Consider the following 57,671-nt stretch of genomic DNA (forward strand, 5'->3'; position numbering starts at 1 on the left):
CGGAGAATGTTCCCGAATACGGCCATAAATAAGAGAATTGGTTGGGAATATTAGCCTGTTCTTCTGATGCCAGATAAGTGACGGTATGTTGTTCGTCGAAGGGATAGTTTTCTCGGAGTAAAGATGAGTTGTCTACAGAATAATTTAGGTAGAGAGAGTCCAGTGTTTGCCGGGCTCTGTCCAAGTTTGAGTTAGGTTCTACTTGGGCGGAGGATACACAACCTGTTAATGAGGCTATGCAGGTTATACCTAATAAGAAATGTAATGATTTCATTTTATATAGTATTATATTCATTATTAACTAAAACGTTGATCTCCAATTTACAGGTAGCTGGGAAGCTACCTGTTTTTGGGTTACCTATTTCAAACTACCATCCTTTTATTTTGCTTTTTACCTCATTTTGTCGTTTGATGTTACAAAGGTACCAGGGTTGGTATAAGATTGTGTACGGACTTGTGTCATTTGTGTCTACTTGTGATGGAATGGCGCAAAAATAGATATATATGTCTTAAATGCGTACTCTTGTTTTGTTAAATTTCAGATGTCTTGAATGTTTTCTGTGCAGTTCTTGGACGTTTTCCTGATTTTCTATATCTTTCCGTCGATTTTTATGGCGTGATTTAAAATAAAGAAATGCTATATGGAAAGACACAGTGAATGGACGAAAAAAACTTCTTTTCTTAAACGAATCCTATTTCTGATAGCTTCTTGCCTTTTGATAGGGGCAGAGGCAAATGCTTCTTATAGTTTGCGGCAATTCTCCAGTAAGAACGGATTGTCCAATAGCGCTATTCTCTCTCTTTGTCAGGATAGACACGGAGTGATATGGATCGGTTCGTGTGACGGGCTGAATGTTTATGATGGCAATTATCTGGGATTATACAAACCTACGAATCTTCAGAATAGCTTTTCCGGCAATCTGATAGAACGGATTATTGAAGCCGATAATGATGTACTTTGGATACAGACTAATTATGGACTTGACCGCTTCGATACACAAAGGCAGACTATACAAAGTTTCAAGGATTTTAAGTATATCAACCGTATGGCGAGAAGTCCGGAAGACGATTTCTTTATAATAAAGGATGACGGCTATATTTATTATTATCAACCGGAGTTGAAAGAATTCTGCAAACTGGACGTGAAGAAAATACATTTTGAGGAAGTACAGCAGATGTCTATTGATAATTCCGGCGTTCTCTGGATTTTCTCTTCGGACAATGATAACCGGAGCTATGTGATAGAAAAGAATGAAAATCAGATCAAGCTGGTTCCCTGCAATCATTTAAATCATTCGGAAAAGCTTCTGTGGACATTTGTAGATGGAGATTTAATCTATTTTGTAGATAGTACCTATGCGTTTTATGAGTACGATCTGAATAGCCATAATAAATATTTTATAGCGGATCTGGAAGAGGAGATTCAGCATCGTGGCGATATCTCATCTATCATTAAGCAGAAAAACGATTATTATATTGGTTTTAAAAGCAGCGGACTGATTCAGCTGAAATATTTGCCGGATTCGAAGGTGAAGTATGCTATACAGTCCATTAATATTCAGTCGGGCATCTTCTGCCTGATGAAAGACCGGTTTCAGGATATTATCTGGGTAGGGGCTGACGGACAAGGCATATATATGTATTTTACGGATGAATTTTCTATTGAAAATGTGTTGCTGGACGTACCGGAATATCGGGTAAATAACCCTGTCCGGGCATTGTTCCTTGATCATGAACAGACCTTGTGGATAGGCACAAAGGGGGGAGGCATTCTAAGGATGATGGACTTTCATCCTGACAGGGAGACATTGCCGCAGGCAGAGAGAATTCTGGCGAACAATAGTGCATTGATGGATAACTCAGTCTATAGTTTTGCTCCGGGCAGACGAAATTCATTATGGATTGGTACGGAAGACGGACTGAACTATTATTCTTACCTCACGAGAAGGATAGAAGAATTTCCGGTTATAGCGGATGGTAAAAAAGTGAAGTATGTGCATTCCATCTGTGAGACGAATGATAGTACATTATGGGTTGTTTCGGCAGGTGAGGGCATTGTGAAAATCACTTTAGAGGCTTCTTCGTCCTTGCCGAAAGTGAAGTCGGCACAACGTTTTACTTTGGATGGAGGAAAGAGAAACTCTAATTATTTCTTTGTCTCCTATCAGGAGAATGATTCGACTATCTGGTTTGGTAATCGCGGATATGGTGCATATAAGATGAATACACGCACCAATCAACTAACCCCTTGCCGCATTGACGATGTGGTGAAGAATCAGACGGTGAATGATATTTTTGCCATTCATAAAAATGACGAAGGATACTGGTTTGGCACGAGCTTCGGATTAACCCGGCTTTATCAGGGTGAATACAGGGTATATAACGAGACTGACGGCTTCCCCAACAATACGATTCATGGTATATTGGAAGGAAGGGATAATAATTTGTGGCTCAGTACCAATCAGGGGATGGTGCGGTTCAATGTTCGCGAGAATACAGTACAGACCTACCGCCAGCAAGGTGACCTAGAAGTGATTGAGTTCAGTGATGGTGCTTTCTTTAAGGACCAGCAGACAGGTACGCTATTCTTTGGCGGGACAAACGGATTCATTACAATTACCGAGAACGATCATATGTCAGAAGAATATATGCCTCCTTTGCATTTCAACCGTTTGTCTATTTTTGGTAAAGAATGTAATATCTATGATTTCCTGCAAGGACCCAAGCAAGAGACTCTGGTGCTTGACTATAGCCAGAACTTCTTCAATCTGTCTTTTCTGGCAGTCGATTATATCAATGGCAATAATTATACTTACTCTTATAAGATAGATGGATTGAGTGACAGCTGGATTGAGAACGGACTTTCTACAGTAGCTGTTTTTTCCAATCTGTCACCGGGAGAATACACCTTACTGGTGAAATACCGGAGCAATATAACCGGACAGGAGAGTGAACCTTTTTCATTGCTCATTCGTATCATTCCCCCCTGGTATATGACTACCTGGGCCTACGCTTTTTATTTCCTGCTGTTTATTCTGTTGATTCTCGAGTCTGTCTGGATGATAATAAGGCATTATCGTAGAAAGCGGAATGTGATGATTGAACAGATGAACCGCCAGCAACGCGAGGAGTTGTACGAATCAAAACTACGCTTCTTTACGAACATAACACATGAATTCTGTACCCCACTGACATTAATTAATGGTCCGTGTGAAAAGATTCTTTCCTATAGCAGGGTAGATGGTTATGTGCGTAAGTATGCTACGATGATTCAGCAGAATGCATTGAAACTGAATGCGCTGATTCTGGAACTGATCGAATTCCGTCGGCTGGAAACGGGAAATAAAGTCCTGAAGATTAAGCCGGTTCCTGTCACAGAACAGATACGCACCATTGCGGAATCATTCGGAGAACTGGCTGAAAGCCGGAAACTGAATTATCGTTTGCAGATTGAGAACGGAGTGTATTGGAATACAGACATCAGCTGTCTGAGCAAGATTGTCAATAACCTGATTTCTAATGCTTTCAAGTATACTCCGGAAAATGGTACCATAACGGTGATGCAGACAGTGGAGAATGACCGGCTTTGCATTCGCGTGTCTAACACCGGAAAAGGTATCAAGGCGGCTGATCTTACAAAGATATTTGACCGCTACAAGATTCTGGATAATTTCGAAGTACAAAACAAAGATGGCATTGCTCCGCGAAATGGTTTAGGGCTGGCTATTTGTCACAGTATGGTGAATTTATTGAATGGTCAGATTCATGTTTCCAGCACTCCTAATGAGATAACTACGTTTGAAGTGTTGCTTCCCACGATGGAGGTTACGGTCGATAATGAAGACGAAAAAGTGGTGGAAGAGTTACCGCCGGTACCGGACGAGCGGTCTGTTGAACTCCGGAACTCATCGACCGAATATGATAAAAACAAGCAAACGATAATGATCATTGACGATGATCCTTCTATGCTATGGTTTGTGACGGAAATTTTTGTGGGACCCTATAATGTGGTGCCATTGAGTAGTGCGGAGGAGGCTTTAAAACAATTGGGCATTCAATTGCCCGATTTGATTATTTCGGATGTGATGATGCCCGGAATGGATGGAATGTCATTTGCCAAGAAGATCAAATCAGATAAGCTGTTGAGCCGTATTCCCCTTATCCTGCTTTCTGCTCTGAATAATATCGATGAGCAGACAAGAGGAATTGAGTCCGGAGCAGAGGCGTATATTACCAAACCGTTTAACGTGGAATATCTGGAGAAGGTAGTGAGAAGGCTGTTGCAACGTGAGGAAGACCTGAAAGAGTATTATAGTTCTGTTCTGAGCGCTTTTGAACTGGATGACGGGCATTTCCTGCATAAAGAAGATAAATCTTTCTTTGAGAAGATGATGCAGATTATCGATAGTCATATTCAGGATACGGAGTTGTCTGTTGAATTGTTGAGTAATTCACTTGGATATAGTACCCGCCAGTTCTATCGAAAACTGAAGAATATCACGGACAAGACTCCTGCCGACATTATCAGGGAATATCGTCTGACTATTGTCGAGCGTTTGCTGCTGACAACACAGCTTTCAATCGAAGAGATCATGGATAAAACCGGATTCTCGAACAGAGGAACTTTCTATAAGGCATTTGCACAGCGGTTTGAAATGACGCCTAAACAGTATAGAAAGATAAAAGCGAAGGACGTGCAGGAGAGTTCCGAAGAAGGAGCCCCCGAATAAATGCCGGAATACCTTGGGAGATAACAATCGTTCGTTTCCGATAAGACATGGGTTAATAATTCTTTTTTTAGACATAAGAACAAAAGAACAAATAAGTTATAAAAGCTATAGGAAATATGTTCTTTTGTTCTTATGTCTAAAGTTGATTCAAAACCGTACGGAAATGAATTAAATTATAAATTAAGGATTAGGCACGGATTACACGGATTTCACGGTTTTAGTGCTATGATTAATTACGTAAAACAACCGTGTTCATCCGTGTAATCCGTGCCTAAATATATTCTTTTCGGTACAGTATGGAGCTTAAACTCGGTTTTCGGACTGACCCAGTAATTCTTCATTTCAAACTTCTTCATAATGATTAAAACAGATGTTTTATTGTCATCTGTCAGCTTTTAGTAGGCAAACTGTTTATAATGAGATAATTATCTCCTGACAATACACCCTGATAATACAGCTGACAATAGCAATCGTCCATTCTATTGTCAGCCGTATCATGCTGTTATTCCAGTTTGACTATTTGATAAAGAGTCCCTTGGTAAGTATGCTTTGCTCGTGCCACGCCTTTGGCATGCTTGTGCCACGCCTTTGGCACGACTGTGCCATCGCAGTGGCACAAGCATGCCAAAGGCGTGGCACGAGCATTTCAGAGGTTGGGCACAATCGTTTCCATAGGTGGCACAACTGTTCTGATAGCTTGTCACAAACCGTATGGATACTTGAACGGGAAACGACGAAAGGAGAGATGTTGGTGACAGTATGAAATGAAGGCTGATATATCGGAAGCTTCCCTCACTCCATAAGCTGACAGTAAAATGGAATTTTTGCTATTATCAGCTTATTGTCAGGGCTTATTGTCATGAGGTAATCTGTTTGTTATGAGGTTATTATATATGAAAAGCTGACAGATGACAATAGAAATCGATATTTAATCATTATGTAGAAAATGCGGGAAAATTATTTCTCCGGTCATTTCCTGTTTATATTTGAAAAATAGTATCTTTGCAGTGACTATCATTTTTTCACTAAGACGCAGGGAATCCTGCTTTTGACGAGTTGCAGGCATTTTTGCCTGTGGCTCTTCTCATAGGCGGTTTCGTACCCCCGTGGGGAGTATATAATGTACCTCCAGCGTCTTAGTGATGTGATAGTCAACGGGAAAGGCGAAACCGTTCTTTTTTTGCCCCTTTATTAATACTTTTATCTTATGGAAACTGAAAACGCTTTGACTATCGCGGAAGAAAGTCTCAATGAACTCTTTTTTGAAGAAGAAGCCCGTCTTTGGGCAGAGGTGTACGGCAAGCAATCTGATAAGCCGGACCTTGAATCTCTTCAACGCATGTTGGAGAATATGAACCATTTGCTGCTTAGCTTAGAACTTCCGTGGGAACGCTTTATCCCTATCCTGTACCGAAGTTTTGCTCTTTACATGCGTCATCCGGACGAAAATACCAATAACCGGAAAACTTATCAGCTTTCTGCCCAACTCATGGACGCTGTTGTCTTTCTGTCGAAGAATACGAGCTTCATTCATTCTGTGCACCTTTTCTGTAACGTGCAGATTGCTGCGTTTAAAAAGCTACAGGATAAAGAAGCAGAAGTGAACTCAATTTAAATAAAGGATCAGGCACGGATGACGCGGATTAACACGGTTGTTTTATGTAATCATAGCATTAAAACCGTGAAATCCGCGTCATCCGTGCCTGAATATATTCAAATCCGTTCGGGATTAAGCCTGACGAGGAAATAAACCGAAGGTTATGGGAGGGAGTTAAGTTTGCTGTGATTGCTGCATAAAAGTTAATTGAATGTTCTTGTGAGGGTGTGTTAAAACCCTTATAAATAAAAAATCATCCTCGCTACAACTATCTGAACTGCACTCCTAAAGTTTTGTGTCCAACTTTTGGGGTGCAGTTCAATCTGTAGCGAGGGTGATTTGGTTGAAAGGGGAGTTTTGACACATCCCCATAAATTCGTATAGATACGATCTTGGCAACTTACTGAGTTTCGTAGCCGCTTATTATTTCTTTTTCGGCTTTCTGCGTGCCCATCCTTCTTCGCTGAAGTCAGGCTCTTTATCTTTGAAGAACTGCTGCCAGTCATCTGTCTTTTTCGGCCCCCGTGCTCCGTAGCCGCGTTCTTCGCGACTGGGCTTCTCACTTCTTTTTTTCTTGTCGGTCTTGTCATTACCCCCTTTGGATGATCTGTCACTCTTTGTTCCTCTTTCTGACTTTTCAGAACGTGAGCCGCGACCATTGTCGCTACGTCTCTCCGAAGAAGTACCGAAAGGACGTTTACCACCCCGACGTTCGGATGAGCCACCATTTCTGCGACCTTCTCCGTTTTCTTCACCGGCAATCTCAACAGATACCTTGCGTCCGTTCCAATTGGCCCGGTTCAACGCTTTAACAACGTTCTGCACCTCTTTTTCTTCTACTTCGAAGAAAGAGAAGTTCTTCATCAGGTCAATGCGTCCCAGCTCAATGCGTCCGCGTGTATTGTTATTCAGTAGAGTAATTAGCTCACTAGGGAAGAAACCGTCCATCTTTCCCAGGTTGATAAACAGGCGGGTAAAGCCCGGTGCGGCCTTCCGGACGCCTCTTTCACGGCTGTCGCGTGTGTTGCGTTCTCCACGGCTGTCGGTAGGAACTTCAATTTCTTCGCGATCACGGTAGTAATCCAGAAAGCGGTTAAACTCATGAGATACCATGCGTTTGATCAGGTCCTCTTTGCTCAACCATTCCAGTTTACGGTAAATCTCGGGCATGAAGTCAGTGATTTCTTCCTCGTTTACCTTCACCTTTTCCAGTTCGTCGATCACTTTGATAAGCTGTTTCTCGCAGATCTGCTTGCCTGTCGGCATCTCTCCGGGGATGAACTTCTTGCCGATAATGCGTTCGATTTCGCGCAGCTTGCCTTTTTCTCTCAGGTTGATGATGGCGATGGAAGTACCTGTCTTTCCTGCACGTCCGGTACGTCCGCTGCGGTGCGTATAGCTTTCCGTATCATCCGGCAAACCGTAGTTGATTACATGCGTCAGATCGTCTACGTCGAGCCCGCGTGCGGCAACATCCGTAGCTACGAGCAATTGCAGGTTGCGGATGCGGAACTTCTGCATCACTGCATCACGTTGGGCTTGTGACAATTCTCCGTGAAGTGAATCGGCGTTATAGCCTTCCTGCATCAGTTTATCGGCAATCTCCTGTGTCTCTTTACGGGTACGGCAGAAGATGATACCATATATCTGTGGGTAATAGTCGACGATGCGTTTCAGTGCAGCATATTTGTCTTTTGCCTGCACCGTATAAGCTACGTGTTTTACGTTGCTTGTGCTTTCGTTCTTGCGTCCGATGGTTATTTCTTTGGCATTGTTCAGGTAGTTCTTGGAAATGCGTGAAATCTCCGGGCTCATCGTTGCCGAGAAGAGCAATGTATTGCGTTCTTTGGGTACATCGGCCAAAATAGCATTGATGCTATCGGTGAATCCCATATTCAGCATTTCATCTGCTTCGTCCATCACGATGTTGTGGATGGTTGAGAGGGAAACCGTTTTGCGTTCCATCAGGTCGAGCAGACGTCCCGGGGTAGCAACGATGATATGTACACCGCGTTTCAGGCTGCGTATCTGACTGTCGATTGAGGAACCGCCATAAACGGGCAGCACTTTCAATCCGTCAATGTATTTCGAGTAATCATTCAAATCGCCCGCTATCTGGAGACAAAGCTCGCGTGTGGGGCAAAGGATAAGCGACTGGGGAACCCGGTTCTTTACGTCAATCTGTTGGAGCAGGGGCAGACCGAATGCGGCTGTTTTACCTGTGCCAGTTTGTGCAAGAGCTACTACATCATTATTTTCTCCTAAAAGGTACGGAATCACTTCCTCTTGTACCGGCATGGGATTCTCATATCCCATCTCTTCAATTGCTCTACGTATCTCCGGAGAAACGCCAAGCTCTTCAAATGTCTTCATTAAATCTCTGTATATCTTTTATTTCGGCTGCAAAGATAGAGAAAAATAATGGATAATGAATAATGGAAAAAGGATAATTATTGCTGCCTGCATGGCATTATCCATTTTCCATTATTCATTATCCATTAATAAAATGCTGCGGAGCTGTTCTATTTCTTCTGCAGAGAGTCCGAGACCTTTCTTCAGATATGCCTGTACGCTGCCGTACTCCGCTTCTATCTGCTCTTTGGCGGCATTCAGAAAATCTTCTTTGGCAGAGTAAATCGTGGTAATCGCCTCTTGCGAGTTGATGGGTAATTTATAAGCATATTTAGATGCTTTGGGGATATTGAAGTAATCATTGCTCAGTCGGTAATCTTCCATGATAACTTCTTCATTGACTCCCAGGGCCGCCAGCACCAATGCCGAAGCGATTCCCGTACGTCCTTTGCCTGAGGTGCAGTGGATGACGGCGGGATAGTTGTTACGGTCGAGCAAGATTGTGAAAAGCTCCTTAAATTCTTTCGTGTAGTCGCTGACCAGCTTGCGGTTCATTTCCTCCACCAGCCGGTAGACTGTATCTGTTTTTATCTTTTCCTCCTGTATTTTTTGCAGGATGGATTCCATGTTTCCGGTAGGGATGGAGATATGCACGATGTTGAACGCGTCATCATGGAGTTGAGGATAATTGTGGCGCTCTTCTTCCGAACGCATGTCGATAATGGTCCGTATGCCTATGTTCTTCAGTTCCCGGCGAGAGCAGAAAGGAATACTGTCAATCTGTGCGGAACGATATAACATTCCCCAGCGGGTTACCTTTCCTGTTTCGCTGGATTTGTATCCTCCCAGGTCACGGAAGTTCTGTATACCGGGGATATTAACGTTGCGTGCCGCTACCTTGACCCGGTATTTGTTGTTGAATACCATCAGATAGTAGTACCGTTGACTGGGATCATCGGTGACGATTGTTTTCTTTCCTTTGGAAATGTTGATGATGTCCACAGGGTTGTCTTCCGGGATAAAGTCGTGGGCGGTAGAAGCATATATCTTTACCTGTCCTTTCAGTATCGGGGCTGTTTCCCATTTGATAATGCAGTTGCCCACATTATTCTCCTCGCATACCACAGAAATAGTAGGAGAGGTGCCGGAACAGGACGGGAGCACCAGTAGGATGGTAAGCCAGCTTAACAGGTTCTTGTACATAGTTTCTTTGTCTGAGTGAATCATGTACTGCAAAGATAAGAATTACCCGCAGATGTGATCATTCCTTTGCGATAATTAGCCAAAGTTAATAGTAATTTACGGGTAGGAGAGTACCCGTAAACAGCCTATTTGGTATAATTTCGGGCAAACTCTACCGGAACCGAATTGCTGAAGCTGCGACAGACTTCTGCTGCAAAGTCTTTTCCGCACTGAATGACTTTGTCCCATATTTCCTCGTTCAAGTTGTTCAGGTCACGGTAGCGGACATCGTATTTGAGCAGCCCGTAGATCAATCCGGCATTGAAGTTATCTCCGGCTCCGATGGTGCTGACTGCATCCAACGGCTCTATCGGATATTCTTTGCTCACTTGATTGGTACGGAGCGATACTTTATCGCCGCCTGCCGTGCAGATAAATCGGGGACAATAGAACTTGATCTTGTCCTTATAGATTTTGTCTGCATCCTGCATTCCGTACATATAGAAGAAGTCCTCCAGTGATCCGCGTACAATATCCGCATACTCCAGATTCTCGATGATTGTAGGAGCAAGTTTCATTGCTTCGTTCTTATGAGAGGAACGGAAGTTCGGGTCATAATAGATAATTGCCTTTTTGTCCCGTGCCTGATCAAGCAGTTCCAGTATCTTTTCCCGGAGTACAGGATTCAGTGCATAGTAAGAGCCTACCATGACAATATCATCCTCTTCCAGTTTGGGGAACAGAACATCCAGACGTTGCTTGGGGTAATCTTTATAAAAGATATACTCGGCGTCACTCTTTTCGTTGAGGAAAGCCAGCGACACAGGCGACTTGCCGTCAGGGAACACATTCACATGATCAGTCGGGATATGATTCTCGCGCATAAATTGCAGGATGATATTCCCTACGTGGTCATTTCCCGTTTCGCTGATGAATCCCACTTGGACTCCCATTCGTGCCAGGGATACGATGCCGTTGAATACAGAGCCTCCCGGTACGGCTGCGGAAGGCTGGTCGCCCCGGAAGATTATATCGAGGATTGTTTCTCCGATGCCGATTACTTTTCGCATAGTGACCTTGATTTTTCTCCCAGATAACCTCCGTGATGGCGTTTTGAGTATTCGGCGATCGTGAATCCTGTTTCCTTCATGGTTTGTACTACCAGTATATCACCGATAACGGTCATGGCGGTAGTCGAAGTAGTGGGGGTCATCCCCAGCGTACACACTTCGGCAGGTTTGCCGGTACTCAGACAGACGTCCGATTCATGTGCCAGCGGGCTGTCAGGATTACCGGTGATAACGATAAACTTCAGTTCCGGGTCCAGATTATGGGCCAGTTGTGTTAATTCAACAATCTCGCGTGTCTTGCCGGAGTTGGAGATAAGCAGCAGCAAATCGTTTCTTTGTAAAATTCCCAGGTCTCCGTGTTGTGCTTCGCTAGGATGCAGAAAGACTGAGGGAATGCCTGTGGAACAGAAAGTGGTAGCGATGTTCATTGCAATCTGTCCGGCTTTTCCCATACCGGAAGTTACCAGTTTTCCCTTTTTCTGATGTATCTGTTCTACAATCAGTTTCACAGCTTTCTCGTAAGCGTCTGTTACAGGGATGTTGAGCACTGCTTGTGCTTCCTGTTGCAATAGTTGTTTGATGGAGTCTATCATATGATCAGTATATTTTTTCTTTTAATTCTTCCAGAGTGTTTGCTACTTCGTAGTATGTAGAGAAGGGCTTCCGGGCGAATCCTTTGCTTTCCAGTGTGCCGAGTGCCTTCAGCAGTTCGTCGTAAAATCCATATTCATTGTAGAAGATGACTTTTTTCTGGTGGTATCCGATGGAAGCGGCGGCTATTACATGGAATATTTCGTCGAGTGTACCCACACCGCCGGGTAGTGCCACCAGTATGTCCGACTTTTCCGTCATCACATCCTTACGGTCACTCAGATTGAAGGTGTGGATTATTTCGTCCGGTTGTGTGCTTACGCTGTTTTTCTCTTCCAGCAGGGTCGGGACTACTCCGATAACTTTTCCACCGTTTTCTTTTACGGCACGGGCCACGCATTCCATCAGCCCGAGACTAGCTCCTCCATAAATCAACGTTTTGCCTGTCTGCCCTATCCATTCGCCTATTTGGCGGGCACTGTCGAAGTACATTTTGTCAATGCTTTCCGAGGCAGAACAGAATATTCCTATCTTTTTCATACACGTTGTAACTGTTATAGTCCACAAATATCTGCAATTTTCTATAAACGACAATAAGTTTTATTGTATTTTTGCGGCATTAATTCAATAAGGAAGTAGAAAACAATGCAATATAACGAATATACATTGCCGAATGGCCTGCGTATCATCCACGAACCGACTCTGTCGAAAGTGTCTTATTGTGGTTTTGCCATCGATGCCGGAACACGTGATGAAGCGGAGAATGAGCAGGGGATGGCTCATTTCGTAGAGCATCTTATTTTCAAGGGGACGGAGAAACGGAAAGCCTGGCATATCCTCAACCGGATGGAGAATGTGGGGGGCGACCTGAACGCTTATACAAATAAAGAAGAGACGGTAGTCTATGCCGCCTTTCTGACCGAGCATCTGGAGCGTGCCCTCGAACTGTTGGGGGATATTGTGTTTCATTCTACTTTCCCTCAGCATGAGATAGAGAAAGAGACAGAAGTGATCATCGACGAAATCCAGTCATACGAGGACAATCCTTCGGAACTGATTTTCGATGATTTCGAAGATATGATCTTCCGCAATCATCCGTTGGGAAGGAATATTCTCGGTAAACCGGATTTGCTGCGGAGTTTCCGCACAGAAGATGTCCTTTCGTTTACCAGGCGATTCTATCAGCCGGGGAATATGGTATTCTTTGTTCAGGGGCAATATGATTTCAAGAAGATTGTCCGTCTGGCGGAGAAGCATCTTGCCGATGTTCCGGCAGTAACGGTAGATAATCAGCGTGTGCCTCCTCCTCTGTATGTGCCCGAACGTCTGGTAGTGTCTAAAGATACTCATCAGGCACATGTGATGATCGGCAGCCGTGGATATAATGCGTATGACGACAAGCGTACGGCCCTTTATCTCCTGAATAACATTCTTGGCGGTCCGGGCATGAACAGTAAGCTGAACGTGTCGCTTCGCGAACGTCGCGGACTGGTCTACAATGTAGAATCCAATCTGACTTCTTATACGGATACCGGTGCCTTCTGCATCTATTTCGGAACGGATATTGAAGATATGGATACCTGTCTGAAACTCACCTACAAGGAATTGAAACGGATGAGGGATGTGAAGATGACATCTTCGCAACTGGCAGCAGCCAAAAAGCAGCTGATCGGGCAGATCGGAGTGGCATCGGACAATTTTGAGAACAATGCGCTAGGAATGGCGAAAACATACCTGCATTATCACAAATACGAGTCATCGGAGGTGGTATTCAAGCGTATCGAGACGTTGACAGCAGAGCAACTGATGGAAGTTGCCAATGAGATGTTTGCCGAAGAGTACTTATCGACATTGATTTACAAGTGATTTATTATATTTGAGCAGGACTGTACGAATGGTAACTAATTAGCTTTATTATACTTTGTTGCTACTTCCCGAAGAAGACCTGCCTATCTATTATAGGCGGGTCGGTTTCTTTAATACCAGCAGACTTTCCGGTCCCATATTGAAAAGCAGGTCGATAATACTCAGATTGGGAAGAAAACCGAGTTTGGATTCGAAGACCTGGTAATATGGTTGCGGGCTAAATTCCGGATCAGTTGTGCGGAAGTCTTTCTTGGGATGAATGCTTTCACGGAAATCAGTCTCTTCCGCACTGAATTCCATTTTATATGCTGAAGTCCGTTCTATATTGGGCTGAATGTCTATCAACTGACAAACCAAACGGCATATTTCTTCGTTGAAATCGATCAAAAACTCGTATTTCTTTTCGTAAAAGGGGCGGAAATCATCTTTATAATATTCGAAGAAAGGAGTGTTGTTATACGCTGATTCAATGGCGTTCCAGTGCAGATGGCGCCAGTTGCCGTGATCGGAGATGCGTATATCTTTCATCGGACATTTCAATGTATCAGGTTTGACAGTCGGGATGGAGAGTGCCAATTCACCGTCGGGACCGGCAATCGTACAACGGTTGCGGTAAGTTTGCTTGATGTAGTGGTCGTGCTGTTCGATGTATATTTTATCATATTCCAGCAATTTGGTGTAATATTCTACTGGAGCGAGGTAGGCGGATGATAAATAAGCTATTCTCATTATTTGATGTGTAGATGTTATGTTGAAAACTATGTATATGGATTATTTCACCGATTGAAAGAAGCGGTTCCAGCGGTACCCGTCCAGTATTCCCGTTCCTTTTTCCTTGGAGAACCAGATCAGCGACGCTTTCCCGATCATATGATCTTGCGGAACGAATCCGAACAGACGCGAGTCGGACAGGTTGACGCTGTTGTTGGAAGCCATCCAGTAGTAATCTTTGGTGAAGAAACAATGCTGTGTAGGTTTTCCGTCGATATAAAGCGTATCATTCTTTATTTCCGCCTGTTTGCCTTCGTGCATCACGAGGGTATTTCGCAGTAGCGTGATATTCCACGGATATACTCGTAGTGCTTTCCCTTTGCTGGGGACGATAAGCGGTTTCAGTTCCTTGTCTTGTTTTTCCGTTAGAGGCCGAATCCAGTTCCGGTCGCCGATGGCCTGTTCCAGCAGATAATATTCATATCGGCTGAAACTGCGGACATGAGTACTGTCATCGCTTCCCATCAGTCCGTCGTTGGTGATGGAGAGCGTCCGGATAAGGGATGTGATCAGATTCTCTTTGGAGGCAGGGTAGGTATAAAGTCTCTTTTTATCGGGGTTGAACTGCGCTTCGGGAGAAGAGACGGAAAAGAGAGAATCGACAAGTAACGTATCGCCCGGAGTACCGATGCAACGGCTGATATAGATTTCCCGTCGGTCAATCGTAGGTTGCTGAATGCCGGCAGGATTGTTGAATACTACGATGTCCCGCTTCTGTACGGGGCGTTCGCGCCAGCGATGATAGGAAAATGCCGACATCAGCGGGAGGCGCAGACCGTAACTCCATTTGTTTACCAGAATACGTTCACCCTGAAAGAGAGAGTTCTCCATGCCGGTGGAAGGGATAAGGCAGGATGTAAAAGCAAATCCCCGGAGCAGAAGCACAATGACTATTGCTCCGACGAATGCTAGTATCCATTTGAATTTACGAATGTTCATCAACTTTTATCACCTTATCGCACTATGATGTTCGTATCTTATCAGTCTACCCACTTGAAGATGCGGTTCCAACGGATCTTTCCGTCAAACCATCCGCGGTCTTTGTCAAGTGATAGCCATACAACGATCGGTTTACCCACTACGTGATCTTCGGGAACAAATCCCCAGTAACGGGAGTCTGCCGAATTGTGGCGGTTGTCACCCATCATCCAGTAGTAGTCCATCTTGAAGGTATATTGGTCGGTTTTCTCGCCGTTGATGTAGATTCCGTCCGGCTTGATCTCCAGTTTGTTACCTTCGTAGGCCACAATACAGCGCTCATAGATAGGCAGATTGTCCTCGGTCAGAGTAATGGTAGCACCTTTGGCAGGTATCCAGATCGGACCGTAGTTGTTGCGGTTCCACTTGGTGTATAAGTTCAGCGGGTACATTTGTCCGGCATACTCTTCCGGTTCCATCACGATCTTGCTGATCAGCTTTTTATTGCCGGACAGCGTATCGTACATTTTCTTCGTCAGCGGCAGATGATAGATAGGAGCCATCTTGCCCTGTGCGTTATGATTGTTTAGTCCGATCTGCGCAAAGGTTTCTTCCCATGTGGGGTCATCATACAATGCCTGGTCGTCTTTGCTGATTCCTAATTCGCGGAACATATCTTCCGGGATATACGGGCCTGTGGTCTGTACAAAGTAGTTGAATTGCAGGTTCTCCGGATTCTCAATGGCCTTGCTGTCAATCATCACCTGACCGTCTACAATCTGGAGTGTATCACCGGGCAGGCCGACGCAGCGTTTTACATAATTCTCACGACGGTCTACCGGACGGTAAACCACCTTGCCGTAATTGCGTGGATTCGACAGAATCTGTTGGCGACCGGCATTATAATACAAGTCATAAACAGCGCGTTGTTGCTCGCGTGTCAGGCTGTCCATCTCTATCTGCTTGGGGTACAGGCGCTGACCTTCACCATAAGCTATCGAGTAGAAATCTCTCTGCTGATCGTTGAGTGCTACTGTGTCACCGGCAGGAAAGTTGAAAACGACGATATCGTTCAGTTTCACTTTTCCGAATCCGGGAACTCTTTTATATTTCCACTGAGGCCATTCGATGTATGATTTGGTATTTAAAACAGGCAACGTATGCTGAGCCAGCGGCATAGATAGCGGCGTATTGGGCACGCGTGGTCCGTAACTCATCTTGCTGACGTATAGAAAGTCGCCTACCAGCAATGACTTTTCCAGTGAGGAAGAAGGAATCTGATAATTCTGGAAAATGTAGATATTGACAAAGTAGACAGCAACCAAAGCGAAAACAATGGCATCTACCCAGCTCATGATGCTACGGACGGTAGGATTCTTCGATTTCTTCCAGAATGACCAGGGTATTTTCTTGGTGATATAGATATCGAAGATAAAAGGAACGACAATCAGCCCCCACCAGCTGCGTACCCAGATGAGGAAGGCGAGATAAAGGAGAATAGCAATGGTGCATTTGATCCATTGTGTGCGTGTGGCTTGTCTCATAATCTAAAATTCGTTTGATAGTGGCTTTGAAGCCTTATTCGTTTAAGAATGGGAATAAATCACTCATACCCAGATATCCCTCATGCTGGGCGGTGTATTCGGCAGCCAGTATGGCTCCCAGTACAAAGCCGCCGCGATTTTTGGCATCGTGCGTGATTGAGATACTGTCTACGTCAGATTCGTAACGGATGGTATGAATACCGAAAACCTCCCCTTCACGGATCGAGTCGATAGGAAGCTCGTTGGAAGCGCAGGCGTCAGTGCCGCTGACAGTGCCGTCCGGTGCAAGGAGCGTTCCTTTTACCCATTTGTCTTTGCGGTTCATATTCTCCAGTATTCCTTCTGCCAGCGTGATGGCGGTTCCGCTGGGCGCATCCATCTTATGGATATGATGAGTCTCGCTCATAGTGACGTCATAAGCGGGAAATTGATTCATTATCTTTGCCAGATGCTTGTTGACAGCTGAGAAAATAGCGACTCCCAGACTGAAGTTGGACGACCAGAAAAGAGTCTTTCCGCCTTCGGTACACAGTTTCTTGATTTCTTCGCCATGCTCTGCCATCCATCCTGTGCTGCCCGATACTAACTTGACTCCGGCTTTGAAAGCTTTCATATAATTGTTGTAGGCTACCATCGGATTGGTAAATTCAATGGCTACATCGGCGGACTTGAATGCTTCCGACTCAAAATCTTCCTGATTATCTACATCAATAATGCAGACTATTTCGTGTCCGCGACTAAGGGCTGCCTTTTCAAGTTCCTTGCCCATTTTTCCATAACCGATCAACGCTATTTTCATTGTTTTCTGACTTATATTCAAAATAATAGTCGCAAAGATAAGATTTTTATTACATTTGCAGTGCACATTAACTTTCTGTTAACATGGAACACCTTCTCCACTATGTGTGGAAACATAAATTATTCCCTCTCCAAATACTGCAAACCACTGAAGGCTTACGGGTAGAAGTAATCGATTCCGGACTGCAAAACTCCGATGCCGGTCCCGACTTTTTTAATGCAAAGCTGAAGATCGACGGCACATTGTGGGTGGGAAACATAGAAATACATACTCACTCTTCAGACTGGTACCGTCACGGACACAACAATGACAAGGCATACGATTCGGTGATTCTGCACGTCGTGGAAGAAGCGGATACCGAAGTAACCCGTTCCGACGGAGAGACAATTCCCCAGCTGCGCTTGACTTGTCCCGAGAATATACAAACCCATTATCACGAACTTTGCAGGGCCGATCAATATCCTGCCTGCTATTCCATCATAGGGTTCTTATCCAAATTAACAATTCATTCCTGGCTGACAGCGCTCCAAACCGAACGTCTGGAACAAAAGGCGAAGCAGATTACCGACCGGCTGGAACGGTGCAATCATCATTGGGAAGATGCTTTCTTTATCACTCTTGCCCATAATTTCGGTTTCGGGCTGAATGGCGATGCTTTTGAGACGTGGGCAGGACTGCTTCCGTTCCGGGCGATAGACAAGCATCGGAATGATCTGTTTCAGATAGAAGCTTTTTTCTTCGGACAGGCCGGTTTGCTGGAGGAGGCGTTTTTGAAGAAGGAGCAGGAGGACGAATATAGCCTCCGGCTCCGTAAGGAGTTTCGCTATCTGCAACGTAAGTTTGAGATGACGCAGGTAATGGATGCCGGTTTATGGCGTTTTCTGAGGCTTCGTCCGGAAAACTTTCCTCATATCCGGCTGGCTCAGTTGGCTTATCTGTATCAGAAAGTAGACAAACTCTTTTCGCAGATAATGGAGGCGGAGACTTTGCCGGAAGTGCGCCAGTTACTGTCCACGCATGCTTCTGCCTATTGGGATCATCATTATATATTCGGGCGGACTTCTCCGCAAAGAGAGAAACAGATGGGAGAGAAGTCGCAGAACCTGATTGTGATTAATACCGTTGTTCCTTTCTTATATACGTATGGCTTGCATAGATCCGACGACCGTATGTGTGACCGTGCCGGACGTTTTCTGGAAGAACTAAAAGCGGAGGACAATCATATCATCCGGTCGTGGAGGGATGCCGGGCTACCGGTCGGTTCGGCGGCAGATAGCCAGGCATTGATACAGCTCCGCAAGGAGTATTGTGATAAACGGAAATGTTTATATTGCCGTTTCGGATACGAGTATTTGCGGAAGAAGTGAATAGTTTATTTCTCTAATAACTTATAGACTGCATTAAGAAGATCATCGGACATATAAGGTCTGGGAGCTTTCCGGTTCACAATGTTTCCTTCCTTGTCTATCAGCATATAGGTTGGGAAAGAGTGGACGTCAAGATATTTTTCAATGGCATCTTGTTGTTGGTCGGGCAAATTGTAGTGGACCGCACTTTTGCTTGCCAGACCATATTCTTTGATGATGTTTTTCCATGATTTATCCGAAGAATGATTGCATAGATACAAGAATATGACGTCTTTTCCGGCAAATAGTTTTTTACTCGCTTTTGCATATTGCATCATGTTTTTGCAGGGACCGCACCAAGTGCCCCATACGTCGAGATAAATCACTTTCCCCTTATAAGGTTCGATGATTTTACGGAACAGTTGTTCTCCATCGGTGATTTCCGCCAGAGGTTCGTTGGGCATCAGGCTTTCAGGATGTTCAATCGTCTTATTCGATAATTTCTCATATTTCTGTTGCTGAGATAGTATGTAGACTTGCAGGGAAGGATTGGAAACTTCCTTCTTATATTGCTCGATAAGTGTATGTGGCAACTCATTGTGCCTGTTTTGCAACATTTCATAATAGTATTGGGTCTTGAGTATCTCTCTTAAGTTTGTATCCATTTGCAGGGAGTCGATGATTGACAATTTACGATTGGCGGAATTTTTAGCCAGCTGCTCTTGTACATAATTGGTGAGCAGGTTATCTTTGTTTACCAGTTGCTGCACTGTTTCTATGATTGGTTTTAGTTTTTCAGTGTAAGCTATTACTTCCAGCGAGTCTGCCTTGGATGCTTGCAGTTCATTAACCTTATCCTGATATACACAGAAATTGCGTAGTGCATTTTTCTCTTCCTGAGTTAATTTAATCTTTCCTTTGGCATCAAATTCAGAATAAATTCTTTCCAATTCCTGTGGTGTCAGATTTACGTTCGGATTGGATGGCGGCAGGATATCGTCGATATATCCGGTATAGTCTCTCATAAAAGAAGAATAGTCTCTGAGAAGCGTATACGGCTGTACGGGATTTGGATAAAAGGCGGAGTCTACGTAAGCCATAAATCCTTTTTCCAGTTGCTCTTGTTTATTACGATCGACTGAGAAACGGCGTTGCATCAAACCGTATGCTGCGCCATAGCGGATTTGATTCTCTGTGTAGTAACGGTATTTGTTGGAGAGTAACGGATGTTCCCGAAGTATCTTTTCCCGGTATTCCGATTTGTGTCGGGTAATTTCCTGTGTTTTGTGCAAATAATCTAAATTGCTCATTTCCTTTCCTTCGTCGTAATCGATATATTCTCTGAGTTCTTCATAACTCACCAGCTCGTTGAGCGCGCGCGCCTTGTCGCCCATAAAGAATCTTTTTCTTTCGTTATAGTCTACATACAGGAAATAAGTTTCGCCCGGTTCTACTGTCGAACAGATAGTAGTACGTCCCCAGTCGATAAATACATTGTGGGTGTTCAATACGGGAAAGCGGATGATGAATCGTCCCAGAGAATCGATATCAGTGTAATATTTCTCTTCGTTTTGAGTGACCATATCGGGCACCGTCACTTCGAAAGGTCTGTCGGAAGGTAGGTTACGCAGATATCCGACGAGGGTTACACTATCCGTGTGATATCCGTTGTCGATGTAGGGTGTATGATCGGGAGATGGATAATCGGGTATGCAATAATGGTTGCAGAGAAAATAAGGTTGTGATTTTCCTTTTCCGATAGCCAGAGAGCAGGAATCTTTGCCTTCTTCCCGTTCCAGTTTTACAGTCAATCGTTCTGTACCGTTTTTCAGGGAGACGGTAGTCTTGTTTTTTTGAGTACGTATCGACTCGTAATCCCAGAATTGACATTGGTAGACAGCGAAGTGTTCGAAGAAGCCAATGGTCCAGTCGCCGGTCGCTTTATTGATCCAACATCCCGTGATGGGGTATACTTCGGGGTGGGAAGCCATAGGGGTTACTGTTTCGTTTTGTAGCTCGGATGCTACTTTCAGTGTACCTGTAAGGGGGAAACTGAGATAAACCAGCTTGTAGAGTTCTCCGCTTTTGGCGAGCAGGCGATATTCTTTATTGAGGAAATATCCGGCGGATAGGATATCCCATGTTTTCCCGTCATAGAGCATTTTGCCGTCCCGGGTGAATTCGTAGATTACTTTTCCGGTGAGTCCTTTCACCCATTTCCGATAAAGGATGTCGGGCAATGTGGTCGGAGTAAGCAGTTCCGTATGGTCGGGGACTTGCTTGCGGATGCAGTTCCTCGGTTCTTTCCAGCCTTTGTACCAGAGGATGGCGGTGTCATTGAATACGGGAGTGATCCGGAACTCCGTCGTGTCTCCCTTTTGATTGCGTAAATGGAAGAAGTAACTTCCGTCGGCTTCCTGCTCCATTTGTTCGACATAAAAAACGGTGTAGAAATTTTCTACGAAGTTCTCTCCGATAAGCGGACCATTCCAGTCGGATACATTGTCTGTTTTAAATTGCCAGTAACCTCTCAGTGATTCGGGGATTGTTAGTGACGCGGTGGATTGGGCGAAGGTGATTGTCTGTGTGCAGCACAACAGCAATAAGCTTACCATAAGAAAGCTGTGGGGGTGTTTCATAGGTGTGTTTTTATTTAAAGTTAATATGGTTGTAAAGGTATCGTAATATTGAGGCCGTTATATGTGGTACATCTATTATTTATAGATGTTTAACTGTGAAGAAACCACCGTCGGTTTCATCAGCCGCTTTTTTCTTTCTGTTTCGTATCAAGATATTGAACTTGTCATTATCTTTGCAGCGTCATTTTAAACTCTTAATTTATATCGTGTTATGAGAGCTAAAAAGTTTGCATGCTGTTTGTTGGTCATGTCGTTGCTGGCAGGTATTTCATTTATTTCCTGTGGCAATAGCTCCAGGGCGAAAGCGGAAAGAGAAGCGGCACAGGCAGGAGAGGATTTCAAGTCGTTTCTGGAAAAGTTTACTTCCAGTGCAGCGTTCCAGTACACTCGTGTCAAGTTTCCGTTGAAGACTCCGGTCACTTTGCTGGCGGATGACGGGGAGACGGAGAAGACATTCCCTTTTACTAAGGAGAAGTGGCCGCTGCTGGATAGTGAGACCTTGAGGGAAGAACGTATCACACAAGAAGAGGGCGGTGTTTATGTATCCAAGTTTACATTGAACGAGCCGGCACATAAAGTGTTTGAGGCAGGATACGAGGAATCGGAGGTTGATTTGCGTGTTGAGTTCGAGTTGCTGCCGGATGGAAAGTGGTATGTGGTGGACTGCTATACGGGCTGGTACGGATACGACCTGCCGATTGCAGAACTGAAACAAACGATTCAGCATGTGCAGGAAGAAAATGCTGCCTTTAAAGAATTGCATCCTTAGGAGAAGACAGGGTATCTTTTTTTTCCTGAATACATAATTTGAGGTATTTTGTACGATTTGAACCCCTCTTTTTCCGGAAAGAGGGGTTTCTTTGTACCCGGAAATAAACGATCTTTAAACTAATACCCTGAATGATGAAGCAATTCCTTACCCAGTCAGTGACTTTGTTGATATTGTCTTTTCTCAGTCCGGCATTCCTCCATGCGCAGATAGTTACGGACGAGCGGATGTTCTCTTTTGAAGAGCCGCAGCTGCCTGCCTGTGTGACAGGTGTGCGGTCGCAGTTGAACAGATCCGGTGCACATTATAAAGACGGAAAATATTCGCTGGAATGGACCTTTGAACCGAACGGCGTATTGGAACTCAGGAAAGACCTGAAGTTCGAAAAGAAAGACCCGACAGGGAAGGACCTGTATCTTTCCGCTTTCATCGTATGGATATACAATGAACAGCCTCAGGATGCTGCTATCGAGTTTGAGTTTCTGAAAGACGGCAGAAAGTGTACCTCTTTTCCTTTCGGCATCAATTTCAAAGGATGGCGTGCGGCATGGGTCTGCTATGAACGCGATATGCAAGGGACGCCGGAAGAGGGAATGAACGGGCTCCGTATCGTGGCTCCCAATGCAAAAGGGCGCCTTTTCATCGATCATCTGATCACTGCGACAAAGGTAGATGCCCGCCAGCAGACGGCGGACCTGCAAGTGCCGTTTGTCAATGCCGGCACCACCAATCACTGGCTGGTGCTTTACAAACACTCCCTGCTGAAACCGGACATCGAACTGACGCCCGTAAGCGACAGCCAACGGCAGGAAATGCGTCTGCTGGAACGGCGTTTCCGTGATATGATCTATACCAAAGGGAAGATTACGGAGAAGGAAGTGGAAGCCATCCGTAAGAAATATGATCTCTACCGGATTACCTATAAGGACGGGCAAGTTACCGGAGTGCCCGTTTTCATGGTGCGTGCGTCCGAAGCCTACGAGCGGATGATTCCGGACTGGGACAAAGATATGCTGACCAAGATGGGAATCGAGATGCGTGCTTATTTTGATTTGATGAAACGGATTGCGGTAGCTTACCATAACAGTGAGGCGGATTCTCCGACCCGTGAGGAAATGAAGCGGAAATTTATGGCGATGTATGACCATATCACCGATCAGGGAGTGGCTTACGGCAGTTGCTGGGGCAATATCCACCATTACGGATATAGCGTGCGCGGACTTTATCCGGCTTACTTCCTGATGAAAGATGTACTGCGTGACGAAGGAAAGCTGCTTGAAGCGGAACGGACGTTGCGCTGGTATGCTATCACCAATGAGGTATATCCCAAGCCGGAAGGTAACGGCATCGACATGGACTCCTTCAATACACAAACGACCGGTCGCATTGCGAGCATTCTGATGATGGAAGACACCCCCGAGAAACTGCAATATCTGAAATCCTTCTCCCGATGGATTGACTACGGCTGTCGTCCCGCACCGGGGCTTTCCGGTTCCTTCAAAGCAGACGGAGGAGCTTTTCATCACCGCAATAACTATCCCGCTTATGCTGTTGGCGGACTGGACGGGGCGACCAATATGATTTATCTTTTCAGCCGGACAAGCCTTGCTGTCTCCGAATTGGCACATCGGACGGTAAAGAACGTCCTGCTTGCCATGCGTTTCTATTGTAATAAACTGAATTTCCCCTTATCCATGTCAGGCCGTCATCCCGACGGGAAGGGAAAGCTGGTTCCTATGCACTATGCCTTGATGGCAGTAGCCGGAACTCCCGATGGAAAGGACGATTTTGATAAAGAGATGGCATCTGCCTACCTGCGCCTCGTGTCTTCCGATTCTTCGGTTGCGGAGCAGGAACCGGAGTATATGCCGAAAGTATCGAACGCACAGGAACGCAGGATTGCCGAACGATTGGTCAGAAATGGCTTTCGTGCAGAACCCGACCCGCAAGGGAACCTGTCGCTGGGCTATGGCTGTGTGTCCGTACAACGGCGCGGAAACTGGTCGGCTGTGGCACGCGGACATTCGCGGTATCTTTGGGCAGCCGAACATTATCTGGGACATAATCTCTATGGACGCTATCTGGCACACGGAAGCCTCCAGATTCTGACAGCTCCTCCGGGACAAACAGTGACTCCCGCCACCAGCGGATGGCAGCAGGAAGGTTTCGACTGGAACCGTATTCCGGGAGTGACTTCCATCCATCTGCCGCTGGATCTGCTCAAGGCCAACGTTCTGAATGTAGACACTTTCTCCGGAATGGAAGAGATGCTTTATTCGGATGAAGCATTTGCCGGCGGTTTGTCACAACAGAAGATGAACGGCAACTTCGGAATGAAACTGCACGAGCATGATAAGTATAACGGAACGCATCGTGCGCGAAAATCCTTCCATTTCATCGGTGGAATGATTGTTTGTCTGGGATCGGATATCGAGAACTCCCATACGGAGTATCCTACGGAAACCACCATTTTCCAACTGGCGGTGACAGATCAAGCGGCGCATGACTATTGGAAGAAGGAAGCGGGTGGGGGAAAAGTCTGGATGGATCATCTGGGTACCGGGTATTATGTGCCGGTTGCTGCAAGATTCGAGAAGAACTTTCCTCAATATTCCCGGATGCAAGATACGGGCAAAGAAACGAAAGGAGACTGGGTATCATTGATTATCGATCATGGGAAAGCCCCGAAAGCGGGAAGTTACGAATATGCGATTCTGCCGGGAACCGACCGGAAGACGATGACTGCCTTTGCAAAGAAGCCCGCTTACAGTGTATTGCAGCGAGACCGTAATGCGCATATCATAGAATCGCCCTCTGACGGAATAACTTCCTATGTGCTTTTCGAAACTCCCCGGTCAGTGCTTCCCGGTGGATTGTTGCAGCGTACGGATACTTCCTGTCTGGCAATGGTTCGCAAGGAATCTGCTGATAAAGTTTTATTGACTATAGCTCAACCGGATTTGGCTTTGTATCGGGGGCCGAGTGATGAGGCTTTCGATAAAGACGGAAAACGTATCGAACGCAGTATCTATTCCCGTCCGTGGATTGGTAATGAAAGCGGTGAGATTCCTGTGACGGTAACTTTGAAAGGCATGTGGAATGTAGTGGAAACTCCTTTCTGTAAAGTGCTGTCAAAGGATAAGAAACAAACGGTGCTCCGCTTTCTCTGTAAGGATGGAGCCAGCTATGAGGTAGAACTGGAGAAATAATTTCTTCCTTTCCGGTAAAAGAACTTCTGCCTTCTCGTTGAGATTTCGGAATTAATACATATCTTTGCATACACCTTTCTCCTCCGTCAGCGTGACGTGAATGTAGGGGAAAGGTGTTTTAATACTTATAGGAATATACGTATTACTTCCCTGAGTAGAAAAGTTGGCTACTTAAATTCAAGAGGAAGTGATGCAACAGATATTCCATGCCGATTGTTATATAGCATTCCTATATATAGGATTGGCATGGATGTCTGTTGTTTATCACTAGTCTTGAAGGGTTAGCCAACGCCTCTACTCAGATAGTGAGATGACAACAGCGTCCATGCCTTTCTCTTTTTTACCCCAAACCCCACATCTTTTTTTAGGGAGAGTGCATGGACGCCTAGTTGTTTTTCTGAAAGACAACCAAAACAACGAAAGCGATATGGACTTAGAAGAGGTGATGGCACAAAAGAAAAAGAATCTTGAAATGCTTATCCGAAACAAGGATGAAGCTATCCGGAAAGAGATGCTCCAATACGAGGAAGCGGAACTTTACATTCGTTTGCAGAGCGAATGTTTCAACCTGTATCCGGTAGTGATAAAGGCGATGGCATTGTTGATTGCTGATGATAGAAGGCGTGCCATCTTCTGCTCCATCGTAAAAGGGCACCGGCTGGAAAAACTGGCTGCCGCCCATAATATGACACCGGAAGAAGCTGTGCGTGAGTTCCGTTCTGTGGTATGTGATCTGAATAGTCGGATAAAACACGGGGCATTCACTGCCAAAGAATCCGTCAATCTTCAGTTGATGCTGGAACGTAATTCGCTAAAAGAGAGGTTGCGAAGCTATGACCTATTGTTGCAACAGTTGCAGCAGGAAAACAAGGAATTGCGTGAGCAGCTCGATACGCTTCAAAATGAAGTGAGAGCAGAAAGCGAGGCGGTAATGACGCTCGAGAAGGAATGGGCTATAAGAGAGGAAATAAAGAAAGAACTACAGGAGAAAATGTGGATGGAGCTGAAAAGACTGATGGAGGAATCCAAGGCAATAACAACAATGAAGTCTACAGATCGGGTATCTTTCTTTGTAAGATCTCTCCGGTGGTTGAAAAGGAAACTCAGGTTAGGCTTAGCTAGGACTCAGCCTCCTGTGAATTAAACATGAGTTTTGCTCCCATGCTCTCATTTTCTCCCTGTATCGCTTTATCCATCGTGGTTACAGATATGGTAGCAAGTGTGGTGGCAAGTATGAGGGCAAGTGGTTGCTCTCACTCCGCTATATCGTATTATATATTGTTTTTCTAATGTTATTAATTGATTTATAGGATGTTAATGTCTGATGTGTCAGCTGTTAACAGTTGACACGTCAGTTATTAATAATTGAGAAATCAGGTGTTAATAGCTGAGAGGTCATCCATTATTGACTGATAAATGAGGTAATGCTTTTCGAACGAACAGGTCAATTGCAACAATTGATGTGGTCAAGTCAATCCAATCGGGTGGTCAAGTCAGCCTAATCGAGTACTTCTCCGATTGGTTTCATGGGACGAAACTTTTAGTTTCATGCCTTGAAACCTTTAGTTTCAAGCAATGAAACTAAAAGTTTTAAACGTCTGAGGGTAGTCCGAAAACCTGGTTTGAACCCCATACTGTACGGAAAAGAATATATTTAGGCACGGATTACACGGATTAACACGGTTTTAGTGCTATGATTACGTAAAACAACCGTGTTAATCCGTGTAATCCGTGCCTAATCCTCAATTTATAATTTAGTTCATTTCCGTACAGAAAGAAACAAACTGATAACTGGGTTTTCGGATTGATTCAAAGAAAGGGGTATATTACAATTATAAAGAAGGTGTGTCAATACTAACTGGACTCTGACACACCCTCGACAATATGGGAATTGAATATATAGTTTCAGTTGAATGATTTACTGTAACTTAGAACATGAACATAGCGACTGCTACGATACGGTTATTGCTAACAGAATGAGTATCTATGATCTTGCCCTCCGATTTGTCCAGCTTTCCGTACCATGCCGAACTTAATGTATATTCAACTCCGAACTTCCAGTGAGGAACATTGTAGGTCAGTTCAGCTCCGGCAGTGATCAGTTTGTCAAGGTTGGTTCCTGTTCCATAGAGTTGGTCGGAGACTAATTCGTCGCTTGTACCTAAGTTTTTGGCGTATCCTACAAAGATTCCCGGTTTCCATTTCTGTCCGTAAACTACATTCAGCCAGGAGCTGGAGAAGCGTATCGGAGTGTATTCCTGCTCTTTTGTCTTGTTGTCTATGTGCTTGATTCCGAATCCTCCCAAGCCGGATGCTTGCGTCAGGTTGGAACCTAGTACGCTTTTGGCTCCGATAAACCAATTCTTATTCGTGTATTTTACATGAGCCTCATAAGACAAGGTGGTGATACGTTCGTCTACTTTGCAGATACGTGTGGTAAGTATGGTACTATTGGTGCCCGGATCATACGTAGGATCTTCCCACGAGGATTGTGTACGTGGCTTCAATGAAATCATTTCAATGCCGACACCAGCCAGTAAGCCTCCATTTTTATAATCAGCTCCGATATAAATCTCTGGAATATTGCTCTTCTTTATATATTCCTGACTTTTTCCGGCAGGTCCCTGCGACAGATATTGAGACTGCCATACCAATGCTCCGGTTAACTGGAACTTCTTATCTGTGAAGCGATAACGAATCTGCGGTGCACGGCTGAATGGCTGGAACGGTGCTCCTACGGAAAGATTAAGTATCTGAGGAGAAACATCGCCGAACAACGGATGCCACGTCTGACCTACCAGTACAGCCGACTTTCCCCAGTCCAGATTAAAGTAAGCATGACGGAGGCGTATGGTAGAATAGGAGGTTCCCGAACCACGGAAATCCACTTCCACTTTGGCGGAAGTCTTGGCTGTTCCCAGCTTCGGTCCTGCCACGTCCAGCCCCAGACGGGAGTATAATGTATAGAAGTTGCTGTTCGATGTAGCGTTCAGGTCTTCGCCATTGCCGTCGAGCATTTCATCTTTGGGGTACATGTAGAACAACCCGTCTACCGTTTCCTCGTTGGCACGGCTGTTATAGTAGAAGTCCGTACGAATCTGTCCGTAGAATTTGAATTTAAAATCCTTCAATTGTGCGAAACTGCTTGATAGTGTAATCAAGCTGAGAGATAATAGAATGTATTTTTTCATAATGTGCTTGTTAATAAACGGGCGCAAAATTATATAAAAACGATGGAATAAACGAATAAAAAAGAGAGGAATGGCACTAAATGATTTGGACTGAAAGTCAATTCTACTTTAACAATTTTCTCTTCCCATCATCCTCCAATATACGCATTTGCTGAATAGCTATTTGGTTTAACTTTATGAGTCGCTCACCTTGTGGAATACCTTGGTCAATAAACACGGCATTTAAGTTCTCCATGTTAGAAAGACAAATCAGTTCATTGATAGAGGCATAGTCACGAATGTTGCCTTTCAGTTCGGGGTTCTGTTCATGCCATATTTTTAATTGTACCGAATTCGGTACAATTAAAACTTGGATTGTACAACATTTCCCATTCCCCGATATACTCAAGGGTACTTTTCAAACTAAGCCATCGAAAAATGATATGCTCTTGCATCTGACTGCGAGCCATATCAGTTAGTGAAATATAATCGTTGTCGTTATATGCAACGACCGTAATCTCCGTATTCTGCACTTTAATCTTCGCCATATTTGTATCATTTGGTTTCAAGTTTTCAAAGGTACAGTGAAATATTGAAGAATAGATGCTTTATTCAGAATACTTTCCATTAATGAGAACGGTTAGCAAATCATTAACTCAAAATCGGTCAGCCTATCGTTGATTAAAAAAGGCTTCGGTAGCCTGATAATATTTGCTGATGCCTGTGCTTTTGTGGATTGCTTTTAATATCTTCCTGTCGACTAGGGGTTCCATATATTCCCAAAAGGCTTTCATTTTGTTCAGCAACTGTCCGTTTCCTCCTGTCAATAGTATGTCGTAATCGTCGAACACGTCTCTGTGCATGGATTTCAGTCTTTTCCTTATTTCATCGGGCGCGAGCGTACGGTTTTCTTTGTATTCCAAAGCTAAGGCCGGATTTGCCAGCAGTCCCCGTCCTATCATGATTCCCGCCAGTGAAGGGAATTGCTTGCTGATGCGTTGGATGTCTTTCACAAGATGAATATCACCATTGTAGACAAGCGGAAGCCGGCAGACCTCCCGGAAAGCTGAGAAGCCTTCCAAGTCTACTTCTCCTTTGTATCCTTGTTTGCCCAGACGGGGATGCATGGTGATTTGGCGCAAAGGCAGGTCGTTCAATATAGGAGCCAGAGCCAGGCATTCGTCCGGCTGTTCCCATCCCAGTCTCATTTTGACGGAGAAGCTGATTTGCGGATATCGGGTGACAATGCTGAGCAATGCTTTCACCTCTTCGGGATAAGGAAGGATGCCGGAGCCATTGTGGCGTCTCGCCAGAAGAGGGAACGGACAGCCTAAGTTTATGTCTGCTTCCCGGTATCCTTTCTCGATGAAAAGGGATAAAATCACTTCTGCTTTCTCTGCCGATGAGGCTATCAGCTGAGGTATCAGGTGGGGGACCTTATTCTCCTCAGGTTCGATTCCCCGGACATCTCTGCGACGGGGATCTCCTCTTTCCAGTCGTACGAACGGAGTATAATAAGTGTCTACGCCGCCGAAATACTTAGCGTGTGCGTTGCGGTAAAATGCTTCGGTGTAACCTTGCAGCGGAGCAAAATGAATAGGTAATGTATCTTGCATATCTTTTATTTTGCTGCAAAGATACAGAAAAGTAAAAGAGAGGAACCTCACGGCCCCTCTCTTTTGGGTGTTAAATTGATTAAAGTCTGATTTTCATATACGTTTTTAACGAAAGGTTAGAAAAATCGTGTGTGTGGGGATGCTTTTTATTTAAGTGCATTCAGCCATCCGGGCACGTAGCCCAGACGTTCACGCAATTGTGCCTCGTACAAAGATTCGGGGGATACCTTTGCACCGGTACTCTCTTCATAGGTGACCTGTTGCCGGTCCGTACCTGCGAATTGTACCTTCGTACCGTGTACACCGACTACGATAGGCGGGAAAATCTTCCACCATTTGTCGCTGTCGCTCCACCATTCGAAGTTGGAGGCATGAGAGTCCGTTCCGGTCACGTTCAGGTTCCACAGGGTGAGGTCGCTCAGATGATTGGGGGCTTCGTTTTCATCACCTCCCGCACGGTAGTACACAAGGCCTCCCCGACAGTTGTCTATCAGCGTAGCACGAGGCTGTGTGGCATGGGATTCGAAGCAGGCGTCATTGCCCCAGGTTACGTTCCATAATACGGTTCCTACACTTGGCTTCGATACGCCGCAGCCGTGGAACTGTCCTTGGCAACTCTTGCCGTATACGTCATTTCCTGCGCTTTCATCGCGGACTTTACCGATAAAGACACGTGAGGAACCTTGCGAGCGTACGGCTGAATGTCCGCGTTTTCCACTGATGCGGATGTTGTAAGCCGAGCTGTTGGCAGATTCGGCAAACGTAAGCGCTTCGCTGACACTCTCAAAGTGGACGTTGCGTACCCATGAATTGACTACACGTTGTAAGAGCAACGGTTTGTAGGCTCCGTCGTATTGCCAGCCTACCTTAGCTTGTTCGGCATGGCCTTCTCCGTGGTGGGCGTAGCCGTCCAATGCATTTCCTACAAAGCTGAGGTCTTCTACACCGACATTTTCCAGGTACTTGTATGTGCGGATTTCCCATCCTTCGGTATCGTTATACTTGATGTCGATATCGTGCATGATCGGTTCGTAGAAAGTGATCTTGCCGTTTGCGGCGGATTTCACTTGATGGAACTCGGTGATTTTGACTCCGTACTGGTCGTCAGCGTTCTGGTTGATGGAGATAGGGGCTTTCGCTATCGCCCAGTTCTCATTGAGGGCAATCGGGCCGATCTCTTTTTTCACCAACTCCCTGTCTCCGCTGCGCAGACGTAACTGCACCCACTGGCCGGAAGAAATCCCGGTGGTCCCGCTGACTTTTACGGTGAAGTCTCCGCGTTGTGCATTCTCGGTGACGGAAGCAAGTTGGGGAGAGTTGCCGGCGTTGTTCGGACCGTTCGTGTGCTTGATTGCCAGCAGAACAGGCGATGAACTGAGGTTGCTGATGCTTGTCGGCAGATGAGGTGTCTCCATAATCAGCCGTGTTTTGTCGGGACCGTCACCTTTGATTACAAAGTTACCGCCATAGATTTCAATGCCGTTGCTGACATTGTTGTTTTTCGAGTCTACGGCATCTTTCTGCTTGCTTTCGTCGCGCGTATTGTCGTCGTCGTTGTGAAGAACGTAGTCTCCTGCGGGGAAGTAGATCACAATCTTCGCGTTGGCATTCATCTTGTTGGTTCCGTTCACTTTCGTCATGTTATTCTCCTGCAGGATGTTGATCAGCGCTTCGCGGGCAGTCATGTTTTTGGAAGTCATGCGTTCCTTTACGTTGATCACTTGGTATCCTAAAGAAAATGCGCCTTGCGGCGCACTTTCTCCATGATTATATCCGGCATACGAATAGTCGAGCAGCACATTGTTTTCTCCCTGTTTGAAGCGTTGCCAGGCTAAAGCCGAGCTGGCATCTATTTCCGTAGTCAGCAGTTTCACCGGAAGCTTCACTACCCGGCAGTAGCCTTCTTTCGAGAATATCTTGATGTAAATCTGTTCCTCGTATACTTTTCCTTGTACATTCGTTTTAGGTGCGGTGACAATCAGTTTGTTTTCTGTCAGTTTCACGCCCCATGTCTGGTTTTCGATGGTGGCTGTTTCCACGTTGGCTTGTTCTACCACGAATTCCTGCTTTTGTCCCAGACCGAAAGTGGCTGTACCTTCGTATTCGATGGTCAGGTAGAAGTCTTTTCCGTAGATAGGAACCTTCACCTGGCTGTTGTCGGCACGTATGGTAAAGGTGATCTGTCCGGTAGCTTCGTCAATGGTTACATTGCTGAACAGCGAGCTTGCGTTGGCAACGGCTTGCGTTCCGTCGGCGATCTGGTTGTTGCCCAGTTTGTTCCAGGTGCTTCCGTTATCGACAGAAATCAGCCAGAAGCCGTTTGCATCTACTTTCAGCTTCGGAGTTACCCCTGCTGTTCCTGTTTCGGGGATGGCGCTTACCGGTTTGTCGTTTACAAGCAGCTCGGTGGTCATGCCGTTGATGGTATACGCCCAGTGGCCTGATGCGTTGACGCTGAACAAAGGCATGTCGTTCATGTCTACTTTGCCGCTGTATATGGTTACGGTTTCGCCGTTGCTCAGTTCGATGGTATAGTTGTCCTGCTCATCTTTACTGTACCCCACCACCAGAATTTTCCCTTCAACCATCTGCTGATAGTTGCTGATGTCCGAGTTCATCTGTTCTATGCTCGCTTCCAGGTTGGCCACCCGTTCTGTCAGGTCGTCAATGTCGGAGCGTAGATCATCCCGTTCGTCGCACGAGTAAAGTGCGACGAGGAGGGTGATACATATGATTGATATTACTTTTTTCATACGTTAGTCAATATTAGTTGGTTGCACCGTATTCGGCATATTCTGCATTCGGAACGAAAATACCGTTGGCGAGGTCGAAGGTGCCGCCGTCGAACGGATTGGCTTCTAGTATATTAAGTTGCTCCATGCTTTCAAATGGAGCTTTACCTCCATAGAACATCTGCCAGTTGAATGTCATTGTCTTATAAACAATGTTGTTTACACAAGTCGTTCCGGAAGGGGATGTTGTAACAGGGCGGAAAATAATGCAGGCATTTGCTCCTGCTGTATTTGTCCAGAAGATATTGTTCTTTACAGAAATGTCAGCCAGCTTATCTACATATACCATTCCCGTTGTTGCAGTTTCCAAATTGACAAATGTGTTGTTTTCAAGTACACAGTTAGCTATACCGGCTTTACTTCCGACAAATAGGCCAAACTGATTGACCTTTCCTTCAGGACAATAGAATACATTGTTTTTGAATACAATATTCTTGTAGTCCTGACTAGTGCTCGCTCCGAGGCTGATGATATACTTCTGATTGGCTGATTCAGATTTGAAGGTAGAATTTTCCATACTGAAGTTTTCTATGCTACGGGTGTTGGAACTCAAGTACAGGATGTGTTTCCCTGCGGAAGGAGTTATCTGACATTGGTCAAAAGCTACATATTTAAACGGATTATTATCTGTATTATATGTGAATATCTGATTGTTCAAGGTACTGGTTCCTACTAATGCGATGTTCTTGCATAAGAAATGTCCTTCACCTGAAGTCTGTACCAGTTTGATTTGAACATCAACATTGACTGTGCTGCTTTTCTGTGAGTTGTCGCCAATGAAGATCAGGTTTTGGACACTGCCTGTACCTGTATAATTTATTGTGACTCCTTCCTTGATAAAGTAAATTCCTTCTTTGGTCACTGCCTGATTGGATTCAATATAAGTTGCATCCGGGAATTTAGTTTGGTTTACTTCAATACCATTGATCGTAATATTTCCTCCTGCATTGTATACGGCATAGTAGCTGTCAACCACCTCTACAGCCTTCACCTGAATCTTGGCAACTGCCCAGCTGGCACCCTTATTCACTTGCACGGTTACGTCCGCTCCATTGTCCGCTGTTGCACGTGTATTGGCAACGGCACTTGCCGGAGCTGTGATGCTCAATGTAGCTACATTAGTGCTTTCATCCGCTTCGCTTACGGTAGCCACCCAGCCGGCGGGAGCAGTAACGATGACGTTTTCACCTTTCACTTTCACAGTCGTAGTAGCAGTCTTGCCATAGCCGATTTCCCAGTATCCGTTCTTCATTCCGGTTTCCGGTTCGGTGATTTCGCACAACAGGTCTTTCACGATAGGTATAGAGATGGCTTCCGTCTGTCCTTTCAGTTTGATCACGAAGAATTCTCCGGTTGAGTCTACATATACTTCCTCAAAGAAAGAGTCTGCACTGCTTCCTCCGGAACCATCGCTGACAGCGGATACCTTTTGTCCGTCTGTATCGAGTACATCTTCCCAGTTCGCTCCGTTATCATAGCTCACCTGCCAGAAGCTTCCTTCGTCCGTAATCCGGAACTTGGGAGCTATACCGTCTTTACCGGGAGTTCCTACAGCCTGAACAGGTGTACCGTTCTGCATCAGCACTTCACCGTTCACTACCCATTGGCCTTCGTCATTGACGGTAATTTCAGGATAAGCCACTTCTCCCTTTGAGCCTTGTGTCAGTGAGATGGTTTCTCCGTTGCTCAGTTTCAGTTTATATGTACCGTCTGTATTTGTCACTTCTGTAATAGTCTGACCACCTTCAAGCAATCGCTTGATAGCTGTCATGTTATCGTTCAATAGACTGACTTGTGCTTCCAGAGACGCTACACGGTCTTTCAGATTGTCAACATCGTCTCTCAAGTCGTCTGTATCGCACGCTGCCAATGCAAACAGCGCAAATGCGGTTAACATGATTGATTTAAAGTAATTCATAGATATAATGTATTAGTTATTATTTTATTCGTTGATTGTTATTCTACTACGTTCACAACCATGTGGTAGGTAGTAGTAGATGAGTGGTCGATATTGGCATTTCTGGCGAGGAACGTTACGTTGTAAATACCAATCTCGTTGTACGTATATGTATAGGAGCTCAGACTCTGAGTGATATCCTTCACCTTTGTTCCCTGATCGGGGCTGCAAGAGTTGACGGTGATCAGGTCAGAGACCAGCCAGCTGTATTTCAGCGGATCATTTGCATTGGTACTATGGATGAAGAAGGAGCCACCGCCTACACCTGTCAGGTTCCAGATACCGGATGTGTTGTTTGTAACCGTTCCGTATTCACGGTCATTGGTCATGCCTGTCTGATCTTTCAGGTTCCATTTGTTCTTCATGTTGACCGGAGTGAAACCGAAAGAACCGGCAGAATATTCAGTTTCCTGTCCGCTGGTCATCACATTGTTGATGCGCATCTGCTCAAAGTACATCTTTGACTGTGCTACGGTATTGTCAATACCCCGGTAGCAAATGGCGATGGCAATTCGTTTGCCCATGTACTCTTTCATATCGAAACTGTATGGAGTGGCAAGATCAGCATTACCTACCGCCGCTGTGGGGAAGGAGGATTGTGGAACCAGTTCTTTCCATTTACCGTCCTTCTCGAATTGCTCTACAAGCAAAGAGTCGGCTTCGAAATTATCCTTGTATAATCCGGTGAATTCGTCGGATATATACACGTGTTTCTCTAATGTCGTGCTTGGGTTTCCATACTGGAACCAGATAGAGAAGTTCAGTGTGGACGACTTGATCTGTGAAGGATCAACCGTTTCGCGTTCGCGATACTCGTATTTGCTGCCTGCTTCTCCACTGAAGAAGGTCAGGAAATCCGGATCGCCCGAAAGGATGAACTCTATCGGAGTGCCCTTCTTGGCAGTAATGATCTGTCCGTCGAAACTTACATTTTCGTTGGTTGCTACTTTTACGTGCAAGCCTACCGCTTCGTCCAGCCCGTCGCTGCAAGCCCCGAAGAAGAGGCTCGCTATACAGATGGCTATGAGTTTATATGTTTTCATAATCTATGATGCTTTTATGGATGAATACTTTGATTACCAACCCGGATTGTTCTGTGTGATATCTTTGTTCACACTCATTTCCGCATCCGGAATCGGGAAGTAGTTGTATGTGCTGGAGATATTGAAGTATGTATATACGTTGGTCGGTCCCTGCGTCCAGTTATTACCGGATTGTGCTTCGGTCACCAGTGCTCTCATGTTCTTTACATACTCACCCCAGCGGATCAGGTCGAAACGGCGGGTGTATTCGAAACAAAGTTCCATGGCACGTTCATCTTTTACGGTCTGGCGGAATTCTGCCTGCGTCATGTCGGAAAGCTCGCTCAGACCAGCGCGGTCTCTTACTTCCTTCAGACATTGGTAAGCCAGTGCGGTAGGACCGTCATTCGCTTCGTTTTCCGCTTCTGCGATCATCAGCAGTACGTCTGCATAGCGCAGGATGGGGAAGTTGATAGCCGTATAGTTCTTGTCTTTCTTGTCCGCTTCGTATTCACGGCGGTACTTGCCGCACATACGGCTGTAGTTCTTGGTGGCTGTGGTCTTTTCTGTGTCACCTGCGTACTGGTAAGTTCCGCGTTCCTGACCGTATTGAGACATTACTTCAGCAAGTTTGCCCTGCTCAAATTCACGATGGGTTACCCCTGTATTCTTACCTCCGGCTTCTTTGTATTCAAACGGTGCGATGCTCCAGTTGAAACGCTTGGTGTCACCGTTGTTCACATAAAGGTTGTACAGTTTCGGAGTGCTGTAGATGAAGGCATAAGCATATCCGGGGTCTTTTGATCCTACCACGTCGCTTTTGGAAGACATATCGGGGCCGGCAAGTCCGATGATGTTACCGATACGGCCTTCCGCCTGCGTATCCGAAATGTTGTTGCCGGCGAATTCGGCTTCCCAGATACTTTCGTTGGCAGTGGTATTATACTTGTCGGAACACATATCGATGAAAGGGTCCCAGTAGTTGGCAGCCAGTTTGTGTCCGGCAGTCATTACTTTCTGGGCGTAGAAGCTGGCTCTTTCGAAATAGTCCTTCTTCTCGGCCTGTGTGGCATTGCGGTCTTCGCGGTAGTGCTCGCCTGCACGGAACAGATAGACACGTGCCAGTATGCCCCATGCGGTAGACTGGGAGATACGTCCCGGCTTATAAGCAAGGTCGGCTGCTGACTTCAGACCGGTCTCAGCCGCATCCGCCATTTCGGAGACGATGAAGTCGTAGATTTCCTGTTTGTCTGTACGCGGGATGTTTAGGTTGGTAACGCTTTGCGTAGAAACCGTTTTGAAAGGAACATCTCCCCAGCACTCCACCAGGTTGAAATAGTAGAATGCACGCAGGAAACGGGCTTCGGCGATGTATTGCTCTTTGACGCCTGAGTCGAAACCGGTTACTTTGTCGATGTTTTCGAGGAACATGTTGGCACGGTTGATACCTGAATAGAGGGCATACCAGAAGGCAGTCACGGCATTGTCACTGGTAGTGGCATTGTTACAGATCAGTCCGGTAGAGGCAGGACCGCGTCCGCTGCCTCCGTAGTGGGATAAGTCGTCACCGGCTACGAGATACATATAGTCACCGCCGTAGAAAGTGGGTTGCGACAGTATGGCATAGACGCCTGTCAGGAATGAGTTGGCTTCAGCGGGGGTGTTGAAGTAGTTCTCCGGCGTCAGTTTGGTAGGTTCTTTGTCCAGAAAGTCACAGGATGCCATGCTGAAACCTGCCAATAGAGCTATGATTGTTATTTTTAATGCTTTCATAATCGAATTCTTTTTTCTAACTGTTACTATCTTATCCATTTAGAATCCCAGACTTACACCAAAGCTGACAGAGTATGCTCTCGGATAGGAAGAGTAGTCCAGGCCGGGAGTCAGTGCGCTGTTGCGTACAGATACTTCCGGGTCATAACCGGAATAGCCGGTGCATGTCCACAGGTTTTGTGCGGCAACATAGACACGCGCTTTGTCTATTTTCCATTTCTTCACCAGCTTGGAGGGGAAGGTATAGCCTATGGTCACATTCTTCAGGCGGAGGTACGAACCGTCCTCGATGATGCGTGAAGAAATGACACGGTTGGAAGAGGAGTTGGTAGCCGCGGGAATATCACTGGTCGGGTTGTCGGCTGTCCAACGGTTGGCATAGCTGGCGAACTGGTTCAGTTCGCGTGATCTGTTGTTGGAACTTTCAAAGAACAGACGGTTGGCATTCATGATATCGTTGCCGTAAGACCACTGGAAGAAAATGCTCAGATCGATACCTTTGTATTCAAAGTTGTTGGTGAAACCACCGGTATGTATCGGAAGTCCGCGTCCGATAATCGTACGGTCGTTGGAGTCAACTACTCCGTCGCCGTTAAGGTCGGCGTATTTGGGCATACCCGGCTGAGTGTTGGTCTCAGTAGAGTAGTGGGCTACTCCCGGCTTCAGGCTGTATGAATTACCCGATTTGTTGAAGTCGTCATACTTGTATGTGCCTTCGTAAACGTAGCCGTACATCAGTCCCATCGGCAGACCGATTTTGGCGATGTAGCTGGATTGACCGTTGTAGTTCTGGTCGAACTGGGCGGCAGTCAGCAAGGCTGTCTGATTTTCCGACAGGGCCAGTACTTCGTTCTTATTGAAAGAAATGTTGAAGTTAGTCGTCCACTTGAAGGCGCGTGTCTGGAAGTTAACTGTGTTCAGACTGAGTTCCAGACCGTCGTTGCGTACTTTACCGATGTTCTTCGTAGCGCTGTAATAACCCGAAGAGTAGGGTAGAGAAGCATCCAGCAACAGGTCGCGGGTAGTCTTCCGGTAGATATCCATCGTTATTCCGATGCGTTCGTCGAAGAATCCGAGGTCGAGACCTGCATTCCATTGTTCGGTTGTTTCCCATTTCAGGTCTTTGTTGGGCAAAGAAGTAGGAACGACACCTGCATTGGTTGCATCATTGTCGAACGGATAAACACCGCTTGGAAGGGAGTTTGTCGATGTATACGAGCCGACTCTGGATTTCAATACGGCCAGCAGTGCATAATAATCGTACTCACCGATACGGTTGTTACCCGTGAGTCCCCAGCTCAGACGAATCTTGCCGCTGGACAGTACGCTTTTCAATGGTTTCATGAACTCTTCTTCTGTGAAGCTCCATGCCAGTGATGCGGAAGGGAAGTATCCGTAACGGTTGGCCTTGTTGAACTTGGAAGAACCGTCGGCACGGAAAGAAGCGGTGGCGTAATACTTGGACATATAGTTGTAAGTCACGCGTCCGAGGTACGACAACATCGCCCATGAGGATTTTGCCGAAGTGGTAGTACCTGCCTGTCCTTCGCTCATGCCCGCCATTCCGAGTGACTCGTTGGGGATGTGCGTTGTGCGGAATGAATAAATCTCGTAGTCCGAGTTCTGGAAAGTGATACCTCCCAATACGTTGAGGAAGTGTTTCTTTTTGATGTTGGTCTGATAAGTCAGCGTGTTTTCATTCAGCCATGTCAGACGTTCCTGACGGGTCACCTGAGCGTTCACCTTATCTGTAGAAGTCGGTCCTCCGTAGCGGGTATTCGAGTTGTTGAACTGATCCTGCTTACGTGAGTCGTAGGTATATCCGGCGGAAACTTTCAGTTTCAGACCTTTCAGTACTTCGTACTCTGCGAATCCGTTCATCTGCAGATTGTTGGTATAGCTTTTCCGGTATTCGTTCTTCTGCGATTTGATCGGGTTGAAACGGTAGTCATTACTTGAATCTACGGCGTTGTCCGTTGCGCTGTCCATCAGGAAGCTGAGCGGAGTGTCGGGAGAAGTCACCGGACGGTAACCCCATACGCTATAGAAAAGGTTGTTCATACCACTGTAGGAAGTAGAAGACGGAGTACTGCCTGTCTGGATAGAACGTGAGTAGTTGGTAGTCAGGCTCATGTTCAGTTTGCCGCGGCGGACTACGGTGTTCATACGTCCCTGCATGCGCTTGTAACCGGTCTCTATCAGTGTACCGTCCTGATCGAAGTAAGACAGGGAGGCGTTGTAACGTACCCCTTCCGTACCTCCGGCAAGTCTGATTGTGTGATTCTGCTGCCAGGCTGTTTTGAATATCTCGTCCTGCCAGTTATATTGTTCGATGTTCCGATAGTCGTCAAGTGTCCATTGCTTGCCTTCATAGTTCATCAGGTACGAACCGGCCACTACGGTGGGATACATTTCATTCTGCAGTTTGACAAACTCGTAAGCATCCATCATCGGAATAGTGCGGGTGACATGCTGCACACCGAAACTGCCGTCGTAAGATAGCTGTGCCCGTCCTACTTTACCTTTCTTGGTGGTAATGATGACAACACCGTTGGCACCGCGCGCACCGTAGATCGCTGTAGCCGACGCGTCTTTCAGGAAATCGAGCGATTCGATATCGGAAGGATTCAGTGTGCTGGCTGCCGACGAGTCTTCTATCGGGAAGCCGTCGATAACGAACAGCGGTGAGTTCTCCTGTGTCAGTGAGTTGTTACCACGAATCACAATGCTCATGTTGCCGCCCGGCATACCTTCACCCGAAGTCACGTTTACTCCGGCGATACGTCCTCCGAGGGCCTGATCGAATGAGGCGACGGGAGCGGTGAGCACATCTGTCATATTGGCTTTCGCTACAGAACCGGTGAGGTCGCGGCGACGCACTTCCTGATAACCGACAACAACGACTTCGTCCAATGTTTTAGTATCTTCTTTCAGGGTGATTACCATCGGCTTCTGCGAGTCTGCTTTTACTTCGACAGTCATATAGCCAATAAAGGAAATGACCAGAGTAGCATTCTTTTGGGGGATGTTGAGCGAAAATTTACCGTCAAGGTCGGTGATCGTTCCCTGCGAAGTGCCTTTTACCTGAACACTGGCTCCGGGAACACCTTCTCCTAAGTTATCCTTCACAGTACCTTTGACAAGTACCTGTGCAAGCACAAATGGAACAGAAAGCAGGAGTATCCCTATCATAGAGAACATCCTTTTTCTAGTCTGGTTGGATAGATGTTTTTTCATATATTAAAAATTAAGTGATTTTGTTGAGTTTACGATGGCAAAGATATACGCATTGATTGTTCTCATATGGATAGAATTATTCAAGATTGATACAAAATAATACAAATCTGCTATTCTCATAAGTTATCTTGTTTTTACCGATTTAAGTAGCTCAGACAGCTTTCTGACGGCCTCCGGATGCAGTTTCGCCACATTGTTTTTCTCCGATGGATCGGAGGATAAATCGTACAGTTGGGGTTGCCTGTCGTTGCCAAGTTCCATTCTTGTCCAGTATTCGATGGCGGGTGCGTCACTCGGTTCGATGTACTTCCATTGTCCTTTCACGATGGCGAGCGTATTATTGAGATTTTGCTGTACGATGTATTCACGGTTGGCGTCGTCTTTTCCCAAAAGAGTGTTCAGATGTTCCTGACTGTCAGGAGCCGCACCTTTCGGCAGCGGTTGTTTCAGTAGGGCGGCAAGCGATGCGTACACGTCTATCTGTGAGAAGAGAGCCTGCTGCTTGTTCGGTTTCACTTTGGCAGGCCAGCGGAGGATAAACGGAATGCGGGTTCCGGCTTCGTAGGCGCTGTACTTTCCACCTCTGTAAATGCCCATTGGGGTATGTCCGTTGAGCAGCTCGAAAGCTTGGTCCTGATAACCGTCGTCGATGACGGGACCGTTGTCGCTGGTGAATATAAAGATGGTATTGTCCGTCAGCTGGAGGCTGTCGAGGGTGTTCATGATTTCTCCGATTGTCCAGTCGAGTTGCAGGATCACGTCGCCACGGGTTCCCAGACCGCTCTTTCCGGCAAAGCGGGGATGTGGTACACGCGGTACGTGTACGTCTTGTGTACCCATATATAAGAAGAAAGGTTCTTCTTTGTGGGAAGCGATGAAGTTCTTTGCTTTATCGGTGATGATGTCGGCGATGTCCTCGTCTTTCCAAAGGGCGGACTTGCCTCCGGTCATCCAGCCGATGCGGGGGATACCGTTGATAATCGTGTTGTTATGTCCCTGACTGGGCTTTAATTTCACGAGTTCCGGATTTTCTTCTCCCGTAGGCCAGTTGCCTACTTTGTGGTCATAGTTCACGGTAATCGGGTCGTTCGGGTCGAGCCCTGCCACGTGCCCGTTCTCTACGAATACGCAGGGGACACGGTCTACGGTTGCCGGAATCACAAACTCGTAGTCGAAGCCGATACTCTGGGCGTTGGGGGTAATTCGTCCGTTGAAGTCGGTTCCTCCCTTCGGACCGAGTCCGAGATGCCATTTGCCGACAACTCCGGTAGCGTAGCCTGCTTCTTTCAGCATATCGGCCATTGTGACGCAGGCGGTGTCGATAATCAGTTCCGAGTTTCCGGGGGCGATACCGGTATTTTCTTGTCGCCACGGATACATTCCGGTGAGCAGCCCGAAGCGGGACGGGGTGCTGGTGGCGGAGGTTGCGTAAGCGTTGGTGAATTGTACTCCCTGTCCGGCAAGGCGGTCGATATGCGGGGTACTGACCTTTGTTGCTCCGTAGCAGCTAAGGTCGCCTATGCCGAGGTCGTCCGCGAATATATAAATAATGTTGGGCTTTGGGGAGTTTTGTCTATTGTCTTTTTGTACTTTCTGATTGCATCCGGTCAGCAAGGCCATACCGGGCAATAGCGGCAGTAAACGTGAGACATTCTTCATAATGTTGTTTTTTTATGGAGTGATTACTGAACACAAAGATAAGAGGATTGGCGGAAATGACTGAGCAGGAATGTACAGGTGAGATACAAAATAGTCCATTCTAAAGATAGAGGTTAAATGTTCCGGGGCTACGGATGCCTTTCCCTGACATCGTAGCCCGGAGCTTGTGCCACGCTGTTGGCACAGCTGTGCCACTACGATGGCACGGTCGTGCCAACGGCGTGGCACAAGTGTGCCAATAGGCGGGAACTACTTTGGCATAGGTTCTCCCGTTTCAAATGCTACTTGCTTACCTGTTTACAGGTTATTGGTCCGTTTCTTCGTCTCCTTCTTCTTCTTTTTCTTCACCCTTGCGGTAGGCAAGCGGACTGACATGGTAAATCTCCTTAAAGCATTTACTGAAATAGCGGGAAGAAGAGAAACCGATCCGGTCGGAAATTTCCGTAATGTTCAGCTCCGGATTGTTCCGCAGCATGACGGCTCCTTTCTTGAGACGGATACTTAATATAAAGTCGTTCGGTGTCTGGCCGGTGACGGCTTTCAGTTTCGTGAACAGATTGGTACGTGCCATGCCCATTTCCCGTGCGAAGATGTTCACATTGAAGTCTGTGTTGTCCAGATGACGTTCGATGATAGCCATGGCACGGTCCAGCATTTCTTTATCCATTGGGTTGGTAGCGAGCATTTGGGCAAATGCTTGTGGCTGTTTGCTGAATTTCTCTTGCAGCAGTCGGCGTGAGTTCACCAGATTGTTGCAACGGGAAATCAGCAGGTTGGTGTTGAACGGTTTGGTGATATAATCGTCCGCACCGATTTTCAGTCCTTCAATGTTGTGTTCTACTGCCGTGCGTGCCGTCAGCAACACCACAGGTATGTGGCAGGTATTGAAATCCGTCTTAATCTGCTTGCAGAGTTCCGTACCCGACATACGCGGCATGACAACATCACTTAGTATGATGCTGGGCATGTCTTTCTGTATCAGTTCCATGGCTTCTTCTCCATCAGAAGCGGTAGTGACCTGATAGAAAGTCTCGAAGATGCTTACTAACATCTGTTTGATGGATTCGTTGTCTTCTACTATCAGCATTTTGGCATCCTCGATGCGTTTGTTTTCTTCCTCCTTCCATCCGGAGTCGGGCAGTATTTCTACTGACGGCACAAAGGTTTCCGGTTGTTGCCGGATGCTGTCATCCGTAGATTCCTGCACTATTTGCTCATCGGTGAAGTGCTTGTTGCCCAGTTTGAGGGTGATAATGAAACTGCTGCCTTTGTCCGGTTCGCTTTCTACCCGAATGGTGCCGTGATGGAGTTCGATAATACCTTTGGTCAATGCCAGTCCGATACCGGTTCCGGTTCCCGTATTCAGGGAGTCCAGACGTTCGGTCTGATAGAAACGGTCGAATATCTTATCTATTTCAGCGGCAGCGATGCCCGTGCCCGTATCTTTTATTTCGATAATGACAGAGTGGTTCTCCTGCGATACGTTGATGGAGATGGTGTCTTCCGCCTTTGTATGCTTCAATGCGTTCGACAGCAGATTGTTCACTACCTTCTGCATTTGCTTCTGGTCGTACCATACTTCAATATCATCCGACTGTTTGTTGAACTTGAAGTTGATTTGCTTGCTGCTGGCGTATTCCAGAAATAACAGATAATTCTCGTACAGGAAGTTTACCAGATTGTGCCGGCTGACTTTAATCTTCATGTGTCCCTGTTCCTGTTTGCGGAAGTCGAGCAATTCCGTAATCAGTTCACGCAGTTGGAGGCTGTTTTTGTATATGCCTAATATCTTATTATATATATTAGGCGTGAATGTCTGCACCTGTAACAGCGTCTCTACCTGCCCTACGATCAGTGTCAACGGAGTACGGAACTCGTGGGAGATATTGGTGAAGAAGCGCAGCTTCGACTGGTTCAGTGCTTCGAGGTCTTCGATATGCTTCTTCTCGTACTTCAGTGACTCACGCAGTTTGATGCGGGAATTGTAGTTCTGAATGAGATACCACAGCAGACTGACAGTGCAAATGGTATAAATCAGATAAGCCCACCACGTCTCATACCAGGGCGGCAATACGCGGATCAGGAGTCGGGCAGCTTCGATGCCGTCTCCGTCCGATTTGATGACGAGCGTATATTTGCCCGGGTTCAGGTTGGTATAAGTGATAAGCGTCTGTTTGCGGTCAGTATGATTCCATTCGTCAGAGAAGCCTTCGAGGCGGTAAACGATTTCATTCCTGTTGGCAGGGATGAAGTTGGAAGTGGCATATTCTATGCTAAACATGGACTGGTCGGCTTTCAGACTGATTTCCGATGTATAGGCGATGGACTGGTTCAGAATACCGGTGTTGTCTCCGGCGGTGATTTCCTTTCCGTTGACCAGCAGACGGGAAAGGATGATGCTGTAAGACTTGGGGGTAAAGTGCAGTTTCTTTTCCCAGAAAGAGATCATTCCCTGGATACCGCCGAGGAATACTTCTCCGTCATGTGTCACGAACAATGCGTTCTCGTTGACGGCAGTCAGCGGGAATCCGTTCTCGGTACCGTAGTTGTAGAACTTCTTCTGTGGGTAGTCAAACTGGGAGAATCCCTGATTCGTAATCAGCAGCAGGTCTCCTTTCTGTATGGATGACTCGAATACTTCATAGATACAATCGCTGGATAGCCCGTCTTTCTGTACGTCGAAATTCTCAAAGTCGTTGCTTTCCTTGCGGTAACGGTCGAGCCCGCTTCCGGAAGTGGAGAACCACAGATTGCCGTTACTGTCTTGCATGATGCTGTTGACATTGTTGTTGCTGAGGCTGTTCGGATTGGCGGGATTGTGCGCATAATGGGTGAGCTTGCCGGTGTCGAAGCGGTAGGAATATACACCCTCTCCGGTAGCGGAAATCCATAGCGTTCCGTCTTTATCGATATAGAGGCTGGCTACCATGCTGATATTTCTGCCTTCTTTGGTGTCTTTGAAAAGATGTTCGCAGGTGCCTGTTGCCGGATGGAAGAGGCATACTCCGTTTTGTGTGGCGATAATCAGTTTGTCCTCGTAAGGTACAATATCACGGACAATGTCCGAGGGCAGTGTGCTCAGATCGCCCGCTTTCATCCGGTAGACGGTGAAACGGTTCGTGCGCAGGTCGAGTTTGTTTAGTCCTCCCAAGTGCGTACCGATCCACATAATCTCCTGTGCCCGGTCGTAATAGATTGCTTTGACATTGTTGTGCGAGATACTGTTTTTGCCTTCTTCGTGGCGATACCAGCGGTAGGTATTGTTTTTCCGGTTGTAGACATTTACTCCGCCGCCTTCGGTACAAATCCATAAGTTACCGTCTTTATCTTCCGTCATTCTGCCGACGATGGGGCTGCTCAGTCCTTCTTTCTCTGTGTCTCCCACTTTATAGCGGGTATAGATCTCATATTCCGGATTGAAATAGTTGACACCGCCGAAATAAGTCCCCAGCCACAGTGTACCCTGTTCGTCTTTCACGATGCACCAGATGGAAGAGTGGGTAAGTCCGTCGGGCTTGTTGTCATTGGCGGTATAAAGCTGGAACTGTCCCGTGCTTTTGTCGTAACGGTTTAGTCCGTGGAAGGTTCCGATCCATAGATTACCCAGATTGTCTTCGCAGCAACTTCTGACGAAGTCGGAGCATATACTGTTCGGGTTCTTCGGGTCGTGGCGGAAGTTTTCGATGGCGCCATTGGTCCGGATACGGTATAATCCCTCTTCCCAGCTACCTATCCATAGCTCCTTGGAGGAGTCTTCGTAGATGCTTGCTATGTTTCCTTTCGTGATAGGCTGAGAGAGTTGTTTGTCTTCCGACAGGCAGTAAACGCCGTTGCTGGTGGTTCCCATCCATAAGTTTTTCTTCTTGTCCAGATGGAGGCAGGATAGTGCGATGTCTTTGCCGGCGAGGTGGTAGTAAAGGTCGAAGTTGTTCGTGTTTTCGTTGAATACGAATACTTCCTCCCTCTTTCCGATGTATAGCTTCTCGTTGTAGTAGATAGCGTCCACATTGCCTTGAAGCAATGTCCTGAACCTTTGAGTGGTCATATCAAATTCGGCTACTCCGTCGGTGCAAAGCAGATAAACTTTGCCGTTCTTGTTGCCTGTGATACGGAGCACGGTATTGCTGAACAAGCTGTTCGGATCATTCTTTTTGAGCTTGAAGCTTTTGATGTCGTTACCGTTATAACGGTTCAGCCCTTCGCGCGTACCTGCCCATATAATGCCCCGTTCGTCAATATATAGGCTGTTGACAGAAAACTGAGAAAGTCCGTCGTCTGTGGTCAAATGGCTGAAAGTAATATTTTGTCCTAACGTGCGGACAGCAGTTACGCTTAGAAATAACAGAAATAAAAGGATTACTTTTCTCACTAATTCGGCTGTTTAAGGTATTACTAATGGCAAATATATTGTTTTTATTTGGTTTTCGGGAACCTTATTAGGAGAAAGTAACTATATTTGTATCCTCCAAACGAAAGATATATGAAAGTAAAGAAAATTAGTTCTGCTAATGTAGAGGCTTGTTCGCTTCCTAAATTATTTGATGAGGAAAAGATAGATTTCCAGTCGGTTCAGTGCGTCAATTGGGCTGAATATCCCTATAAACCCAAGGTAAGTTTCCGGATTGCCCACACTAAAGATTCTATTCTGTTGCATTTCAAAGTCAGAGAAGAGAGTGTGCGCGCCAAATATGGAGAAGATAATGGCTCTGTATGGACTGATTCTTGTGTGGAGTTCTTTTCCATTCCGGCAGGCGACGGAATCTATTACAATATAGAATGCAATTGCATCGGAACGATTCTGATTGGTGCCGGACCGGCCCGTAACGGTCGGGAGCATGCTCCGAAAGAAATAACGGGGCTTGTACAGCGGTGGTCCAGTCTGGGCAATGAGCCTTTCGAAGAACGTGTGGAGGATACGAGTTGGGAAGTCGCTCTGATTATTCCTTATAAGGTGTTCTTTAAGCATCAGATTGAGTCTCTGGACGGAAAAGAAGTGAAAGCTAATTTCTATAAATGCGGTGATGAGCTGCAAACTCCTCATTTCTTGTCATGGAACCCGATAAAGATAGAGAAACCAGATTTTCACCGTCCCGATTTCTTCGGCTCGCTGGAGTTCGAATAAGCCGGTAGCATAAGTCTGAATAGAAAGATATAGTAGCGTCATCCTCTATAAAAAAGTAGGGTGACGCCTTTTTATTGGTGTCACCCTTCCTTATAATATAATCTGCGAAAGTTTCTTCGTCTATTTCACGATTCCTCGTTCAGAGCCTCTCACGAAGTTAACGATGTTTTCAATCTCTTCACTCATCGGAACCTGGTCTACGATCTTCTGCACAGCATCCTGAACGCTGAAGTTACCTTGATAAATCAGGCGGTAGGCATTGGCAATATGACGGAGGATTCTTTCCGATGTATTGTGGTGCTGTGAAAGTACCACAGCATTCACCCCATGATAGGCAACAGGATTGCCGGACATGATTACATAAGGAGGAACGTCTTTCGAGATGCGGCATCCGCTCTGTACCAGTGTCCAGCTACCGATGTGGCAGTACTGATGCAAGGTAACGTTACCACTCAGGATCACACAGTCGTCCAGTACACATTCACCTGCAATCGTTGTACCGATTCCCACTACACAGTTGTTGCTGATCTGCACGTCATGGCAAAGGTGTACTTTATCCATCAGGTAGTTGCCGTTTCCGATTCTGGTTGCATTGCCTGCAAATGTGGCGCGGCTGATTACTACATTTTCGCGGATATCGTTATTATCTCCGATAATCAGGCTGCTTTCTTCTCCTGTATAGTGAAAGTCTTGCGGCTCTGCTCCCAGGACAGCATTCTGATGTATCTTGTTTCCTTTTCCCATTTTAGTACCTTTCAGGATACTGGCGTATGACATGATAGTGCAGTCATCCCCGATTTCCACATCTTTCTCGATATAAGCAAAAGGCAGGACAGTTACATTCTTGCCTAATTTCGCCTCGGGGTCTACGTAAGCTAACGGACTAATCATAATAGTATATGTTTAAAGTTAATCTTCTCTTCCACCACCTAATGCCTGGTAAAGGCTGACTACAGCCTGCATCTTGTCGAAACAATCGGAAACCTGAGAAATCTGTGCGCTCAGGTAAGATTGCTGTGCTGACAAAACCTCCAGATAGGTTGACGTCCCTAAGTTAAACAATTCTTTTGTATCTTCCGAAGCTTTTTTGGCAGATTCTACCTGCATTTGGCGAGATTCGGCCTTTTTACTGGTATTTTGGTATAAACTTAGTGCATTGCTGACTTCACTTCCGGCATTAAATAGCGTTTGCTGGAAAGTTAACTTCGCTTGTTCTTCCTGTGCTTTCGCTGCTTTCAGACGGGCGATATTCGTACCACGGTAGAATAAAGGCTGAGTCAGTGAACCAACAGCGGATGCCAGTAACTTACCCGGATTGATGATGGCGGAACCTGCACTGTTCGTCCATCCGGCGGAACCGCTGAGGGTGATCTGCGGATAGAAAGCGGCACGGGCGGAGTTCGTATTATAATAGCAGCTTGCCAGAGACATTTCGGCTGCTTTTACGTCCGGACGGTTGGATAACAATTGCAAGGGAATACCTGCGGAAAGTTCCGTAGGAAGTACTTGCGCTTCCAGTACTCCACGTTTGATGGCATGCGGAGCTTCTCCCAGGAAAGTAGACAAGGCGTTTTCCGTTTCGCGGATGCTTTGCTCGATGTCGGGAATAGAAGCTACCACCTGTGCATAGGCAGCTTTGCTTTGTGCTAAGGCAGCAGACGTGTATGTCGATCTCTCCGAAAGAGCCTGTACAGTTTCAGTATTACGTTTCAGTACTTCAGCCGTTGCCTGGGTGATTTCCAGCTGGCGGTCGAGCATCAGCAGGGTATAATACATATTGGCGATGTTGGAGATCACCTGTGTCTGCACAGCCTGACGGTAAGCCTTTGTTTGTTTCAGCGTCACTTGTGCGTTCCGCTTGGAGTTCAGCAGTTGTCCGAACAGGTCAACCTGCCAACTGGCAGTAACTGGCAGTGAGTATGTTTTGGTTGCTGCATTCTTGTCGAAACTACTGATTGTTCCCTGTGGAGACAAACCTATGGACGGCGCGTAAGCCAGTCGGGCTGACATCAGAGAAGCTTCTGCTGCTTTGACGTTCTGGGCAGCTGAAAGGAGATCTGTGTTTTGTTTCAGTCCCTGCTCGATGAGAGACTGGAGCTGTGGGTCGGTGAAGACTTCTCTCCACGGCAGATTACCGAAGTTAGTGGTATCCGAAACCAGTGTGTCGTTCTCCGATGCCGGATCACGATACAGTCCGGAAGTGGTAATGTCTTCGGGTCTGTCATACGACTTATAGATGTGGCAGCTGCTCAGGAGAGCAGTTGCACACAACATATATAGAATCTGTTTCTTCATATCGAATTTCATTATTTAGCGTATTGTTCAATCTCAGTTACGGCATCTGCATTGTCGATGTCTTCCCATTCCATTGGTTTAACCTTCTCCTGCAAGTACTGGAAGATTACGAACAGGGCAGGAACGATAAAAATCTGGCAGATCATACCGATCAACATACCACCGATAGAAGCTGTACCCAGTGTACGGTTACCGTGGGCACCTACACCGAAGGCAAACATCAACGGAAGCAGACCGACTACCATGGCAAGGGAGGTCATCAAGATCGGGCGGAGACGGGCACCGGCACCTAATACGGCTGCCCAGGTAATGCTCATACCCATCTTACGACGGTCGAGGGCAAATTCTACAATCAAGATCGCATTCTTTGCCAACAGACCCATCAACATGATCAAAGCGATCTGCATATAGATGTTGTTGGACATGGTACCGAGTATCATCTTCAACGATGATATACTACCGATAGCACTCATTCCGTTGACGAACAGGAAGCTGCCCAACAAACCGAACGGAATAGACAGCAATACGGCAAGCGGAAGGATGTAACTTTCGTACTGTGCACTCAGCAGCAGATAGACGAACACGAAGCAAAGGATAAAAATCAAACCTGTGGTACTGCCGCTGCTCTGTGCTTCTTCACGCGCCATACCTCCCAGCTCATAAGTATAACCTGCAGGAAGATTTTCCTGTGCTACTTCTGCCAGAGCAGCCAGTGCCTGACCGGAAGTATATCCGGAAGCCGGAGCAACCATCACCTTCATGGAAGTATACAAGTTGAAACGGCTGATGATATCAGGTCCGTATACTTTCTCTACAGAGATAAACTGAGCGATTGGAGCCATCTCACCCTGGTTATTACGAACCTTGACATTCTTCAATGATTCCAGGTTCTTACGTGATAACGGGTCTGACTGGATCATTACACGGTACATCTTACCGAAACGGTTGAAGTTGGATGCATACAGACCTCCGTAGTATCCCTGCATGGTGCTTAGGATATCACTCGGACTGATACCTGCTTTCTTACATGCTGCCGCGTCAATATCAATCATGTATTGCGGGAAGTTCGGGTTGAAAGATGTTTTTGCCGAGTTGATTTCCGGACGTGCTTCCAGTGCTTGTGTATAGTCGTTGACTACATCAAAGAACTTGTTCAACTCACCACCGGTTTTATCCTGCATGTTCACCTCGATATCCGTAGATGCCGAATAACCCGGAATCATAGGAGGAGCGAAGAACAGCACCTGTGCTTCTTTGATGATTTTTTGTGCACGCATATATAAGGATGCGACAACGATATCGGAATTCTGTACGGCAGAACGTTCGTCCCAGTCTTTCAGCTTGATGATGAATGAACCGTAAGAAGGTCCCTGACCACCGATGAAGCTAAATCCGGAGATCATAGTACGTGAGGAAACGGCAGGATCGGCAGCGATCAAACTGTCTACACGAGCCAGAATCTGTTCCGAACGGTCTTGTGATGTTCCCGGAGGTAATGTTACTGCTCCCATCAGTGTACCGGTATCTTCATTAGGCACCATACCTGTCGGAGTGGTATTCATGAAGAATATAAGCAACACGATAGAAATGACCACTAATCCCATTGACAGCCATTTTTTCTGAATGAAGAACAATACACGTTTCTTATACTTTTTCAGGATAGAATCATAAGCTGCATTGAAAGAGGTGTGGAAGCGGTCCACCAAAGTCTGTTTCTTGTTTCCGTGATCGGTATTATGCGGCTTCAGGAAGATGGCGCACAGTGCCGGACTTAACGTAAGAGCGTTTAGTGCGGACAAACCGATCGCGATAGCCATTGTCATACCAAACTGACGGTAGAAAGTACCGGCTGTACCACCCATGAAGCTAACGGGAACAAACACAGCCATCATCACCAGCGTGATGGATACGATAGCACCACCCAACTCGTGCATTGCATCGATAGATGCCAGGCGGGCAGATGTGTATCCCTGGTCTAGCTTGGCATGCACACCCTCGACGACCACAATCGCGTCATCGACCACAATCGCAATGGCAAGCACAAGGGCACATAGTGTCAGCAAGTTCAAACTGAACCCGATCAGAGACAATACAAAGAAGGTACCGATCAAGGCTACCGGAATGGCGATAGTCGGAATCAATGTAGAACGTAAATCCTGCAAGAAGATATATACTACGATAAATACCAGGATAAATGCTTCAATCAATGTCTTCAAGACTTCGTGGATAGAAGCGAACAAGAAGTCATTGGCATTCATTGAAATGTTAAGCTTCAATCCGGCTGGCAATGACGTTGAAGCTTCATTCAGTAAGTTTTCGATATCACTGATAGTCTGTGTCGCATTCGTTCCTGCCATCTGATAAACGATACAAGTTACTGCCTTGTGTCCGTTTACCCGGTTGGTAAAGTTGTATCCCAAACGGTCTAATTGAATTTCTGCAATATCATTCAGACGAAGCACTTCGCCGTTCGGCAAAGACTTGATGACGATATTCTCAAATTCTTCCGGTTGCTGCAAACGTCCTTTGTAGCGGATTGTATATTGGAAGGTCTGGTTGCTGCGTTCACCGAACTGTCCCGGAGCAGCTTCTATGTTCTGTTCAGCCAAGGCTGTCGATACGTCGCTCGGTATCAGTTTGTACTGTGCCATAACGTCTGGCTTCAGCCAGATACGCATAGAATAGTCCTGGCCCATCACATTGGCATCACCCACACCCTGTACACGTTGAACCTGAGGAATCAAGTTGATCTTTGCATAGTTTTCGATGAATGCGTCTGTATAGGTGTCGGTTTCGTCGTAAAGAGAGAATACGACCAGCATGGAAGTCTGGCGCTTCTGAGTCGTTACACCGACTTTGGTTACTTCGGCAGGCAGCAATCCCTGTGCCATGGAAACACGGTTCTGTACGTTGACGGCAGCCATGTCCGGGTCAGTTCCCTGCTTGAAGTAGATGGAGATATCACCGGAACCTGTATTGGATGCAGTTGAAGTCATATACATCATGTTCTCTACACCATTGATTTGCTCTTCCAGTGGGGCAATCACGGAGTTCAATACGGTTGATGCACTGGCACCCGTATATGTGGCTCTTACCGATACGGTAGGAGGCGCAATGTCCGGGTACTGGGTGATAGGCAGTGTTGCCAATCCGATAGCACCAAGGATGACTATCAGGATGGAAATAACCGTTGATAGTACCGGACGGTTAATAAAGTTATCTAATTTCATACGATTACCTAAGTTATTAGTTGAAAGCTGTAGCCAGATTTCCGTCGTGCTGGTCTTTCAAATGCTGTTGATAGTTCGCTTCTTTCTGGGCTGGTGTGATCGGTTGTATCTTCTGACCGTCTTTGAGAGTTTGCACACCTTCGACCACGATTTTGTCTCCTGCATTCAATCCGGAAGTAACAAGATATTCTTTTCCGTTATCCAGATTGAAAATGCTGATTTCTGTATATTTCACGGTGTTGTCCGGCTGTAGAACGTAGACGAACTTTTTGTCTTGAATTTCCTGAGTTGCAGCTTGTGGTATGCTGATCATGTTGTCCATGGTATAAGGGATCAGGACATTGGCTGTACCACCACTACGCAGGATGTGTTCTTTGTTCGGGAAGATAGCACGCATGCTTACAGAACCGGTTGACTGGTCGATCACTCCTGTGATAGCGTCTACTTTTCCTTCTACATCGTATGTTGTATCGTCGATCAATTGTAGTTTGATGGCCGGTATCTTGCTGATCTCTTCTTTGATGGTCCCTCCGGTTTTGGTCATAGCCAACAGTTCTTTTTCTGTCATAGAGAAATATACATATACCTCGTCTATTTCAGATACCGTAGTCATTGGCGTAGCCATAGAAGGGCTTACGAGTGCTCCCAGACGATAAGGAATATCGTTGATCACACCGTCCGAAGGACTCTTTACTTGTGTAAAGGAGTAATTCTGCTGTGCTGTAGTCAGCTGTGCTTTAGCCTGGGCAAGTTGCGCCTGAGCCTGTGCCAGTGAATTCTTTGCCATTGACAAGTCATAGTCGCTGATGATCTGTTTTTTGTTCAGCTCAATCTTATTGTCAACAGTCATCTGCTGAGTATTCACAGCTGCTTCTGCTGTTGCAACCGCTGCTTTTGCTGTACGTACTGCTGCTTCGTACTGAGTAGGATCTACGATGAATAAGAGCTGTCCTTTGCGAACGGTTGCTCCTTCATCTACGCATAGCTTTGTGATGAAGCCCGATACCTGCGGGCGAATTTCTACGTCTTGTCTACCTTTGATGGTAGCCGGATAAGCTTTCATTAGGTCTGCAGTTGTCTTCTGTAATTCCTGTACTGCATATTCTGGGACTTTTCCCGTGTCATTGCCCTTATTGCCACAACTAGACAAGAGGGCTAAGCAAAATGCAAATAAAACAATTCTACTTTTCATACTTTATATTTATCTGTTTTTTAAAATTGTGCGTTCGTCGCAGTGTGTATTCATTGTATGGATAGATGATCCAAGGAAGAAAAGCCGGAAACTTATTCTATGAAATAAGTTTCCGGCTGCAAAAGTACTTTAAATTCGGTATTCTTGTATTCTGATACCGTGTTTTTTAACTATGTTTTTTACTTTAGTTTATGATATATAGGATTCATAATAAAACTAAACTCGTAATCTTGATAGGGAAGACGGTATTTTTCTAAAGGAATAGCCCCCCAACTGTTGACACAGGCAAGCCCCGTTTGTGCTTTATCAATACAGAAGTTTGTGAAGTTGGCTTTTTCTACTTCCGGTGAATGGCGTTGGTCTTTGCCGGCACCGTCATCCAGTGATTCGATTGTATAGTTCAGTGCAGAAGCGGAAAACGGTGCATCAGCTACAAACTGCAATCCATTACCACTGATATTGAGCAGGTTCCACCAACGGACGTCTGTTTTCGTTCCGGTTTCCTGCGGGCGGATGTATGGATAGAATTGCTCTTCTACAGTTTGGCGATATTTGCCGATCATTGCACCATGGTTACGGTCTGCATAGTTTTCGCCCGGTCCGCGTCCATAATATTCTACTTCATTGAATGTGACAGGCATGCGAAGTTGCATTCCGAAACGGAACATTTCAGAGATTTTCTTGCTTTTGTCTGCTTCCATTTTCTGAGTAACTTTTACAGCTCCCTTATTATTAATGATGTATGTCAGGAATAACTTTCCTCCTATAGACTTCATATCATATTCTGCACGGATAACTGCTTGTTCATTTTCAATATCATGCTTCAGTGAGGTCAGTTTCAATTCCGGATGTTTCCAGGCGCCATATCTGTGTTGTAATCCTGCACCAAAGTCATTGTCGGTCGGAGCGCGCCAGAAGTTAGGAGTCAGGGCGGTTCCATCTTCCATTAGTTGTATACCATTGACATCATAGCGGCAGAGATAACCGTTGTGTTTGTTGAATTCGAGCGTAAAGTCTTCGCCGGAAACGATCAGGTAATTATAATCATTGGTCTGGAAGGTAGGTACTACTACTGCGATATTAGAGGACTGCTTGTTTTCCAGTTTGAGTTCCGGTGCTTTGTAATCGCGGATGCTCATTTGGTCATAAGCGATCGTCTCTCCTGCCGGGAGCAGTGTCTCAGCTGCTTTTAGTTTGTAGCTGACGTTCAGCAACAGTTCCTTGCAAGGACAAATATTCTTGGTGTCAAATGGCAACTGTAGCTTTACTGTTTGTTGCGGAGCTACGTTCAAGTCTGATACGATACCGTTTTGAACAACTTCTCCATTAGCCAGCAACTGCCATTCCAGATAGTATGTAGACAGATCGCGGAAGAAGTTCTCATTATAGATATTGATTTCACCTTTGGAAAGGTCGGCTGGTGTGGTCCAGATGTTCTGGTAGAAATATCCTACTTCATAAGCATGCGGATTGGGTACCCGGTCGGGGCTGATTAAGCCGTTGTCGTTGAAGTTATTGTCCGAAGCGTCGTATTTGTTGAAGTCGCCTCCATAACCATAGATGGCTATACCGTCTTTATTTTTCCAATGGCAAGACTGGTCAACAAAGTCCCAGATAAATCCACCTTGATATTTCGGATACTTACGGATGATGTCCCAGTATTCTTTGAATCCACCCATGGAGTTACCCATCGCATGCGCGTATTCGCATTGGATAAGCGGTTTGTCGATATTGCCTTCACAATATTTGATACATTGGTTATAATCATAGTACATCGGGCAGAAAATGTCGGTGAATTCACTCGTTCTTGCCTGCTCGTACTGTACGGCACGTGTCTTGTCTTCGTTCTTGATCCAAGTGTAGCAATGTTCGAAGTTCGGTCCCATACCTGCCTCATTTCCTAATGACCAGAAAATGATAGACGGGTGGTTATAACTGCGTTGCACATTACGCTGGTTGCGTTCCATGTGTGCTTTTGCATAAATCGGGTTTTTAGCCAGTGTTTTGTCACCATATCCCATTCCGTGAGATTCAACATTGGCTTCGGCTACTACATACAAACCGTATTCGTCGCAAAGATCATACCAGCGGTTGTCATCCGGGTAGTGGCAGGTACGTACCGCGTTGATATTAAGCTGTTTCATCACCTTGATGTCTTGTATCATACGTTCGAGGGAAACGACATAGCCACCGTCCGGGTCCATTTCATGACGATCGGCTCCTTTGAAGAGTACAGGCTGTCCGTTGACGAGTATTTGTCCGCCTTTCAGTTCGATTTTACGGAAACCTACCTTGATGGGAATCACTTCTGTAATGTTGTTCCCGTTTTTCAGAGTGGCGGTCAATGTGTAGAGGTTGGGTGTTTCAGCAGTCCATTTTGCGGGGTTGGCTATGTTGAAAGTTGTATTTAGTTTGCCGGAACCTTTCAGGTCGGCTGTTGCTACGCTCTTTCCTTGTGCATCTGTAAGATCGAGAGCTACTGTGCCACTGCCTTTCAGGTCGATGGCTATGTTTAGTGTACCGTCCTTATACTGGTTGTCCAGGTCGGGAGTAACACGGATATCTTGAATATGCTTTTTGTCACGTGCATACAGGTAGCAATCACGTCCCACACCGGAATAGCGGAAGAAGTCCTGATCTTCCAGATAACTGCCGTCGCACCAGCGGAATACTTGGAAGGCAATCAGGTTTTTCCCGGGTTTCAGGTAATTGGTCAGATTAAATTCGGCTTCCAGCTTGCTGTCTTCGCTATAACCTACATAACGGCCATTTACCCAGAGGTACATATTGGAAGTTACGGAGCCGAAGTGGGCAAAAATATCTTTCCCTTTCCAGTCGGCAGGAAGAATGATTTCTTTCCGGTAAGAACCTACGTGGTTGTTTTCTGTGGGTACGAGGGGAGGGTTGTGCTGGAATTGGTTTCTCCAGGCATAACCGACATTTACATAGATCGGATCACCATAACCATTCAGTTCCCATACAGCGGGCACTTTAATGTTGTCCCATCCTTTGTCGTTAAAACTAGTCTGATAGAAGTCAGTCGGGCGCGCGTCTGCATTTCTTACCCAGTTAAATTTCCAGAGACCGTTCAGAGTCATAAAATTCTTTGAGTCCTCTTTGCTGCCCGCTTTAGCTTCATCAGCCGATGCATAGGCAAAATAATTAGTGTGCATTGCGGAGCGGTTTACGGAATTCACTTCCGGGTCTTTCCACTCATTAAAGT

Annotated in this window: 33 protein-coding genes and 1 pseudogene (2 of these 34 running past the window's edge); 8 read left to right on the forward strand and 26 right to left on the reverse strand. The window is 46.0% G+C overall.

Annotated features, from left to right (window positions below; genetic code table 11):
• Positions 1-274, reverse strand: the 5' end (the start) of a protein-coding gene (locus BLW31_RS10655; RefSeq protein ID WP_029425182.1) for a glycoside hydrolase family 76 protein. It extends 917 nt beyond the left edge of the window; only the first 274 of its 1,191 coding nucleotides appear in the window; its start codon is at positions 272-274; the stop codon falls past the left edge of the window.
• 367 nt (positions 275-641) lie between these two features.
• Between BLW31_RS10655 and BLW31_RS10660 the strand changes: the two genes are divergently transcribed.
• Entirely contained in the window at positions 642-4,730 is a 4,089-nt protein-coding gene (locus BLW31_RS10660) for a two-component regulator propeller domain-containing protein (protein ID WP_010536042.1), read from the forward strand.
• 1,207 nt (positions 4,731-5,937) lie between these two features.
• Positions 5,938-6,345, forward strand: a complete 408-nt coding sequence (locus BLW31_RS10665; RefSeq protein WP_010536043.1) for a hypothetical protein — start codon at positions 5,938-5,940, stop codon at positions 6,343-6,345.
• Between the two features lie 405 nt (positions 6,346-6,750).
• Here BLW31_RS10665 and BLW31_RS10670 read toward each other — a convergent pair whose 3' ends face one another.
• The 5 genes from BLW31_RS10670 to BLW31_RS10690 all read right to left on the reverse strand — a co-directional run bounded on the left by BLW31_RS10670 (position 6,751) and on the right by BLW31_RS10690 (position 12,062).
• Entirely contained in the window at positions 6,751-8,700 is a 1,950-nt protein-coding gene (locus BLW31_RS10670) for a DEAD/DEAH box helicase (RefSeq protein ID WP_010536044.1), read from the reverse strand.
• 111 nt (positions 8,701-8,811) lie between these two features.
• Positions 8,812-9,882 carry a tyrosine-protein phosphatase gene (locus BLW31_RS10675; protein WP_010536045.1) on the reverse strand — a complete coding sequence of 357 codons (1,071 nt, stop codon included), beginning with the start codon at positions 9,880-9,882 and terminating at the stop codon, positions 8,812-8,814.
• 125 nt (positions 9,883-10,007) lie between these two features.
• Complete coding sequence (locus tag BLW31_RS10680) at positions 10,008-10,931, reverse strand: carbohydrate kinase family protein (protein WP_010536046.1); 924 nt, start codon at positions 10,929-10,931, stop codon at positions 10,008-10,010.
• On the reverse strand, positions 10,919-11,524 hold the full coding sequence (locus tag BLW31_RS10685) for an SIS domain-containing protein (protein ID WP_010536047.1): 606 nt from the start codon (positions 11,522-11,524) through the stop codon (positions 10,919-10,921). The genes BLW31_RS10680 and BLW31_RS10685 overlap by 13 nt, the downstream gene beginning before the upstream one ends.
• Before the next feature lie 4 nt (positions 11,525-11,528).
• Entirely contained in the window at positions 11,529-12,062 is a 534-nt protein-coding gene (locus BLW31_RS10690) for an LOG family protein (protein ID WP_010536048.1), read from the reverse strand.
• A 105-nt stretch (positions 12,063-12,167) separates the two neighbouring features.
• Between BLW31_RS10690 and BLW31_RS10695 the strand changes: the two genes are divergently transcribed.
• On the forward strand, positions 12,168-13,388 hold the full coding sequence (locus BLW31_RS10695; protein ID WP_010536049.1) for a M16 family metallopeptidase: 1,221 nt from the start codon (positions 12,168-12,170) through the stop codon (positions 13,386-13,388).
• A 90-nt stretch (positions 13,389-13,478) separates the two neighbouring features.
• Here the strand turns inward: BLW31_RS10695 and BLW31_RS10700 are convergent, their stop codons facing one another.
• Genes BLW31_RS10700 through dapB form a run of 4 tightly spaced genes read right to left on the reverse strand, consistent with a single transcriptional unit; the run spans position 13,479 to position 17,420 of the window.
• A complete protein-coding gene (locus tag BLW31_RS10700; protein WP_010536050.1) occupies positions 13,479-14,117 on the reverse strand; it encodes a WbqC family protein in 639 nt (212 codons plus the stop codon).
• A gap of 42 nt (positions 14,118-14,159) precedes the next feature.
• Positions 14,160-15,098, reverse strand: a complete 939-nt coding sequence (gene lepB / locus BLW31_RS10705; protein WP_010536051.1) for a signal peptidase I — start codon at positions 15,096-15,098, stop codon at positions 14,160-14,162.
• 41 nt (positions 15,099-15,139) lie between these two features.
• Positions 15,140-16,621, reverse strand: a complete 1,482-nt coding sequence (lepB, locus tag BLW31_RS10710; protein WP_010536052.1) for a signal peptidase I — start codon at positions 16,619-16,621, stop codon at positions 15,140-15,142.
• Positions 16,622-16,655: 34 nt separating this feature from the next.
• Positions 16,656-17,420, reverse strand: a complete 765-nt coding sequence (dapB, locus tag BLW31_RS10715) for a 4-hydroxy-tetrahydrodipicolinate reductase (protein ID WP_010536053.1) — start codon at positions 17,418-17,420, stop codon at positions 16,656-16,658.
• Between the two features lie 83 nt (positions 17,421-17,503).
• On the opposite strand from dapB, the gene BLW31_RS10720 reads away from it, so the two are divergent.
• Entirely contained in the window at positions 17,504-18,787 is a 1,284-nt protein-coding gene (locus tag BLW31_RS10720) for a DUF2851 family protein (RefSeq protein ID WP_010536054.1), read from the forward strand.
• A gap of 5 nt (positions 18,788-18,792) precedes the next feature.
• Here BLW31_RS10720 and BLW31_RS10725 read toward each other — a convergent pair whose 3' ends face one another.
• Positions 18,793-21,405 carry a TlpA family protein disulfide reductase gene (locus BLW31_RS10725; RefSeq protein WP_029425183.1) on the reverse strand — a complete coding sequence of 871 codons (2,613 nt, stop codon included), beginning with the start codon at positions 21,403-21,405 and terminating at the stop codon, positions 18,793-18,795.
• Positions 21,406-21,616: 211 nt separating this feature from the next.
• On the opposite strand from BLW31_RS10725, the gene BLW31_RS10730 reads away from it, so the two are divergent.
• The 3 genes from BLW31_RS10730 to BLW31_RS10740 all read left to right on the forward strand — a co-directional run bounded on the left by BLW31_RS10730 (position 21,617) and on the right by BLW31_RS10740 (position 26,527).
• On the forward strand, positions 21,617-22,174 hold the full coding sequence (locus BLW31_RS10730; protein ID WP_029425185.1) for a hypothetical protein: 558 nt from the start codon (positions 21,617-21,619) through the stop codon (positions 22,172-22,174).
• A 131-nt stretch (positions 22,175-22,305) separates the two neighbouring features.
• Positions 22,306-25,383 (forward strand): chondroitinase family polysaccharide lyase, encoded by a 3,078-nt coding sequence (locus BLW31_RS10735; RefSeq protein WP_010536057.1) that lies wholly within the window; start codon positions 22,306-22,308, stop codon positions 25,381-25,383.
• A 427-nt stretch (positions 25,384-25,810) separates the two neighbouring features.
• Complete coding sequence (locus tag BLW31_RS10740) at positions 25,811-26,527, forward strand: hypothetical protein (RefSeq protein WP_010536058.1); 717 nt, start codon at positions 25,811-25,813, stop codon at positions 26,525-26,527.
• A gap of 784 nt (positions 26,528-27,311) precedes the next feature.
• Here BLW31_RS10740 and BLW31_RS10745 read toward each other — a convergent pair.
• The 10 genes and pseudogenes from BLW31_RS10745 to BLW31_RS10790 form a co-directional block, all read right to left on the reverse strand.
• On the reverse strand, positions 27,312-28,574 hold the full coding sequence (locus tag BLW31_RS10745) for a DcaP family trimeric outer membrane transporter (protein ID WP_029425187.1): 1,263 nt from the start codon (positions 28,572-28,574) through the stop codon (positions 27,312-27,314).
• A gap of 103 nt (positions 28,575-28,677) precedes the next feature.
• Positions 28,678-29,101 (reverse strand): annotated as a pseudogene (locus tag BLW31_RS10750) (KilA-N domain-containing protein).
• A gap of 123 nt (positions 29,102-29,224) precedes the next feature.
• Positions 29,225-30,169, reverse strand: coding sequence for a tRNA-dihydrouridine synthase family protein (locus BLW31_RS10755; RefSeq protein WP_010536060.1), 945 nt, complete (start codon positions 30,167-30,169; stop codon positions 29,225-29,227).
• A 146-nt stretch (positions 30,170-30,315) separates the two neighbouring features.
• A complete protein-coding gene (locus tag BLW31_RS10760; protein ID WP_010536061.1) occupies positions 30,316-32,922 on the reverse strand; it encodes a BT3328 family hyaluronic acid endo-lyase in 2,607 nt (868 codons plus the stop codon).
• Between the two features lie 13 nt (positions 32,923-32,935).
• The gene (locus tag BLW31_RS10765) at positions 32,936-34,879 is read right to left on the reverse strand and encodes a PL29 family lyase N-terminal domain-containing protein (protein WP_022301623.1); all 1,944 of its coding nucleotides are present in this window, start codon (positions 34,877-34,879) and stop codon (positions 32,936-32,938) included.
• Positions 34,880-34,917: 38 nt separating this feature from the next.
• Positions 34,918-35,961 (reverse strand): DUF5017 domain-containing protein, encoded by a 1,044-nt coding sequence (locus BLW31_RS10770; RefSeq protein WP_010536063.1) that lies wholly within the window; start codon positions 35,959-35,961, stop codon positions 34,918-34,920.
• A gap of 33 nt (positions 35,962-35,994) precedes the next feature.
• Positions 35,995-37,713, reverse strand: a complete 1,719-nt coding sequence (locus tag BLW31_RS10775; protein WP_010536064.1) for a RagB/SusD family nutrient uptake outer membrane protein — start codon at positions 37,711-37,713, stop codon at positions 35,995-35,997.
• A 39-nt stretch (positions 37,714-37,752) separates the two neighbouring features.
• Entirely contained in the window at positions 37,753-40,914 is a 3,162-nt protein-coding gene (locus tag BLW31_RS10780) for a SusC/RagA family TonB-linked outer membrane protein (protein ID WP_010536065.1), read from the reverse strand.
• Between the two features lie 159 nt (positions 40,915-41,073).
• Complete coding sequence (locus BLW31_RS10785; protein ID WP_010536066.1) at positions 41,074-42,609, reverse strand: sulfatase family protein; 1,536 nt, start codon at positions 42,607-42,609, stop codon at positions 41,074-41,076.
• A gap of 304 nt (positions 42,610-42,913) precedes the next feature.
• Positions 42,914-46,978 (reverse strand): hybrid sensor histidine kinase/response regulator transcription factor, encoded by a 4,065-nt coding sequence (locus BLW31_RS10790; RefSeq protein WP_029425188.1) that lies wholly within the window; start codon positions 46,976-46,978, stop codon positions 42,914-42,916.
• 111 nt (positions 46,979-47,089) lie between these two features.
• Between BLW31_RS10790 and BLW31_RS10795 the strand changes: the two genes are divergently transcribed.
• On the forward strand, positions 47,090-47,731 hold the full coding sequence (locus BLW31_RS10795; protein ID WP_010536068.1) for a carbohydrate-binding family 9-like protein: 642 nt from the start codon (positions 47,090-47,092) through the stop codon (positions 47,729-47,731).
• 120 nt (positions 47,732-47,851) lie between these two features.
• Here the strand turns inward: BLW31_RS10795 and lpxA are convergent, their stop codons facing one another.
• From lpxA to lacZ, 5 genes are all read right to left on the reverse strand, one after another.
• Positions 47,852-48,622 carry an acyl-ACP--UDP-N-acetylglucosamine O-acyltransferase gene (gene lpxA, locus BLW31_RS10800; RefSeq protein WP_010536069.1) on the reverse strand — a complete coding sequence of 257 codons (771 nt, stop codon included), beginning with the start codon at positions 48,620-48,622 and terminating at the stop codon, positions 47,852-47,854.
• An 18-nt stretch (positions 48,623-48,640) separates the two neighbouring features.
• A complete protein-coding gene (locus BLW31_RS10805) occupies positions 48,641-50,026 on the reverse strand; it encodes a TolC family protein (RefSeq protein ID WP_010536070.1) in 1,386 nt (461 codons plus the stop codon).
• Positions 50,027-50,037: 11 nt separating this feature from the next.
• On the reverse strand, positions 50,038-53,256 hold the full coding sequence (locus tag BLW31_RS10810) for an efflux RND transporter permease subunit (protein ID WP_010536071.1): 3,219 nt from the start codon (positions 53,254-53,256) through the stop codon (positions 50,038-50,040).
• A gap of 16 nt (positions 53,257-53,272) precedes the next feature.
• Positions 53,273-54,448, reverse strand: coding sequence for an efflux RND transporter periplasmic adaptor subunit (locus BLW31_RS10815; RefSeq protein ID WP_010536072.1), 1,176 nt, complete (start codon positions 54,446-54,448; stop codon positions 53,273-53,275).
• 179 nt (positions 54,449-54,627) lie between these two features.
• Positions 54,628-57,671, reverse strand: the 3' portion of a protein-coding gene (gene lacZ / locus BLW31_RS10820) for a beta-galactosidase, LacZ type (protein ID WP_010536073.1). It continues 67 nt past the right edge of the window; only the last 3,044 of its 3,111 coding nucleotides appear in the window; its start codon lies beyond the right edge, outside the window; it ends in the stop codon at positions 54,628-54,630.

Source organism: Bacteroides faecis MAJ27 (genome assembly GCF_900106755.1).
Lineage (GTDB): Bacteria > Bacteroidota > Bacteroidia > Bacteroidales > Bacteroidaceae > Bacteroides > Bacteroides faecis.

Bases quoted from the DNA above. Each gene is read 5' to 3' on its own strand.
- BLW31_RS10660 (WP_010536042.1), top strand. From the start codon at position 642: ATGGAAAGACACAGTGAATGGACGAAAAAAACTTCTTTTCTTAAACGA.
- BLW31_RS10665 (WP_010536043.1), top strand. From the start codon at position 5,938: ATGGAAACTGAAAACGCTTTGACTATCGCGGAAGAAAGTCTCAATGAA.
- BLW31_RS10670 (WP_010536044.1), bottom strand. From the start codon at position 8,700: ATGAAGACATTTGAAGAGCTTGGCGTTTCTCCGGAGATACGTAGAGCA.
- BLW31_RS10675 (WP_010536045.1), bottom strand. From the start codon at position 9,882: ATGTACAAGAACCTGTTAAGCTGGCTTACCATCCTACTGGTGCTCCCG.
- BLW31_RS10680 (WP_010536046.1), bottom strand. From the start codon at position 10,931: ATGCGAAAAGTAATCGGCATCGGAGAAACAATCCTCGATATAATCTTC.
- BLW31_RS10685 (WP_010536047.1), bottom strand. From the start codon at position 11,524: ATGATAGACTCCATCAAACAACTATTGCAACAGGAAGCACAAGCAGTG.
- BLW31_RS10690 (WP_010536048.1), bottom strand. From the start codon at position 12,062: ATGAAAAAGATAGGAATATTCTGTTCTGCCTCGGAAAGCATTGACAAA.
- BLW31_RS10695 (WP_010536049.1), top strand. From the start codon at position 12,168: ATGCAATATAACGAATATACATTGCCGAATGGCCTGCGTATCATCCAC.
- BLW31_RS10700 (WP_010536050.1), bottom strand. From the start codon at position 14,117: ATGAGAATAGCTTATTTATCATCCGCCTACCTCGCTCCAGTAGAATAT.
- lepB (WP_010536051.1), bottom strand. From the start codon at position 15,098: ATGAACATTCGTAAATTCAAATGGATACTAGCATTCGTCGGAGCAATA.
- lepB (WP_010536052.1), bottom strand. From the start codon at position 16,621: ATGAGACAAGCCACACGCACACAATGGATCAAATGCACCATTGCTATT.
- dapB (WP_010536053.1), bottom strand. From the start codon at position 17,420: ATGAAAATAGCGTTGATCGGTTATGGAAAAATGGGCAAGGAACTTGAA.
- BLW31_RS10720 (WP_010536054.1), top strand. From the start codon at position 17,504: ATGGAACACCTTCTCCACTATGTGTGGAAACATAAATTATTCCCTCTC.
- BLW31_RS10725 (WP_029425183.1), bottom strand. From the start codon at position 21,405: ATGAAACACCCCCACAGCTTTCTTATGGTAAGCTTATTGCTGTTGTGC.
- BLW31_RS10730 (WP_029425185.1), top strand. From the start codon at position 21,617: ATGAGAGCTAAAAAGTTTGCATGCTGTTTGTTGGTCATGTCGTTGCTG.
- BLW31_RS10735 (WP_010536057.1), top strand. From the start codon at position 22,306: ATGATGAAGCAATTCCTTACCCAGTCAGTGACTTTGTTGATATTGTCT.
- BLW31_RS10740 (WP_010536058.1), top strand. From the start codon at position 25,811: ATGGACTTAGAAGAGGTGATGGCACAAAAGAAAAAGAATCTTGAAATG.
- BLW31_RS10745 (WP_029425187.1), bottom strand. From the start codon at position 28,574: ATGAAAAAATACATTCTATTATCTCTCAGCTTGATTACACTATCAAGC.
- BLW31_RS10755 (WP_010536060.1), bottom strand. From the start codon at position 30,169: ATGCAAGATACATTACCTATTCATTTTGCTCCGCTGCAAGGTTACACC.
- BLW31_RS10760 (WP_010536061.1), bottom strand. From the start codon at position 32,922: ATGAAAAAAGTAATATCAATCATATGTATCACCCTCCTCGTCGCACTT.
- BLW31_RS10765 (WP_022301623.1), bottom strand. From the start codon at position 34,879: ATGAATTACTTTAAATCAATCATGTTAACCGCATTTGCGCTGTTTGCA.
- BLW31_RS10770 (WP_010536063.1), bottom strand. From the start codon at position 35,961: ATGAAAACATATAAACTCATAGCCATCTGTATAGCGAGCCTCTTCTTC.
- BLW31_RS10775 (WP_010536064.1), bottom strand. From the start codon at position 37,713: ATGAAAGCATTAAAAATAACAATCATAGCTCTATTGGCAGGTTTCAGC.
- BLW31_RS10780 (WP_010536065.1), bottom strand. From the start codon at position 40,914: ATGTTCTCTATGATAGGGATACTCCTGCTTTCTGTTCCATTTGTGCTT.
- BLW31_RS10785 (WP_010536066.1), bottom strand. From the start codon at position 42,609: ATGAAGAATGTCTCACGTTTACTGCCGCTATTGCCCGGTATGGCCTTG.
- BLW31_RS10795 (WP_010536068.1), top strand. From the start codon at position 47,090: ATGAAAGTAAAGAAAATTAGTTCTGCTAATGTAGAGGCTTGTTCGCTT.
- lpxA (WP_010536069.1), bottom strand. From the start codon at position 48,622: ATGATTAGTCCGTTAGCTTACGTAGACCCCGAGGCGAAATTAGGCAAG.
- BLW31_RS10805 (WP_010536070.1), bottom strand. From the start codon at position 50,026: ATGAAGAAACAGATTCTATATATGTTGTGTGCAACTGCTCTCCTGAGC.
- BLW31_RS10810 (WP_010536071.1), bottom strand. From the start codon at position 53,256: ATGAAATTAGATAACTTTATTAACCGTCCGGTACTATCAACGGTTATT.
- BLW31_RS10815 (WP_010536072.1), bottom strand. From the start codon at position 54,448: ATGAAAAGTAGAATTGTTTTATTTGCATTTTGCTTAGCCCTCTTGTCT.